Consider the following 56652-nt stretch of genomic DNA (forward strand, 5'->3'; position numbering starts at 1 on the left):
GGGCGCACCACGGGAACGCGCCCATCACCGACCTGGAGGCCCGCACCTTCCACGAGGAGCTGCGCTCCGACGCCACGCTGGCCGATGCGATGGAAGCCGTCAAACGCTTCTACGCGGCCAACGACCAGGGCAGGTGGATGCTCAGTGGCGACGTGAACGCAGGCATCCGTGCCATCCGCAAGACCCGCATGCCGGAGAACGCGCAGATCGAGCGGCTCATGGACCGGGCGGGCATTGATTCGGACCATGCGCTCACCTACCGGCGCAGGCTTATCAAGGCCATAGGCGAGGGCAGGAGTCTAGAGCAGGCCCACGCCATCGCGCTGGAAGCCTCACAGCGGCTGATCATCGAGGCACCCAAGCCGAAGCCCAAGCGCAGGCCCGTCCGGCATTTCATCGGCCATGGGCAGGCGAAAGCAGGAGACATGCAGATTCAAGACGTGATCGGAGGAAGGGGAGACCAATGAACGAAGAAGCAGCGAAAAAGCAGGAGCCGATCGATGAATTATGGCGTGATGAAAGAGCCAAATTCGAGAACCGCCCATGTCTTTACGGCGACACGGTCACAAAGCAGAACGCTGTCACACTGGAAGTGTCCGGCGATTATTGCTCCGCATTTACCACTATGAGCTATGAGTCCGCACGCGAGCTGGCCCAATGGATACTCAACGTCACGGACCGGCATAGTCCCAAGGAGGCAGCATGACTCGCGCCACACGGCAGGCTAAGGCTCTGCAGGCAATCCGCGAGGGAGCAGACGACGAGCAGATGCGCCGTCAATACGGTTACCCGCAGGCGGTCATCCAAGCCATGCGCACGACGATCGCCAAGGAAGCAGCACACCAGGAAGGACCAGAATTTTGAACGACAAGGAGGCCACACGATGAGCGAATGGCATGGTGCGGACATCCACGTCAGAAGAGACGGGGTGTCCATCAACGGCGTGGATTTGAGCAACTGCGTGGAGGATGGGTCGGTCAAGATACTCCCGCCCGTCAACGAGATGCCCGTCCCGAGACTCCAGCTGACTGTGTTTGCCGACAAGATGACCATCGAAAGGAGCGGCAGTGGCAAGTGAATGCCCGAACGACGGGGCTGCAATGGCTGACGGGGAGCGGATCTGCAAGGACTGCCAGCGGGTCCTCGCAGCCGACCTCGGCTACCTGTGCGACCGGATGGACGACCTCTACCAGGTCGCCACCAGGCAGGCCAAGCCCGGACCCAAACAGCTCGCCAAAGGAAGCATCGGTCCACGAGCCACCAACCCCGACCCGCTCAGGGAGGACGCATGGGGGTATTACCAGTACTTCCGCCAGTTCTACACGGCCCTCGTGCCGGCAGGCACACCCCGGGTGAAAGGCCGAACCTTGCTCCTGGAAGGCGTGCCCTCGCTCGCCCGCAACCGGTCCGCTCCGGCCATCCAAAAGCAGATGCGCCAGGCCGCTGACTCGGTAAAGCGCATCTTCGACTGGGAGAGCGAGAAGCGGCGCGGAGGCTGGTGCCAGGCATGCAGCGCCATCCTCTGGGTGCTCGACAAGTCCCAATACGCCATCTGCCCGCAATGCGGCCAATTGAACGACCTGGCGGAAACCCGGAAGACCCAGCGAGACTGGCTCATGGACTCATACCAGGAAGGCACGTCAGGCGAGATAGCGCAACTGCTCACCCAATGCGGGTACAAGGTCAGCGCACGCACCATCCGCTACTGGGCGCAGAAAGGCTACATCAGCCGGCAGGAAGGCAGCCAAGGGCTCGACGTGTACCGGGTTGGGGACATCATCGCCATGATCGAGAAAGACACACCAGCGAGCGCGGCTTGACATATCCGGCTTTGCCGCTACTATATGTTATAGTTGAAGTTTAATGTAAGGGCCGGGCAGAGATGTCCGGCCCTTTCTCATGCCTGCCCGCAGGTCTTTCCCTTTCTTTCTCTCTGCGGGCACCAATACTTGCCAATGCACGATTAAGGAGCCGATATGGCATCATTCAGCGAAACGCTTGATTATCTCCGCCAATACCCGGAAGTCAATTCCATGCGGCTTCCCACTTGGAAACCAGACTCATTCGTCTTCCTACGAATCACGAAAGACGGTATAAGCCTGGTGCTCGCAGGCACAAAGTCGAAAACGCTATGGGTGCCAAGCGGCGAAGAACTTGCCTCCACGGAATGGCAGCCATACAACGAGTACGGCGAACCTGCACTCCAACGGAACGGGGAAATATACCCGGCTTACACCATGCCACACAAGCGAGGACTCTCACCAGACAGAGACCCTTGGACGGTGAACTGGCACCCGCTGCAAACCAACTGATTTAATACTTGCCCGGCCACGCCAAACCTTACTCTTCTTCGCATGGACGTGAGCCGGGCAACCTTCACCCAGGAGGACTCATGTTCATCATCGCCCACCCCGACCAGTCCACCACCCAGGTGCCGGGAGCCAAAGGCTACCGGGTGGACAAGAAGACCGGCACCCTCACCCTCTGGGGCCGACACTACAAGACACTCGCAGCCTACCCGCAAGGCGCATGGACCGCCATCACCCAGACACCAGACCAATGCCAAGACCAGCAGGCACAATAAACCCAAGGCGCAGCAACGGCGCAGCGCGCACCAAGATAAGACAGCGGCTCATCGCCCTCAGCGGCGGACACCCCATCTGCCCAGCCTGCGGACAAGCCATAGACACCAGCATCAGATGGCCGGACCCAAGATCACTCAGCATCGATGAGATCATCCCAGTCAGCAAAGGCGGAAGCGCCTTCAAGCTCGACAACTGCCGACTCATGCACTTGCGATGCAACGAGTCAAGAGGCAACAGGCCATTGCAAAAAGCCAAACAAGCAACACAAACACAATCAATCCAACTCTCGCAGACCTGGTAACCACACCATAGGGGGGTAGCCCCCTACCCCTTGGGTCCTGGCACCCCCGCGGCATAGTGCCCGTATCCCCCCGAGGTCGGTTTTTATCCAGGGTTGCGACCGTCCGGGTATCCGAGGAGGTTCTGTATGCTTGGTAAGCCTGCTGAGATAGCCTCCGACGAGTTTCAGTCGCGAAAGTGGGACGAGCTGACGGCGGGCCGTGAGTTCTCGGAGTCGGACATTCCCGACCTGATGACCTTGTGCTCTTGGTATGCGGTGCTTGACCAGTGCATGCGGGAGATCAATGTCGGCGGGGCGACGAAGGTCGTGTACGAGAACGAGAAGGGCGATCTGAAGCCCATGCCGCAGATAGCGACGATGAAGCAGGCCAGCGCCGAGATACGCGCCTTGCGCAAGTCGCTCCTGTCCGGTGCCGGGGCAAAGGAAGTCATGCGTAATGGGGAACCGGTGGGGGAGAACCCGTTGCAGAAGGCCATGAGAAGCAGAGAGTTGAGGCTGGTCAATGGCGGCAAGGCTCAAAGGCGTTCAGGAACCTAGTTTCAGCGTGGTTCCCCGGCATCCGAGATCGTACGGTGACGAGGCTTGCGACCTGGCGGCAGGGTACGGCATGGTTCCCGACCGGTGGCAGCGTATCGTGCTTGACGGGTGGTTGGGGTTGGACCGCAAGGGCTCATGGTCGGCCTCCGACTGCGGTTTGGCGGTCCCCAGGCAGAACGGCAAGAATGCCGTTTTGGAAGTGTATGAGCTGTATTTGACGGCGATACTGGGCATGAAGGTGCTGCATACGGCGCACGAGGTGAAGACCTGTCGTAAGCACTTCCTTCGTATGAAGGCGTATTTCGAGAACGCCAAGTATCCGGAGCTTTCCGAACTGGCGGCGTATATCCGCAACACGAACGGCCAGGAGGCCATCGTGTTGAAGAACGGTGGCAGCATCGAGTTCATCGCCCGGTCGAAGTCGTCGGGGCGAGGGTTCACGGCTGATGTGCTGGTGTGTGATGAGGCTCAGGAGCTGACCGATGAGCAGATGGAGGCCATCCAGCCCGCCATCAGCTCGGCCCCGAGCGGGAACCCCATGACCGTGTACACGGGCACGCCGACCCCGCCGAGTTCTCCGGGCACGGTGTTCGACCGGGTGAGGCGCAACGCCCATGGCAAGCCCAAGCGCCTGTGCTGGTTCGAGTGGAGCGTTTCGGAGATCGGTGACGTGCATGACCGCAGTAGGTGGGCGGACACCAACCCGTCGCTCGGGGTGCGGCTGATCCCATCGGTCGTGGAGTCGGAGCTTCAGAAGATGAGCCCTGACGGGTTCGCCCGTGAGCGGCTTGGCTGGTGGAACGACGAAGCGGACCGGTCCACGGACATCGACATGGGGAACTGGCGTGCCTGCCTGACCGACGAGCCGGCAAAAGAGGGCCCGGTGGCGTACGCGGTGAAGTTCAGCCCTGACGGCAGGCATGTGAGCCTGGCCGTGTGCCGCAGACCCGGGAAGGACAGCGGCCTTCGGCCTCATGTTGAGCTCTTGGAGTACAAGCCCTTGGGTTTCGGCACGCAGTGGATCGCGGACTGGCTGACCGGTGACGGCCCTGACGGCGGTCAGCGGTGGAGGTCGAGCCTCGCGGTCGTCATCGACGGCAGGGCTGGGGCTGCATCCCTGGTGAACCAGTTGGTGGACGCAGGGGTGAGCAAACGGGTGCTGCGCACGCCCGGCAGTGGGCAGATGATCGACGCGGCGGCCATGTTCGAGCAGTCCATCAACGCGCACGAGCTCACGCACATCCGCCAGGACGCCCTCGACTCGGCTGTGGGTCATGCGAAGCACCGTGTCATAGGGCGCAACGGCGGCTTCGGCTACGAGTCGAGCGCCGAGAACATCGATACGACACCCGTGGAGACCGTCGCCTACGCCTATTGGGCGGCGAAAACAAGCAAACGGCACCCCGGACGCAAACAGAAGGTGATGGTATGAGCAAGACGGATCTGACCATTCCACAGCCAGGCATATCCACCACCGGGACAGGGTCACCATTCCTCAGCTTGGGATCAGCCGGCATTGGTGACATCAGCGGCGTGGATCCGGAGGACATGCAGATCATCAACCGGTTGCTGAAGGTGTGGCGGGACAAATACACAGGCAACATCATCAGGTCCATGTATGTGGATGCACATGAACGGTTCAAGGACTTCGGCATCAGCATCCCGGACAGGATCAAGACCAGGGTCAGCCCCATGATCGGCTGGCCCGCCAAGGCCGTCCGTTCGCTCGCCGACCTGAGCGAGTTCGAGGGGTTCGACGTCGACCAGGGCGACAGGTTCGGCATAAGGAAAATTGTCGAGGACAACTCGCTCCTGTCGGACGTGCCGCAGCTGATATCCTCCGCCTATACGCATTCGTGCTCGTTCCTGACCGTCGCAGCCGACCCGGACGACGCAGGACGCATCCAGCTGGTACCAAGATCGGCGGACTGGTCCTCGGCCATCTGGGACGGTGAGCATCGTCGGATTTCAGCCGCCCTAACGATCACTTCCGGTGATGAGAAGGGACGGATCACCGGGTTCAACGTGTGGCTGCCGGGCAAGGTGTATGTGTGCAGCGGGTCGGTGCTCCCGTGGCACGCCAGCGTGCTTGAGACCAACTACCCCAGGGCCACTGTGGTTCCGTTCTTCTACGACCCGCAGATAGGCAGGCCGTTCGGGCGCAGCAGGGTGTCGCGCACCCTCATGAGCCTGACGGACATCGGTTTCCGCACCGTTGTCCGTATGGAGGCCAGCGCCGAGTTCTACAGCGTCCCGAAGCTGTGGTTTGTTGGCGCAGACCGGGACGCCTTCAGCGACGACACGTGGAGTTCCCTCGTGTCCGCCATCAATGCGATCAGCAAGGACGAGGACGGGGACAGGCCGGACATCAAGCAGATCAGCCAGGCCAGCATGCAACCGCATTCCGACATGCTGCGCACCATCGCCCTGCTCGTGTCCTCCGAGACCAACATCCCGGTCTCCGATCTGGGGATCACCACCGACAACCCCGCCTCCGCAGAGGCCATGGCTGCCTCCGAACGCAAACTGACAAGGGAGGCCGACAGGCAGAACGTCATCTTCTCCAAGGCGCTTAAGGACGCCGTGGGCATGGCCGTCTGCCTGCGGGACGGGTTGCGGTCGGTTCCAGTCGAATTCGGCGACATTCACGCCGTCTGGTCGCCTACACGCGAGGTCAGCAACACGGCCAGGGCCGATGCCTTCTCGAAGATAGCCCAGGTGGCACCGGCATTCGCCCAGACGGGAGTCGGGTGGAGGTACGCAGGTTTCTCGCAGGATGAGACCACGGAGATCATGACCCAGATCAGACGGGGCAATGCCCTGGACGTGCTTGACAGGCTGACCGGCGGAGGCGACCAAGAGGATGACCAGCAGACAGGACGTGCAGGCGCTCAGTAAGGCGCAGCAGCAAAGTGTGGATCTGGCGGTCCGCGAGATGAAGGCCCTGTGGAGGTCCATGGGTGGTCTTGCCCCGGAATGGCAGAGGGACATGCTACTGGAGGCGGTCCCTGCACTGGTGTCCAAGTACGGTGATGTCGCTGCCACGGCGGCGGCGCAGTGGTATGAGAAGACCAGGTCCAAGCAGGTTCCCGGACCATACGAGCCGGTCACCTCCGGTAATTTCCCCGACCAGGCGATACGGGACAGGCTCAGGTACGGTGCGGCCGATCTGTTCGACGACTCCTCGACCGTGGAGTTCGCCGCATGGTTGGAGGGGGCCCTGCAACGCTGGGTCATGTACTCGGGCCGGCAGACCATCGCCATGAACGCCGGCAGGGACCCTGCCCGTCCGCGATTCGCCAGGGTGCCCACCGGGTCCAGGACCTGCGCCTGGTGCGAGATCATGTGCTCCAGGGGTTTCGTCTACTACAGCGAACGGACCGCCCTTGAACGCCGGGGTTCGGGCCGGCTGTACCACGACCGGTGCGACTGCCAGGCGGTTCCCGAATGGGACCGCGGGCAAGCTCATATCCTCGGGTATGACCCGGACGCCATGCAGGAACGATACCAGCGTGCCTGGGAGATGGCCGGGGGGCCGGGCGCGAACGCGAAACAGGTGGCCTACCAGATGCGCCGCCTCTACCCGGGACTGTACAAGGACGGTGTCAGCGCCGAAGGCTGACGATTTCAGATTTCACCCACCCGCACGGGTGGTTTTTTGATGCCCGCACGGGCGAAATGGAGGAGAACATGAACCACAATCTCATGCAGAAGCTCAGGCTGCGCACCATCGTGCAACCCAATGCAGACGGGCAAGGGGGCAACGGCACCGAACCTGTTGGTTCCGAACCGGAGACCGACCCGGTCAAGGAGGGGGAGCCGCACGGCGACCCGAAGCCCGAGGACACGGACTGGAAGGCCATGGCGCGGAAGTGGGAGGAACGTGCCAAGGCCAACAAGCAGGCGGCCGAAGAGCTGGAAAAGCTCAAGGAAGCCCAGATGAGCGAGCAGGAGAAGGCAGCCAAGCGCACCAGGGAGATGGAAACCAAACTCGCACGATACGAGGCCGAGAAGCAGCAGGCCGAATGGCGCGAGAAAGTCGCAAAAGACACCGGTGTCCCGGCCAGCGTGCTGCGGGGTTCGACCCTTGAGGAGATGCAGGAGCACGCGCAATCCCTCAAAGAGATCCTGGAACCGAAACCGAAAGCGCCGTCCGTGCCGAACCAGTCCGGGAGACCGGCAGGGGTGGCAGAGGACCCCATGCGCGGCTTCGTGAACCAGCTGTTCTCCGAGAAGTAAACAACCGTAACCAGCAAGGAGACACATCCATGGCAATGGATACAACCAAAGTCAAACTGCCACTTAAAGTGGCGACCGCAATAGTGAACAAGGCGAAGGACACATCCACCATCGCCTCCCTTTCACCCAGCACCCCGCAGTTGTTCACCAACGTGGACAACCTCATCTTCACGGGCAACTCGGAGGCGGAAGTCGTCGGAGAGGGCGAGGTTAAGCACTCGTACGAGCAGGACACCGTCACCAAGGAAGCCAAGCGCTTCAAGGTGCAGACCACCACCCGCGTCACATCGGAACTGCAGTGGGCAGACGAGGACAACCGGCTCCAGATCATCCAGAGCATCCAGGATGACCAGGCCCAGGCCATCGGCCGTTCACTGGACTACGTCATCTACCATGCCATCAACCCCAAGGCGAAGACCGTCATGTCCGGGTGGGAGCGCCTATCGGACACAGCGGTGCAGGTGGAGGCGGGGGACGATGACATCGCCAACGTGGACAAACTGGCCGACGCCGTCAACGACACGTATGACATCAACGGGATCGCCATCTCCAAGAAGTGGGCGTCTAATCTGCGCAAGATCCGTGTCCCCTCCACCGGGCAGCGGTTCTACCCGGAGATCCCTCTCAACCTGAAGGCAGGCTCCCTTGACGGGATCGCCGCGTCGACCAGCGGCACCGTGAACGGTCGCATCGCATCCACCCCCACCAAGGTGCTTGCGTTCATGGGCGACTTCGGTGTCATCAAGTGGGGCATGGTCCGTGACATCTATTCCGAGATCATCGCCTACGGCGACCCCGACCAGACCGGCGTGGACCTGAAGGCACACAACCAGGTCGCCTACCGTACGGAGGCCGTGTTCGCCTACACGGTCTTGGATCCCGAGGCCATCGCTGTACTGAAGGAGGCCTGATATGGGGTTCCCCATCCAGACGCTCATTGTGCAGAAAGCCAAGAAGTCCAAGCACAAGGCCGGCCCGTTGGACGCGCCTGTGAGCCTGGTGAACGTCGACGGAACGGCATTCACCGGGGTCGTCCCGACCAATGCCACCTTGACCGTGGACGCAAACGGGAAAGTGACGGGGGGCAGCATCACGTTAAGCGATGGCACGGCGATCCCCGTCACCCTGGCCCAGGCAGGGGCTCAATCGGAAGAGGAACCCGACCAGGGTTCTGGAAAAGACGAGAAGAAGACAGGCAAGTGACATGGCCGGGGACGAGAAGGATGAGCCGTTCGCGTCCTCCGCTGATCTGAAGTCCAGATGGCCGGAAATGCCGGACGGGACGGTGGCCGACACGCTGCTGGCCGACGCCTCGCAGCTCATCCGGGACACCTGCCCCGGGTGGGCGTCGGCGTCAGAAGCGACGTTGAAAGCCATCGCGTGCTCCATGGTCAAGCGGGCCATGATATCCGGATTGGATAATGCAGGCCTGTCCTCCTCGCAGGAGACGGCGGGCCCGTTCAGCCAGACATGGAACTACGCGAACCCGACCGGCGACCTGTATCTGACCCGGACGGAGAAGCAGCGCCTCGGCCAGGGCAGGCAACGGGCCTTCGCGATCAGCATGGAGAGCGGGACGGTGGAACAACCATGGGCAGGCTGACCGGCGAGAGCATCATCCTGGTCACCCGCACCAGGCAGGGCGAGGACGAGGGCGGCAACCCCGTCTGGCTTGATGACCGGCCGGAGCGGGTGGGCGGCGTGCTCATCGCGCCAGGCGACCAGACGAACCCGACCGGCTCCATCAGGCCGGACGGCATCGAGGTCGCCTACACGCTCTACTTTCCGCGCTCATGGCCTTTCAGGAGCCTCCGGGGAGCGGGCATACGCATTGACGACGCCCAATACCGGGTGATCGGGAACCCCAGGCCCTACCGTCCGGGCGTCAGCCCGACCAGGTGGAACCTGACGGTCCTGGTAAGAGGAGGAGACGGGTGAGTAGGAAAGTGAAGGTGGTCATGAACCACGCCGGGGCCAGGGCAGTACTGAACGACCCGGCCGTGAAGGCGGAGCTGCTTAGACGAGCCCAGCTCATCAGGGAGGCTGCCATCGCTTCAGATCCTAGGCTGACCGGTGAGGACATTGACGCGAACGCCGTCGACGGGCGCACCAGGGCCAGGGCGGGCGTGGTGACCGTCACTCCCAAGGCCAGGAACATCAACGCGAAACACAACACGCTCCTGAAGTCACTGGATGCGGGCAGGGGGTGACCGGGTGAACGCCGAGACCATGATCGTGCAGTATCTGAAACGGCACCTGGACGAGCATGTGTCCACCGACGTGCCGCCCGAACGCCCCGCACGGTTCATCACCGTGGAACGCACGGGCGGCACGGAGACCAGGTTCGCCTCCCGGCCCATGCTCGCCATACAGGTGTGGGGCGGCACCAGGACCGAATGCGGGAACCTGGCGCAGAAGGTCAAGGGCATCCTGTTCGGCCTGACCTCGCTCACCACGGTGTCGGACGTGCAGGTGATGAGCCTGACGGACTTCCCGGAGCCCGGGCAGCCCGCCTCCCAGCGGTATCAGATCGTCATCCAGGTGACCATGCAGGCCACCGACTAGCAATCAACAGAATCTCCAGACCACGGCAGGAATGGAGAGCCTTTCATGGCTGACAGCACAAGCACCTACAACGCGGACAACGTCGCCTTCGCCAAGGGGGGAGTGAGCGGCACCGTTTTCCGGGCCCCCAAGGGCACCGTTTTGCCAACCGACGCGACCACCCCGCTCCCGGACGCGTGGAAGAGCGTGGGGTACATCGGTGAGGACGGCATCACCTTCAGCGAGGACACCGACACCACGTCCATCAACGAGATGGGCGGCAACGCCGTCAAGACCGTGGTCTCCAGCTATTCGGAGACCGCCCAGTTCGTGATGATCGAAACCAACGAGCACTCCCTGAAGGAGCGCTACGGGGACAAGAACGTCGAATGGGACGCAACCACCGGCAAGTACAAGTACGAGCACCGCATCCCGGATGGGGATGGCTGCCCGCATGTCATCGAGATCCTGAAGACCAACGGGTACGTGGAGCGTACCGTCATCGCCGACGCATCTCCCAGCGAGTTCGGCGACGCCCAGTACCACGGGTCGGACGGCATCGGCTACGACGTGACCCTGTCCATGAACGCCTCCCAGGCCCTGAACGGGGCCACCGCCATCACATACGGGGCGAAGATCGCGGAACCGGACACGCCGGGTTCCACCGTGAAAAGCATGGACTATTCCGGCGACACTTCCCAGCAGACCGGCGACGGGAACGACGCCGACTGACGCTGACACTTGGCGGCATGGGGTTTCCTTTGCCGTGGTCTACCCATGCCGCCAACCCTCTTAAACCAAGCACCACGGCTGAACCATAGGAGAGACCATGGCAACCCATGCAAGCACGAAACCCCGGGCGCTCAAGAAGCCGCAGGACCACAAGCAGCCCAAGGACGAGCCACAGACCGTGACTGTCAATGGGGTCAGTATCAACGTCGACGGTTCAAAGTTGGATGATCTGGACTTTTTGGAGTCTCTGTACGACATGAGCAGCGACCCTGAAAAGAACGTACTGGAGATCGTCCCGTTCCTCCGTGGCCTCTTCGGCGACCAGTACGGCCAGTTCAAAGATGCCATCAGGGACAAGGACACAGGTACAGCCACAGTATCCAAAATGGCTGAAGTCCTACCCGACGTGCTGGGGCAACTGAACCCAAACTCCTGACGCTCGTCCACATGCTCACCGTCTGCCCGGACGCGCTCCGGGCGGACATGCAGCGGTGGTACGGGCTTGACATGGATGAGATCGGGTACACGATCCGGGTCAGAAGGGCCGCTGACCTGGCGGCCAACATCCCCGAGGAGGGGGCCGTGTGGCCCAGGCTCGACAAGCGCCTCCAATGGGGGACCACGGAACAACTGCTTGCCAACATCTCCGACGCCACAGGGTTCATCGCCTGGACCAAGACCAGCGAAGCCCAGCACAGGAACGCCCGCTGGAAGGGCGCACTGGACCGGCCCGGGATCGAACACCGGCGAGCCAGACAGCCCGGCGTGCAGGCCATGAGCCGCGACCGGCTCGACCGGCTGCTGAGCATGCCCAGACGGGCGGCACCGACACACAACTGAACAGAGGAGGCCCTGATGGCCGCAGGAGCAACCGAGCTGGCGACAGCCTACCTGAGCCTTGTCCCATCACTACGCGGCGCGGCGGACGCCATCAGCAAGCAGCTCGGCGGCATCAACGTCGACAAGGCCGGGGCCAGGATCGGCGGGCATCTGGCCGACAGCGCGGCCAAGGCGCTCGGACCCAGCTTCGGCGACAAGGTGGCGTCAGCCCTAGGCTCAGCCCCAAAGAAGATCAGCTCGTCTTTCACGTCCGCGTTCAGCGCCGTGCGCCAGGCCGCCAGCGTCACCGCGGCGTTCACGAGCAGGTCCTTCCAGGCGGTCGTCTCCAGGATCGTCGCCGCTGGCAAGGCGACCGGTTCGGCAGTTTCGACGGTGGCGCGGAGCGTGTCCGGGCTGGCCAAGGGCATGGCATCGGACTTCGCCGCAGGATGGAAGTCGATAGAGGCTGGCAAGTCAAGCGCCACCGGCGTCATGGGCGCGCTCGGGTCACTGGCCCGCGCCGTCGCGCAACCCTGGATGGACCTGGGCGGCATCATCGGCAGGGCCCTGGCGACCGCAGGCAAGGCCGTGGGCACGTGGGCCACAGGCGTGTCCTCCACCGTGTGGGAGGGCATGAAGAACGTCGCCTCCGCGATCGCCTCCCCGTTCATCTCCGCAGGGAAGACCGTGGGCGGCTGGTTCACCTCGGCGGCTTCAGCGGCCGGCGCGGCAGGACGGGCGGCTGCGGGTAAGGCTTCCGCGGCGGTCTCTGCCATGACTTCCAAGATCGCAGGTCTGGCATCATCGGCGGCTGCGGCCGTGTCGTCCTTGGCTCAGAAGGCCGGCAATGCGGTGTCCGGTGCAGCCTCCTCCGCCGCGTCCAAAGTGGCGGGAGCTGCATCAAGTGCGGTGTCCACGGCCACGGGCGCGATCGGGAAAGTCGCGTCGGCTGTGGCGAACTCCCCCATCGGGCAGGTGCTCGGCTCCTTCGGTTCACGGTACCTGGCACCGATCGGGACGGCAGCAGTCAATGTGGCCTCGAAGAGCGCGTCCGCATTCTCCTCCGCTTTCAGCAGGCTTCCAGGAGCCGCGCAGACCGCATTGACCGCAGTGAGCGGGGCTTTCTCAACCTTGGGCGCGAAGATCGGCAGCGCCGTATCGCCTGTCGTCAGCTCGGTCACGGCGAAACTCGGCAGCATACCCGGAGCGGTCGGCTCGGCGTTTTCCTCGATCCCGAACGTTGTGGGCTCCTCAATCGACGCTATGGGCGGGGTCTTCTCCCGTGGCGCGGGGGCCATCAAGAGCATGGCGAGCTCCCTGGGAGAACACATCAAGGGGGCGCTTACCTCGGCCATGGCTGTCGGCGGGGCGGCTGTGGTCGCCGGAATGGGGCTGATCACCTCGCAGATAGGTGCGGCGGTCAGCAGGGCCGACACGCTGCACAACTTCCCGAAGATCATGAAGAACCTCGGCTACTCGGCCGAGGATGCGGCCAAGTCCGTACAGACCATGAGCGACCGGCTCACCGGCCTGCCCACGACGCTCGACGCGATGACCGGCATGACGCAGAAGATAGCACCGCTCACCGGCAGCCTTCAGGAAGCCACGGACGTGAGCCTGGCCCTCAATGATGCGCTCCTGGCTGGCGGAAAGTCCACCCAGCTCCAGGAAAACGCCATGGAGCAGTATTCTCAGATGCTTTCCGTGGGCAAGGTCGACATGCAGGCGTGGCGCAGCATGGTGGACGCCATGCCCGGGCAGATGGACCAGCTAGCCAAGAGCTTGCTGGGTGCGAACGCGAAGCAGATGGACCTGTACAACGCGATGAAGGGCGGGAAGGTCACCTTCTCTGACTTCAACAATGCGGTCATGAAACTCGACAAGGAGGGCGTATCAGGGTTCGCGTCATTCAGCCAGCAGGCCAAGGACGCGACCAATGGAATCGCAACCCAGTATACGAACATGAAAACCGCCATACGGAAAGGCATGGCGGGGACGATTGATGCCATCGGCTATACGGGGATCACGGAAGCCATGGGCCGTGTGACCGGTGCTATCAAAACCGGGTTCGATAAGATGAACGCCGCCATCGGGCCGAAAATCGAGCAGATAAAGTCATCCTTCTCCTATCTCAAGAGAGCTTTGAGCACCGTAGGGATCAACCTCGATGGTCTGAAGTCCATCATGGGTCCAATCGCGGCAGTGGGAGCAGCGATAGGAGCAGGGGGTCTTGCCGGGGCATTCGGAAAACTCGGGAAGGCTGTCCCCGCCTTGGCTGGCCCGCTTGGCAAATTGGCGGGCCCGTTGGAGTTCCTTGGAGGTCCTATCGGTATCATTTTGACGCTGATCGGCGCTCTTATAGCGAAAACCCCTGAACTCCAGAAAACCCTCGGGGCGACGTTCAACAGTCTCGGATCGAACATCCAGAACGATATAGGCCAAGCGATGCCTGCTCTGTCAGGTATGGTCGGGACAATCAGCACGGCTTTCTCCAAGCTCATGCCTCCGATAATTGCTGCTCTCAACACTCTGATACAGGTGGTGGGGCAGGTTGTTTCGGCTTTCATGCCTCTGATCCCTGCGATCTTGACCCCACTCGCCAATGCCATATCGCTCCTGATCCCACCGATCACGAGTATCATTACTACGCTGCTCCCGCCGATCATGAGTCTTATCCAACAGCTTGTTCCTCCTCTCATGCAAATCGTGGGCGTGATCGTGCAGGTGGCGGGCATCATCATGTCTGCGCTCATGCCGGTGATCCAGCAGATCGCTCCGGTCATCTCCTCGATGGTGGGGATCGTTGCGAGCCTGATAACCTCGCTCACCCCGATCATCGCGGAGATCGCGACGAGTGTGGCTGTGATGGTCGGCGCGGTGACGCCCCTGATCCAGGGGCTGGTCGACGTGTTCGCATGGCTTGTCTCCCAGGTGGTGAGTTTCATCCAGGGGGTCATCCTGCCCACGATCCAGGGCATGCTCCCTGTGGTGCAGAGCGTCGTCAGCACGATAAGCGGCATCATCCAGGGCATCGCCCAAGTGGTCCGTGGTGTGGTAAATATCGTGGCCGGCATCTTCACCGGCGACTGGGCACGCGTCTGGAACGGGCTCGGCGGTGTCGTCAAGGGTGCGGTGGACATCGTGAAATCCTACGTCGGCGGTTTCGTCGACATCGGCAAGAACATGATCAAGGGCCTTTGGAACGGCATCGAATCGACCGGTGCATGGATATGGGGCAAGATCAGCGGCTTCTGCAACGGCATCGTGGACAAGGTCAAGGGCCTGTTCGGCATCCACTCCCCGTCACGCGTGTTCCGAGAGGAGATCGGCGTGATGCTCGGACGCGGCCTGGCTCTTGGCATTGACGACAGCTCACCAATGGTCGAGAAACGGGTCACGGCGTTGTCCAATGTCATAAACAGTGGCCTAGCCGTAGGCACCGGAAAGGTCACTGCCCCTGCGACCGGCCTCGGCTCTGCCGCTCCTGTCGTGCAACAGGACATCCATGTGGAAAACCACGGGATGCAGGACGTATACACGCAGGGCACCATCCTGGGCAGGACGCTCGCGTCGAGTGCGCGTCAGTCCATCAGGGCAAGGGGGATGATATGAGCCTTTATGCCGAGCTGGTCTACGGTGACGACCGGCTGAAGTTGCACGGCTCCGACATCGTGGATGACGGATGCGTCTATCTCGACAAGGACGGGATCGAGGGGTGGCTGTCAGCACCCGAGGTGAAGACCGAACCAGTGGAACGCAAATGGGGCAACGGGGCGCATGACGTCGCCGCAGAGGACATCTCCTACGCGGCCAGGACCGTCACCCTACACCTGGACCTGGTATCCAATGCCCGTGAGCGGCTGCTCGACATGGCATCGCTCCTTTCCAGGGCTGCGGGGCGTCTGGTCAGGCTCAGGGTCGTGGACGGCGGCCAGGACACGTTTGTGGATGGGTATGTGCGCCCGGAATACGGTGCCACATGGTCAAACCAGGTGCTCACAGGCACGCTGACGCTTGTGTGCCCGCGTCCTGAGCGGTTGTCGTGGCTGTCGCAGGATGTGCTGCTGTATCCGGGTGCGTCCTTGTCGGGCGGCTTGTCTTATGGGGGCAAGGGCTTGGGTTTGGCCTATCCGCTGTCTTATGGGGCTGATGCGGGCTCTTCGCAGAGTGTGGCTCTGCTGCGCAATGCGGGGAGCGCGCCGGCTTATCCGACGGTCACGGTGACGGGGCCGATGCCTGGGGGTGTGCTCCTGGTGGGTTCTGATGGCAGGGCTTTGCAGTGGTCGGGGAGGGTGGGTCCGACGCCTCTGGTCTTGGATTGCCGGACGCAGACCGCGTCGATGGGTGGCGTGGATGTGAGTCGGTCGCTGACTCGCAGGGGGTTTCCTTCGGTGCCGCCTGGCGGGTCCTTGTCGGTGCAGCTGATGAGCCCGGGGGCCGGCTGGGTGACGGTCAGCGTCAGGGATACGTATTTATAGGAGGATTGCGATGTCTACGGCTTTTGGTGTGGCTCCCGACTCGTCGGGTCAGGGGTGTGATGCGATGACCCACCGGAGGGTGATTGCCAGCCAGTGGGAGAACACGGGGATCGTCTCGGGCTTGGAGGTGTCGGGCCGTCAGGATCTGCGCTACGGGGTGAGTCCGGGCGTGGCGGTGTGTTCGATGGGGGATGCGGACGGGATGAGCATCGCCTGGTGGGATGGGGCTGGCAGCCCTTATACGGAGGACCAGGTGTCTGCGGGCGATTCGGCGTATCCGAGGATCGATGCCGTGTATATGATCGCTCATACTGGCCAGCCTGACAATCTGGTGCATGTGAAAGCGGCGCAGGGGGAGCCGTCCGCGTCCCCGGTGCCGCCCCGGGTGGAGGCTGGCGGGCAGGTGCTCGCGTATATGATGCTGCCTGCCGGGGCGACGAGCACGGCTGCCGCCGCCCGTTGGGGCGATGTGGATTATGCGGTCCCGTACGGGGCGAGGATGGGCCGGCTGGGGTATGGGCGGAACACGTCGACCGTCGTGCAGGACTGGACGTCTAAATGGTGGTCGCAGGCTCCCGTGACGACGCTGATGATGCCGACCGACCGTCTGGTGACGGTCCGGTTTACTTTCCGGGCGAGCGTGGACGGCGAGCAGGTGGGCAGCTTTTATGCCATGCCTGTGGTGGACGGGGTGGAGATGGGCGACGGGAACGACGAGTGCCAGGTGTCGTACGTGTGGGCGCGCCAGCATGTGGAGTGGAGCCTGGTCCTGTCCGGCGGGGCCTCCCATACGGTGGACGTGAAAGCCAAGCCCAATCTTGGCCGCCCCCGGTTCACGTGGCGGGGCCTGCGCACGGTGGAGGTCGTCGATGAGGGGGTCGTCCGGTGAGCTGGCGTGTGTGGGTCGTGGATGCGCGGGACGGGCGGATCGTCGCCCCGGTGGACGTGCCGTCCTTCCAATGGCAGATGAGCATACGCGACTCGTCCTTCAGCACGGCCCCGCAGCAGCCGCCGCAGGGGGAGCCGGGGGACCGGACCGCGAGCGGGCTTGCTCTGCCTTGGTCGGCGCTGCCCGCGTCCACTCCGGCCGAGCGGAGCCTGCTTTTGGATTCGACGCGCCGGGCCCTGTGCTTGTCCTGGGCAGGCTCGTACGAGGGGGATGATTTCGGCACGCCAGTCATCTGGGGCGTGGTAGGGGGCCGGCAGGACACGCAGCAGGATACGAGCTTCCCGCTTTCCTCGCCTTTGGAGCTGCTCTCCCAGCGGCTGGTGGTCAGGGACGGTGCCTTCAGGTACGGGAGGAGCCCGGACGTGATCGGCGTGGACGGCCTGTCCTACCGGGGCATCCTGTGCGAGGCGGGCCTGTACGCCACCGACCGCAAGCAGGGCGGCCAGCTGCCCTTCGACTGGCCCTACCAGGGGGAGCAGGGCACCCGGCAGAAGACCAGCTGGAAAGCCTGGAACATTCAGAACAACAGCGCGAAAAAGCTTCTGTCCGATATTGCAGACCTCAAGGACGGCCCGGATTTCACGTTCATCCCGTACCTGACCGAGGACGGCGGGCATGTGCGGGTGAGGCTGGAGGCCGGCAGCGACGGGGACCGCCGCCTGTTCGCCGACCGGGCCCCGGTCTGCCTGTCCTATCATCCCGGAGCCGGCCTGCTGGACGGCTTGCAGGTGGCGCATGCCGCGCCCGTCCAGCGGGTGTACGCGACCGGCGCAGGCCAGGACGAGAGCGTGATCACCGCCCTGGCCGAGGACCTGACCGGCATCGCCGGAGGGCCCGACCCGCAGATCCTGCGCGAGACTGCATATTCGGACACGGACACCGACAATCCTGCCGTGCTCCTTTCCCATGCGCAGGCGCAGCTGCAGGCAGGACGGCGCAAGCTGATCCAGCTCACCGCCCAAGCGCATTTCGGCGACATGACCGCAGGCAACGTGGCCTTGTCGCCGGCCAGCCTGCGTCCGGGCATGCCGGTCATCCTGTCCGTTCAGGGCTATCCGAGCCTGCCGGACGGCGAGTATCGGACCAGCATCATGCTCCTGTCCGGCGACCAGAGCGATGACGTCAAGATCACTTTCGACGTCATGGAAGACCCGTACCAGTAAAGGGAGGCTTATCGTGCAGCATCCGCTGATCATCCCGCCCACCCCGGCCGAGCAGTTGGCCGCCCTCGCGGCGGGAGCCTTGGACGCGGCCACTCGGCAGCAGACAGGCAATATCGGCAGCGTCACCATCCCCACGGCGGGCGGCACCAAGCTGGTCGCCGGACAGGGGGCAGGCGATCAGGGCTTCGCCCCCTGGGTGGGGGATACGACTGCGCCTGGCATGCCGACCGGCATCAGTGTGGACTCGTCGGCGGGCATGATCCTGGTCTCCTGGGACGGAACGCTTCAGGGTGGCGTGCCTGCGGATTTCGACCATGTGCAGATCCTGGTGGATGGCGCGGATGCCGGCCAGCTGCGGGTCAGGGGGACGGCCGCCCTGGGCCCGTATGAGGCGGACAGCGTCCACCAGGTGACTGTCCGCGCGTGGGATGATGCGCATGCGGAGGACGGCAGCCCCGCGCCCAACGGGTCCGATCCGACCAAGCCGGTTTCGGTGACGGTCAAAAGCGTTGTGGACCAGGGTCAGGTGCAGGCGGCTCAGGACAAGGCCCAGGATGCTTTGGACAGGATCGCGGGAGTGAGCAAGGACGCGCAGCAGGCGTCCAAGGACGCGCAGGCCGCCTCAGTCGCCTCGGCCCAGGCCAAGCAGGCCGCCGACGCGGCCTCCGGGCTGGCCGGCACAGCCTCAAGCAAGGCCGACTCGGCTGCGGCTTCGGCCACTGCGGCCTCAAACAAGGCTGACACGGCCTTGTCGCGGGGCGTGGAGCTGGTCCGCAACCCGGCCTTCGACCCAGCCTGGGGCGATCTGGACGGCTTCGGGCTGGGCATGGGCTCTTCTGGCGCTCCGGCTGCGCCTCCGTCACCGTATACGACTTATGGCGCGCTCACGCAGCGTGACTATTTCAGCAGCTGGCGTTTCCCCCTCGATAGGGGCCGCAGGTATAGGTTTGGTTTTTGGTGCATTTGCGACGGCAAGGGCCGCGAGGATCTGCGGATCGGCTGGCGGTATGTCGACTCGCACACGCACTGGGATGAGGCGGTCACGGTCACGCAGGAGGAAGCATCCTCCTGGGTGTGGCGGGAGGCTGTAGCCAGCACGCCCGACCAGTGGACGGACACTGACCATAGCATGAGCGTGTGGCTGAACATCGCCGGGTACGGGGACAAGGCGACGGGCTGGTGGATCACCGGCCTGACCGTCAGGGACGTGACCGACAGCCAGGATGCCAAGGACCAGGCCAGGCAGGCGCAGGCCACGGCGGACGGGAAGAACCGGATCATCGCCGCGGCTGCCGAGCCGGCGCACGGTGGCCTGGCTTTGGGGGACCTGTGGATGCAGCTGGACCAGGCGGATCATGTGTCGGGCATCCAAGTATGGAACGGCAAGGCCTTCGTTGATTACGTGCTGCTGGCCCAGCAGGTGCTGGTGGCGGGCAGCGTGGGCACCATCAGCCTGGCGGACGGGGCGATCACCGCCGAAAAGGTCACCGCCAGCGAAGCGCTGCTCAAAAAGCTCCTAGTGCGCAAAGTCAAGGCGGACGAGATCGACGTGGGCACGCTGGCCGCCGCCATCGTCAAGTCGGGCAGCTTCGCCACCTCGGACGGGCTGGTCGGGTTCGACTCGTCGGGCTTCTGGGCCAAAGGCGAGGACGGTGGCAAGGTCTTCGCAGCCGGCAGCGGCGGGGTGCGCATGACCGGCTCCTTGGAGACCTCCAGCGGCGGGGACCGTCTGCGGGTCAGCCGCCAGTACCTGCCGACGCTGAAACGCACCGTCGGCGCGGTGGAGGGCCTGCATGACAGTGACAGCAAGTGGGCGCTGACCGGCTTCTACGACGCCCAGAAGACCGAGGTGCAGCTGGCCGCCAACGGCCACACGCCCAACGTTTTGATATCCTCCCCTTCGGCGGCGGACAGGGACACGCTGGTCCTGACCGGGCATGACGTGGAGATCGGCAGCCAGATCAGCGGGAGCATGGTGTCCGTGTCGGCCGACGACCTGCATCTGGATGCCGGGTCGATATGGGCCCGGGGGGTCAGGCTGCCTGTCAGCCTCCACGCCTGGGGCGGGTACGCCGACCATGCCGGCGCGTGGGAGATATCCCTCAGGTCGGCCAAAATCCGCTACGGCGGGCAGCCGGCCGTCATCGCGCCGGCCTTGCAGGCGGCAGGCCTGCGCATACCCGTTTCAGGGTACTGGCTGGTCTACGGGTCGATCAACATCGGGGGGTCGGGCACCCCGACCGTCGGCGTGGGCGTGTACGACCAGGCCAGCAAGGCCATCACCTCCTACGGCGAGGGCTATATCGCGGACTTCAGCGCCAGCGCCAACACCTGGATCACCCAGGCCATGCCGCCCACCCTGCTATGGCTGGACGCTGGCGACGTGATCATGTGGCGGACAAGCGCCGGAGTCAACATCGGCGGCGGGGCGAACAGCCTGTGCGCCGACCTGATGCCCTACTGAGGAGGCTGCCGAGTGTCTGACCTGTTGACGACCCTCCTGGAGACGGTGATCCCCATGCTCCTGACCGGGATCGGCGGAGTCTGCGGCTGGCTTTTGAAAAGCCACCGCAAGGAGGAAGCCAAGGACCAGGCCATGGAGGCGGGCCTGCGCACGCTCCTGCGGGCCGAGCTTTTGGAGATCCATACCAGGCATGTCATCCACCATGAGCCGATCAGCGTGTCCATCCAGGACGAGGCGGACCGCGTCTACCGCGCCTACCACGGGCTGGGCGGCAACGGGACCGGGACCATGATGCACGAGCAGATCATGCGTCTGGACGCGTACGCGGATCGTGATGACGATATGCGCTAGACGCGCTCAAGCCCGGCTTTGTTTTTGTTCTGCCATCCATACTGGGTGGCTTTTTTCATGCCCAAACACAAGAGGAGGATATGCATGCGTTTATCTCATGCCCGTCATGCGCGGGCCAAGCCCCGGTACGCTCGTATCAGCATCGGGGTGCTGGCCGTACTGGCCATGCTCACGCCTGGAGTCGCCTGGGCGGACGCGGGCTTCGACAACGCGTCCTGGCAGGGCTGCTACAACGCGCAGGCCGCCAGGGACTCGGGAGCCTCATTCTCGATCACCAAGATCACCGAGGGCACGGATTACGTGAACCCTGCCGCGGACTGCCAGCTTCAGGCCAACCGTGCTGCGGGCCTGCGCATCGGTGCCTACGGGTACGCGCGCCCCGAATACGGCAACAGCCCGGAGGCCGAGGCGGACTTCTTCAACGCTCAAGCCCAGGCTCGTGGCCTGGTCCATGCGGGGGTGATCCCCTTCCTGGACTGGGAGCCGCCAGCCCCTCACAACCGGGACACGGACTGGGCCAAGAGATGGCTGGACCGGGTGGCCTCCTACTGGGGCACCAAGCCCATCATCTACATGCAGGCATCCAACATCACGGCAGGCGACTGGCGTGCTGTGGCGGGAGCCGACTACGGGCTGTGGGTGGCCGGCTATCCGCGAGGCTACCAGGGGGAGCGGCTGCGCGACCCGGGTGCGCCCCCCTACTCGGTGGCTCCCTGGCCGTTCGCCGCCGCCTGGCAGTACTCCTCCTCGGGGCACGTGCCCGGCGTGGGCAATGCGGTGGATGTCAACTGGTGGTACGGGGATGCGGGCACCTGGGCCAAGTATGCGAACGCTCCGGTCGGCACCCAGCCCAACCCGGTGTCCCCGTCGCCCACACCCGCTCAGGGTGCTCCTGTCGGTGACGTTGGCAGCCTCGCTACTGCGGTCATCCGCGGCGACTACGGCAACGATCCGCAACGGCGAGCCTTGCTGGGGAACAGGTACTCGGAGGTCATGGCTGTGGTCAACGAACGGCTGCGAGGCGGTTCGGGTGGAGGCAACGGCTCCGGCATTTATGTGGTGCGTCCCGGCGACTGCCTGAGCGCTGTCTTCGGCGGCAGCTGGCCCACCGTCGCCAGACTCAACGGCATCAGCCCGCCCTACACGATCTATCCCGGCCAGCGTCTCTCCACTGGTGGAGGCCATGGCGGCGGCCGGTCCGTGACCGTGCGGCCGGGGGATACGCTCTCCGGCATCGCAGCCCGGCTCGGCATACCGCAAGGCCAGATCCACGGCTACCGGTCCGGCAACCCAGGCCTCATCTATCCGGGTGAGGTCCTTTCATATTAAGGAGGTGAAAATCATGACCGATACGAATCCAGCGGGCCAGGATCACGGCTACCTGCTGCCCGACAAGATCTACCAGACGCTCAAATGGGCAGCCCTGGTGCTCCTGCCCGCACTGGCAGTCTTCGCCAACACGGTCGGCCCCGTCCTGGGCCTGCCCCATGTGGATGCGATCGTGACCACGCTCAACGCCGTAGGGCTGCTCATAGCAGCCTGCATCGGCGTCAGCCAAGCCAAAACAGCCACAGGCAAGTAAGCTGTAATCAATTTCGCCCCTGTTCCGGGAGACCGGAGCGGGGGCGACTTTCGCGTATTCAAGGATGTGGGTGAATTCCTACGTTTCTTTGGCGTGTAACACTATTTGTAGTAAATTGTATTAATACCTGTATCAGGGAGGAACAATGACAAGACCGCAGACTGATGAACGTCAAGATCAGATACAAAATGAGTACGACAGGATTATGAAATCTGCAGAGTTCTCTCGACTGATTACCATCAAGCCCACAGGAAGTCCCTTTTTCCCACGTACCAATACCGCAGCCATGCATACAGTGAATTCAACGGGAGTGTGACTCTTGCCTTCGCTGGATGAGCTTATAGGGGAAGCACAAAAAAGCCCGACTGGGATTATAGACCTTCGACGCCATGAGTATATCGGGAAATTGGCGGAAAAGCGCGACCGTAATGTCATTTGCTACTATTCCGGTTGGCTTCAGAAAAACGATCAGTCCCGAGCCGATGACATCAGTGATCTTGATACCGAAGGGTTCATGGCGAATATCCACGGGCTGGATAAAAGCAAGGGGCTGGATCTAGTCTTGCACACCCCTGGAGGGCAACTGAGCGCCGTTGAACAGTTAGTAAAATATCTCAAATCCTGGTTCAACAACGATATCGTGGCTTTTGTTCCACAACTTGCGATGTCAGCAGGGACGATGATGGCGTGCGCCTGCAAAGAAATTTATATGGGCAAACAGTCAGCGATAGGACCAACGGATCCGCAGTTCGGCGGTATCCCTGCAGGCGGAATTGAGCGTGAATTCGAGCAAGCGGTTAAAGAAACTACGAAGAACCCGTCCTCTTCGGCTATGTGGGCTCAAATCATCAGTAAGTACACCCCGACATTGCTTGGGGAATGCAGAAACGCCGTCCAAGCCTCAACCGAAATGGTTAAGGACTGGCTTTCCGACAACATGCTGAAAGACGATGAGCAAACCGCTGATCATGCGGCTCGCTGGCTTGGGACGCACGAGAATTCGGCTATGCATGATCGGCACATCAATATCGACCAGGCAAGAGAAATCGGGCTGAAGGTCATCCCCTTGGAAGAGGACAACGAGCTGCAAGATATTGTCCTTACTATCCACCATGCGTACATGCTCAGCTTCGAGAGGAGCAACGCAAGGAAAATGATCGAGAACAGTGAGGGGAAGTCCTGGATTATCCAGCAAGGGTGACTCAATCAGTAAGTAATGATGGGTAATACCCGGGGTGGATACACCGGTGCTCCCGCATTTGCAAGGTTACAATGCGGGATATTCCTAATATGCAGCTGTCGGGGAAGCGGCATTCACATTCGGTGATCCGGTGCGTGCGTCTGCTCCCTTGTGCCGTTCGGCTGATTCCTGACAGGGGGTGATTAGCATTATCATTTCGCCCTATTACTTCATTTGGAATCTGTTATTACGTGTTTGAACAGTCGTTTTTGTTTTCTTTTTTTCATAGTTCTTTTCTTGAGTGTAACGGATACGGCTCCGGACCTTCGTCGCTGTGAGGTGACTGATAAGGCATCAATAGCTACAACGCGCTGGAAGCTGAGGTATGGAAGGAACCACTTTCCTGGAGCCCGGTACTTTATGACGAATCTTCTGGGCTCTAACAATGGGTTGTCCGTATTCGCAACACAGTAATAGGAATCGTAATCTTTGAAAATGTCATGTTGCTCTTCCGGCAAGAGGATACTGACATAATCTTGGTAATACTCGGTAGCTCCTTGCGAGAATGGTGGGTAAATTCTAATTCTAATATTCTTAGCAGGTCGCTTACCGATATTCTTGACAGAGAAGACGACCGTCCTCATTGTTTGTTTCTGGCCCGAATCGTCAACCATTTCCGGTGCATCGGCGCAAGAGGTGTAGATAAATAGGAGTGGCCTGCGTGAATCATTGTACTTGTGAATTGCATAAAGTACAGTGACTATAGTGCAAACTAAGGTGATGACTTGGACCCCTGTCGTAAGGTTGGCTTGGTTGACGATTAACAAATGACGGTTACCAAACACAGACAAATTACTATGGCTCACAATCAGGCATGCCTCTATATCATTTATTTCTTCAAATGTGAAGAAAACCGTATGGCGTTCTTGCGAATCCGGGGATTACCTTTCACTCCCGTAGTATGCGTTTGGGCTATCTACTGGAACTCTTCTACAAGAAGAAACATGGACTCACTCTTATACTAACTCTAACAAATTTATCCTGTTCCAGTCTGCGTTTACTCTGGTGGCCTCGGTCAAGTCAAAAGAAATGGAAAAATGCTGTTATACCCTGTTTTATTTGCTAACAACCGACGTCGGTTGTCCCATCATCCCTATATGCCCTACTTCCCCGATGACATCAGCCAGATACCCGATAACCACCCCTCGTACATCCCCGCGCCGGAGGACCGCCGCGAGCGTCTCACCATCCTCCTGCACAAGCGGCTCGACCAGGTCATCGACCAGGAGCAGCAGCCCGGCATCAGCCCGCAGGAGAGGCAGAGACTCAAAGGACTCCACCAGCAGATCCGCGCCGACATGGCCGCCATCTGTTATGGGGCCACAGAGAAGACTGTCAGAGACCTGGAGCACAGATACAAGTAGGGCCTACTCGCCGCTCCACCCGATCTGCTCCAGGCCCAGGCTCTCGTCCAGCGTCTCCATCGCCTTCAGCCGCTCGGCATCATCCGCATGCCGGTAGTGCTCCACCATTGCATCCGACGAGTGGCCGACAATCTCGCGGATGAGCTGGAAGTCCACGCCTTGGGAGGCCAGGAGCGTGACGACGCTGTGCCGAGTCTCATGCCCGGTATGCTCGGCGGGGTTGATGCCGGCAAGACGCATGAGGGTGTCGAAGTCCTGGGTGTCCTGCTTGCCTTTGATGGGGGAGCCGTCAGGGTTGCGGAAGATGAGGTCGTTGCCCGTGGGTGGTGCGGCTTTGCGGTACCGGGCCAGGAGCGCCTTGAGCGGCGGGATGATGGGGATGATCCTGCCGGACTGGCTTTTTGGGCGTGTCAGGGCGCAGGTGCCCACCAGCGGGCGGAGGTCGTAGTTGGCTGGGATGCGCCAAATGGCCTGTGGGCAGAGCCCTGCTTTCCTCTTGCCGCAAGGATACATGCCGTCACGGGGCTTGCCGCAGCCGTGCTCCTTGGGGACCTCCTGGAGTTTCCAGTCCACGGTGTATGTGGCTTTGCGCGGATTGTATGATGACCATTCAGCGCCCAGTATCTCCCCCTGCCGCATGCCGGTGAGCAAACGGAACCACATGCGGGTACCCGTGGCGGGGTCCATCTGTTCGGGGTTGCTGGCCGCTTGGAGCATCGCTTTCATCTCGGGCACGCTGAAGGCCTTGCGCTCCTTCTCTGCGCCGACCCGGTGGGGGACGGGGACGGTGAGGACCGGGTTGCTGGGCACGAGGCCATCTGCGAGGGCGCTCATGAAGATCTGGTTGAGACAGGTGTGGATCTGCTTCTGGAGGCTGATGCCCGCAGGCCCGGCAGGGTTGCCGTGCTTGTCATACGCTTGGGCGTTGTTGATGAGGCTGCGGATTGTGCTGGGCTTGATCTTGGCTATCGGGTAGCCGGCGTATTCGTGCAGGTGGACGTCCACGATGGTCTTGTACATGGTATAGGTCTTGGGGCGCACTTCTGCCTGCTTGTTGCCCAGCCAGGTGTGGGCGTAGCCGCCGAAGGTCGAGCTGATCTCCTTGGGGGTGCCGTGCTGCTGGATGTCCTTGAGGAGCTGGGTGAGCTTCTGCTGGCATGCCCTGTAGGTTGGGGCGGTGACGGTTTTGCGCTTGGGTGCCCCTGACGGGTAGTAGCCGACAGGGACCATCGCCCTGTACCTGGTTTCGCCTGACGCCGTCTTGTATGCGCGCGGCCTGTAGATGCCTGTCGAGCTCCTGCCCATCGGACCTCCTGATTTTCCGGAATGTATACTATATGTATACTATCCGATTGGTACATGATTGGGTACCGATTGGATACCGGTTCATCTTGAAATCGTTGGAATCTAGCCGTTTCTGAATCGGAACCGTTGGAATGCCAATGGCTCAATCATACCACAGCAGCTGACAGATGATCAGGTGATGAGCATCGTTGAGCAAGCCTGCAATTCATCTGCAATCGACACGATAAGCCTCAGCGGCGGGGAAGCTCTATTAAGACATCAATTAGTTATAAATTGTCTTCGCATGGCAAAAGAGCATGGTAAGCCAGCCGGTTTGGTATCGAACGGTTTTTGGGGTCAGAATATTAAACGAGCGAACTCCACTCTTCGCCAATTGAAGGAATCAGGCCTCAGAGCATTAACGCTTAGCTTTGATGAATTCCATCAGGACAACCTCAAAGTGGAACGGATAAAAAACATATTGGATGCGAACACCAACGTTGGCATTCCGATTTCGATGAACGTAGCAGTCTCCAGATCTCATAACCCCGACCGACTTTTGAGCCAGCTCGGGGATTCCCTGATCGGAGTAAAGGTCACGAGGTTTCCGATTCAACGAGTGGGTGCTGCGCTCCAATTTCCAGAGCAAGACATAATCAGGAGATACAGCATCAACGATGACCTGAGATGCCCCGGTTTTGAACCCACGTACCATTTCGATGGCAAGGTCTATCCATGCTGTTCCCCTGTAGTGTTCGGAAGCACCCTAGTGCTTGGTGATGCCGATGACACATCCGTACAAAAAGCGCTCACCTTAATCCAAAGAAACCTGATGTTTTCTGTCATGCGCCATAAGGGTTTCAAATGGTTATTCGAACTTTGCGTAAAAAATAATTTACTCGACGAGTCATTCCTCCGCCGCGAGTATGTCGATGCTTGTGAAATGTGCGGAATTATCTTCTCCAATCCTGAGATTGTGAATGGTCTGGTTCCACTCATCGAACAGGAATACAGCAGTGAAGATCAACGATGACATCGTATTCACGCTACAACGACAGTGATATGGAGATTCTTCGCGAGGACGCGAAGCTGGTAATAAAGAACAAAGCCACCGGAAGAATCGTGGAAGTGGAGAATTCCGACGACCTGACGTGTCACTTGGATTTTGATTCGGTCAAGCCCAAAGTATCCGGCGTTGTCTTTGTCTTGTATTGCATCGTTTCTAGCTGTGCGATTGCAGGGATGATTGTCCTTGGCGTCTGGTGGGCGCTGTCCGTTGACATTAGCAGAATCCCTTTCGTTGCTTGGATCGTTCTTGCGATGTATTCCACTGTGCAGACTCTTTTCCACGAGGCTTCCCACTATTTGGTGTTCCTCTCATTCGGAAGAAGGCCGGACTCTATTGGATTCAAAATGAACTATTATCTATTCCCTGCCTTCTACGTGAGGATGAACGACGTGCATCTTTTGACAAGACCTGACAAATATGTACTGCACACTGTCGGAATAACAGTAAACGCAATTGTGAGTCTTGCTGGTTTTGGCATCGTTCAAACTTTCTTAATGGGTGAATCTGCCCGGTTTGTTGTTGCTTGGTATGCGGTAGCCATGTCCTATAATTGCCTTCCGGTGCTCAATTCTGATGGATTCAAAGCGTTGCTCGCTATTACTGGGGAGAATGAGTGGCGCCATTTTTCAGATAATCCTTTGTGGATTAGAGGCATTGTCGTGGTGGGATATATAATTGTTTCTCTCTACACGGCAAGGATTGCGGTGGCCGTGATCAGATGGTTCGCCTAGGGATTGAGAAGTGCGTATGCTTCTGCTGAAACTTGCGGTGCGTTCCGTGGCTATTGACGTGGTGTCGTGGCTGGCGTTGATCATTACTTCTGCGATGCTGGCGGTGGTGGTCACTCTAGACATTGGATTGGTAGTTGCCGGCGCTGGCACATCTGGCGAAGCACAGCAGTCGTTCGTCGCGTTCGGATGCGTGGCGTTGGGATTCTGTGTTCTGGTGGGTCTGTTGTCGCTGATGATGGTGATTCGCGTATGTCTAGGATTGCAGCGTCGCTCTGTGGCGCTGTGGCAGTTGGCGGGCGTTCTGCCCCGGACGGTGTTCGTGGTGCTTCTTGGCGAGGTGCTTCTGGTGGGTCTACTGTCCTCCCTGCTGGGTGCGCTGGTGGCGGGACTGGCATGGTTTCCGTTCGCGCGTCTTATTTCTTCCAGCGGGCTGCCCTCGGACGGCGCGCTGGCTCGGCCTCTTACTCCACTTGCTCTGTGGATCGGCACCGGATCCACAGGCGTGATCTGCGTTCTGGGTGGGCTGCTTTCGGCCAGGAGAATCGCGCGCGGCGATGTCCTTGAGGCAGTGCGCGGCGGCGGTCAGACATCGCGAAGCGGATTTTCTTTGCCAAGGCGCATCTCAAGAACCGTGCTGTCAGCTGTCATTATCGCGGGCACCGCGGCGCTCTACATGGCGATAGGCCATGAGCGGCCGCTTGCCTCGAAGCGGGCCGTGGGAGATTTCATGACCGTGTACGCAGGTATGGGCATGCTTGTGTGCCTGGTAGTCGCATGCTGCGCCAACCCTCTGATACGAGGGCTGCTCGCGCTCATCGGCCTGGGCTCCGATCGACTCGGAACTCCGTGGTTTCTGGCGGTGAGGGAAGCATCCTCGCACCCTGACCTGACCCGCGGGCTGATAATGCCCATCGGGCTGGCCGGCGGCGCGGTCGGTGTGATGATGGCGTGGATAGGCAAGCTGGGCTCAGTCCTTTCTGGATCCGGCGAGACCGTGTCTGCGCCCCCGGGACAGATGGCGTTGCTGTTCGGCGGTGCTGTCGTCGTCGGATGCGTCGCCGCCTCGTCGGTCGTGTTCGCCACCATGCGCAGCAGAGAAAGGGATGCCGCGATCCTGATCGCCGGCGGCGGCACGAATGGACTGGTCTGGATGAAAGCCGCGTGCGAGACCGTGATCTATCTGGCCCTTTCGCTCGTCGTCGCCTACATAATCGTGTGGGCCAACGAGCTGGCCATGGATCAAGCACTCACCTCGGGGCCGATACCATCCGCACCATTCACTCTGCCAGGCTGGCAGGCCGCAGGAATCGTGGTTTTCGGCATGCTCGTCGTTGCCATGATGCTTGCCGTCACCACTGCAGGAATAACCCACAGACAGATAATCCGTGTAGTTCTCAACGAAAGGTAGATCATGACATCACCATTGCTTGCAGCCTCGGGAATCCGCAAGACCTACCACACGAGAAAAGACCGTGTCGAAGTGCTACGTGGCATCAACCTGAGCGTGGATCCCGGCGAGTTCGTGGCCATCGTCGGCAGGTCCGGTTCGGGCAAGTCCACGCTGCTTTATTGCCTGTGTGGGCTGCTCAAGCCAGATTCCGGGTCCATCAGCATATGCGGACAGCACGTCATGGGACAATCCAACGCGCAGCTCGCACGGCTACGACGCGATCACGTCGGCTTCGTGTTCCAGGATCTCAACCTGATCAGCGCGCTCAACGTCGCTGACAATGTGCGTCTTCCTGCCAAGATGGCCGGCATCCATGCCTCTAATGGGCAAGTCGATGCAATCCTGCATCAGGTGGGACTAGACGGGATGGGACATGAACGGACGGACAATCTGTCGGGAGGGCAGCGTCAGCGCGTCGCCATCGCAAGGGCGCTGCTACGCCGTCCCGATATCCTATTCGCAGACGAGCCAACAGGATCGCTCGATCCTTCGACCGCACGATCGGTCATGCATCTCATGCGGCAGACCGTCACACCCGGCAGCGCCCTGATCATGGTCACCCATGACCTAGAGATCGCCGTGACCGCTGACCGGGTCGTCGTGCTTTCCAACGGCATTAGCAATGATGTCCTGACTCATCCCACCGTCGAACAACTTTTCGAACTCACCCAAGAGGAGAACGACTGACCGGCGTGTGAACAGTGTGCATCAAAATACTCACACTTAATGGATTGGATAATGCATTATGACGCCTCGGGCGATTTCGTGTCCGCAGCGTCATCCTATGGTATCGACGGGCCCATGCATCCGCCCGCGTCTTTGGCGCGATGGCCTCGGCATCATGCATCAGATTCCAGGCGTCGTCGAGCTGGCGTTTTTTGAAATTGATCTTCAACTTAGCTCCTTTGCTAGGGGATATTTGCTGAACAGCCGGGAAGATCGTTTCTATGCATGTTGTTTTTGAAAGACGTTTCGTTGGGTGTTCGAGGCATCTCGTTCGATGGTAGAAAGACGTATAGTCGGATGCGTTTTTGTTGACGCTTTCGTTTTTTGGTTTTGTTGATTTGTGGTACGTCCGTTTTCTTCTTCTTGTTGAAGATCGGCTGGGCCATACTTTCCGAATGCCTGATGGCCTGCCTCGCTCTCGTGCTGGTCATCGCAAGTCTGGTTGGGTGTTGTGGTTGGGGTGGGTTCGGGTGATCGGGATGCGTTTGTGCTTGTTCCCGTCCCGCTGTTGTTGTGGGGGTGTTCCTGGATGCTGTGGCGGGTGTAAGCGCCTTGTCTTGGTGGGGTGTTGTTGTGGGGGGTGTTTGTTTTCTTACGGGGTTGATGCGGGTTGGGGATGCTGGGCGGGGGTTTTGGCGCAGGGGGTTGGGGGGTGCCGGCTTGTGGTGGGGCGTGTGGTCGTGTCCGGGTCGTTCGTTGCCTGCGGGGTGCCGGCCGTCCGGGTAGGCTGGGCTGTGACGGCACGGATGGAAGGGGTCCGCATGGCTGGGCGTGATGACGTGGATCGGCGGGACGGGGACGGCAGGGCCCGCATGGAGCTGGCGGCGTGGAGGCTGGTGGCGCAACGGGCGTCAGGCCTGAGCGTCGAGGAGTTGCAGGGGCGGGTGGACGCCGTCCTGGCCGACGAGCCCGAGAGCCTCAACGGCTGATCTGTCCCGCCTATCTCCGGCCGCTCTTCGGGGCGGTTTTTTTATGCCTGTGGGTTGATATGCCGCCTAACCTCCCCATTGGGGGTGTATAGTGTGACCGTCCCCCATACAGGAGCGTCCATGGTTTCTCCGCGACCTGCGCCGTCACCCCTTCCCGGGCCGGGCATCCCCGCCGCAGCTCCCCCCAGGCAGTGCTGCGCCAGGCATCCCCGGGCGATGGCCATTCCCCTCCGGACCCACGCTAGGAGAAGGGGGGCGTCCGCCCTCTCTCACACGAAACCGAAGGAGTGCATCATGGCCATCAGACCAGACATCCCGGAAAGAGCACGGCGCAGACCCGCCCCGACCGCCAACGCAGGACGGGAAGGAGGTACCGGCCATGCCCTTCCGCTACCACTGCACGAATCCTGACACCGGCAAATACGAGTACCTGTGGGTCGACGAGGTATCGCACATCATGATCCACGGCGACGACGCGAGCCGTGAATCCATGCGGGACGCCGCACAGAACTTCTCCATCGAGATCATGCATTTCCAACTCATGGCCATCCTCGCCGACGGTCTCAACTACGGCTACCGGATCCTCCGCGACACGGAGGTCGACCCGCGCATCCTCGACTACCTGAAGATGAGCCCCAAGGTGCGCTACCGCGACACCTCCTACAGGATCCTGTACAACCACATCGTCAAACCCGACGGCACACGCCAGCAGCGGGTATAGCCGAACAGCCTCCCGGCCCCGCCCGTCAGGGTATCCTTGAAAAAGAGGAATGACAAACACCCCGCAACCCAGCGGGGCCGGGAAGGACACCATGGAAGCAGAGGGCCTGCTGCCACACAGCAAGGCGGCATTCGCAGCAGCACGCGAAACCGTCGGCATCTCCCAGGCCATGCTCGCCACCCTCCTGCACATCAACCCCAAAACCGTCAAAAGCTGGGAATCACCCGACATACCAGCCATGCCCTCCGCCAAAGCCTGGAACCTGATAACCAGCTTCATGACCCAGATCAACAGCTTCACCAGCCTCGCGCTCGCCGAAGCCGCATACGGACCCGTCGAACTGCTCATGGTGCGCGCCATCCGCAAGGACACGCAGGTCCAGATCGTCAACGCCCGCATCAGATCCGCAATGACCGCCCTGATCCACGCCGGAAGCCCCCCAAGCATCGACTACATCCCCATGCCCGAAGACACCACCCGCCTCGGCCTGGACATGACCGGCTTCATCCGCAGACCCCCACACCGACACGACAAAACCCACCATCAATGAACCCACCACCCCGGATACCCAGACTCGACAACAGCACGCACCTGAAAAACCGCCGCCCCCAAAACGGGACCGGACCCGCCACAAGAAAAAAGAACCACCCATGCCACAATAGATACCACCCACACAAAAAGGAGCAGCACGATCCACCAGAACAACACCGACACAACCAGCAAAACCAAACAAACCCGCACCACCCCCAACCAAGGAATAGCCGCGCTCGCAGAGAGCGGGCAACGGGACAGGATGCTGGACCGCCTGGCCGGGTTCCGGCCGTATTCGGCCCCCCAACGTCCTGCTGATGCTCGCCCAGGCGTCCAAGGCGACGCGGGTCGCCGGCTGCCGCAAATGGCGGGAGATGGCCTGCTGTCCGTTGCCGAGCGTCTTCGGCATCTCCCGGACGGACCCTATCGAGGGGTTCGACCACCCCCTGACGACGGAGCCGAAGATCGAGGGGATGTCGTCCCGATGGCCCATCGTCCGCTGGACCCCCGTGGATAGGGGCACGTCTGGCTGTCGTCGTGGAGGGCCGGGCGGCCCGGCTAAAAGTGTAATGCAAAAGTGTAATGCAAAAGTGGGATACTATGGATATGAGCAGGAAAGACAAGGGACCGGCGTTCGGCGCCACGGGTCGGCGCCATTTCAAGGAGCTCGACCTGGACGAGGACAAGGCCCGGAGAATGGTGACGGATGCGGACGACGACCAGAACATCCTATGGTCGGCCATCCCCGACCCGCGCGACCCAGCCGTGCCGCCCATGCGCCACCGGCGCCCGATCCTGCTCCTGGTCTGCCACCTGCCGCCCGACGCCCCGAACCACCTTCTGGCGGAGGTCCTGCTGGGGCCGGACGAATACGGCCATCCCGAGGTCTTCCACGTGTACCGGCTCACCGACATCTGGCAGCGCTACTGGCTCGACCACGACACGCAGGCCCCGGCCAAAATGAGACGCTGGGGCCGCCTGAACGGGATAGGAGAGACACATGACCAAGGACAGGGAATACGAACAATACAAGGACTACATGGCCCACCCCGAGCGGGACTTCCAAAGCCCGCCGCTCGCGGCCTGGACGGGGGAGGACGCGCACAGGCTGGGCCGCATGCTGGCCGACCCGGACACGGACTGGGACAGCATGGTCTCCACCATCCAAGGCCGCCCGTCCATGGACCAGAGGCAGGAAGGACGGGCCGCAACCCGTCAACGCTCCATCCGGCTGCCCCGGGCCATGGACGAATACGTGGGAGCGGCCGTGCGCAGGGAAGGCCTGAAGAACGCCAGCGAGTACGTCAGACTGCTGATAAGCCGTGACGCCGCCCAGCACCAGCACAAGACAATCGCCGCATGACTGAAAAGACAGGGAACCTCGAAACGGACCAGACCGCGACCGACAGGGAACCGACATGGTGGAACCAGACCCGAAGCGCCCTGACGCCCAAAGGCAAACACGGCGCTGACAAATACCTCACCGTCCTCGCCGACCTGCTTCTGTGCGTACTCACCATCTGCTTCATCCTCGCCGTGACCGCGTTCGTCCGCATGGCCCTGACCATGCATCTACGCCAGAACCTCGCCGCGGCCCCGGTCCTGCTGATCCTGATGGGACTCTTCGAGCTCGGCACGCTCCTGGTGGGCATACCACAGACCGACACAAAAACCACCACGGTATCCGCCACCCACATCATCTACATCGAAACACTCATCTTCGCCCTGACGACACGACTGGGCCACCCGGATCCCACACCATCGACAGCCCTCACATGCCTCACACTCCTCGGCATAGTCGAGGCGCTCGCCATGGCCGTGTTTTGTTGTGACGTCATCCGTGATCGGTTTGATGCCCGGCAGAACCGTTGGTGGCTTCGGACCGTCATCTACCCCATCATCGGCATCGTCTTCATCGTCGCCTATTGGGTCATGCCGGACCTGGCGGACCAGTCAGGCACGCTCGTCTATTCGCTCGCCATCACGATCGTGGTCGTCAACTATCTGATGCAGCTGGTGAACGAGCGCCTAATCCCGCGCGAAGGGCCGTCCGTGTAGCTGCCACATTTTTATGTGTGCTCAGTTAAAGGTTCCCTGATAGAAGGAGAGTTCATAGGGGATTTCCTCATTTGCTGCTGTCCCCAGCCAAGGTGCTTCACTGCAGCTCTGGCGATTAAGGTCTTTCTCTGATGTTGGTCCATTGGTGGATGTTGGTGTAGGTGGGTTTCATTGGTTGTTTCCACGATGTCGTGGTAGTTGGTTGTTGGTGGTCCATTGGTATTCGTAGGCGGTGTGTTGTTGGCCTCTGAGTGTGGTGAGGATGCCGTGTTTGATGGTGGTGGTGCTGGTTCCTGGGCGTGTGGGGGCGATGGCTTGTGCGGCTTCGGTGCTGTTGGAGTATCGGGCGACGAGCCTGCCGTTGGCCCATTGGTGGATGCTGGTGTAGGTGGTTCCTGGGCGGTGGCGTCTTTTGGGTGCCTGGCGGCGTCTGGCGAGTTGGGTGATGGCGGTTCGGGCGGTGCCGCTGGGGTTGCGGTAGCCGGATTCCCAGGATGAGACGGTCTTGGCGCTGCATCCGAGCAGCTGGCCGAACTCTTGTTGGGTGAGGCGGAGTCGTTTCCGGATGCTCCTGATGTCCTGCGGAGTGTAGGTGGGCATGTGCGCATCCTCCCATCAGTCTGCAATGTAGCACTCTTCATGGGGTGGCGCGGTGGAGCCGGGGGAGGGGACCGTGGATGGCCGGACCCGGACCGCCTTGCCGGGGGGGGGGATCGCACCGCCTGGACGCGGTCCTGGTCGTACGGATCGGGGCCCGCTCGGATGCCGGCACACACACATGCACGGCCCTGTGCTCATGCTCATATGCATATGAAACCTTGTACAGATACACATATGATCATATGAGAAGATGAGCAGATGATCATGCAAGCCCATGCCACGATGATGCTGCCCACACAAAAAAGGAGCGCTGATGGCCGCATTGGCCGAAGCCCAATTCCGGATCCTTCGCGAGCTCGTCGGCGGGGACCGGATCCTGTGCAGCGCGGGCGGACACACCGTGGAGCGCATGGAGAGGGCCGGGCTCATCCGCCGGCAGCCTCACCGTCTCCGAGAAGCGCGCCGTCCTCCCGGAACGGGCCTGCCCCGAGCGCGCCCGACGCCGCCTCATCCTCGGCGGCGCCCGGTCCGTCGCCCGCCCGCCGCAAGCAGCTTCACCCCTTCGCCAGGGAGGGGCCCGCCCGCCTCGCCGGCACCCCCCCGACCGGGGGCGCAGGCTCCACGACCTGGCCTCCGGCCGGCCCGGACGCTGACCCGTGCGGGGACGCCCCTTCCCGGCCTGGGCCCCGGCGCCTTCGTCCGGATCCCCGGGTGCACGCCCCCCCCCCCCCCGGCCGCCACCTCCCGCGCGGAGCCCACCCGCCAGACCCGGCCATCCTGCCCAGCCTCTCGAACCAAGCACGGCCCCGCTCCCCCAACTCCCCCGAATTCGACCCCCATGCCCCAAGACGCCACGCTGCGCACCGGCCACGACCAACGGGCGCCACAAACACGCCCCATCAGCCCGGCTGCACGCCGCCCCCGCCACCGACATCCACCCGCCGGGTCCGCTCCGCCCAATACTTCCACGCATACCCGTAGGCCGACCTGCGCTTCCCCCGACACGCATCACTGACATTGGCATGCGCCGCTCTGGGAGCGCCATGCCCCCTCAGCCAGCGCACCGCATCCTCCACGCTCCTGTACCTCGCCAGAATCTCATGATTGTCCGGATCAACCCGCACCACATCATGATTGGCATGCGCCGACCGCATCCTGCCCCCCACCCGGACCGGCCGGCCAGCGTCCCCGCCCCGCCACGCAGCACGAGCCCGCCGGTTCGACATCCCCCGATACTCGAAGAACGGCGACTCCGCCCGGGGATCATCCCCCACGAACAACAGCCGCTCGGACCCCACCCGCAGAACACGGGCAGCCAGAACCGCCTCAGCTAACGGCACACGACGACGAATATGGTTCTCCGCACGGGTCACCGCATCCCTGCTGGTGACCACGCCGCCCGCCAGATCATTCACAGCCGCGGCAAGCTTCGCCGCCGTGAGCCCGCGCTCGCGGCGCAGCCTCTTCAGACGGGTCCCGTAGTCGGTGTGTTCGCTCATGTCGCCTCCGTCGATGGTCCCTTCCGTGGCGCACCCGGCCTTCCCCGGACGTCCGGCCGGGCCCCCTGCAGGCGGCTTTGGATCGGCCGGCGTCGCGCATTTACTCGACGCCTCCCATTATGTGTGAGTGGTATCATTGTAGCATTTTCTCCGGCTGCCGAGGATCAGTCCCCCGCCCACTTCAGGCGGCCGGGGGATGCCATGCACCCCCGCCGCCGCGGCCGTGCGCGGGCGGAGACTGTCGGCGCCCCGCAGGATCCCCTCCCGTCTTCGGACGTTCAGGGTCCGGGCGCGCCAGTCCCTGAGGAGATGCAAGGGCCCTTTCCGCACCGGCCTTCCGCATCCGTCGAGGAGCACGGCCCGAGCGGCGATGCCCGTCAGCCCTGCCTCCCCCGTGGCCGGAGCGCATCCGTAGGCGTACTGGAAGTCACGGCATCCGATCGTCCTGCCGGTCTCCGGGTCCGTCAGGTCCCCCCCCCCCCCAGCCGGTCGCAGGTGGCGTCGTATCAGTTCCATAGCCCTCCCCTCGTCAATGGCACTAGCGCACACCCCCATTGGGGAGGTTGCTAGTGATTTCAATGCTCCAAGAAGCATCATCGACAGCAGAAGGGCAGCCCGGGTCGATTGGCTCGGGCTGCCGGAGGGGGAGTGGTCGGCCACGGGGGCCGTCCCCAGGAGGCGGGGGAATGAGATGACAGCGGCCCCGCCGACTAAATGGCGAGCGCCGCAGGAGGCGGCACGGGGATGTCCGAGCGAGCCCCGGCCGCTCCATGACCAACCCATGGACAGATGGGGATATGCTGATATCATCATATGTCCATATGTACATCTGAAGATATGACTGATGGCTGAGATGAAAACATGACCATATGACCATACGTATGCCTTGCCTGCGCCAGCCGACGTCGGCATCGGCCATGCAGCAGCGGTGACGGCGCACCGGCCCCGCCGGAGGTTCGGCCGGGGCCGGGGAGGGCTGGTCAGTCCCGATGCGGGCGGTCGCGGAGCCTGATGATGGGGGAGGGGTGGTCTGCGTCCGATGGGATGACAGTGAAGAGCATATGGCCGGTCCGCGAACGGAGCGAGCGCGTGATGATGCCAGCGACCCTGCCCGGGCTGGTGCCGCTGGGCAGGGGCGACCTGTCGTTGCGTGAGAGGAAGTCCTCGTAGATCTCCATGAGTCTGCCGGCGTCCTCGGGTCCCAGGGTGAGGCGGCTGATCGCGGGATGGGTGTTCATCCAGTCCCTGGCCACCTCCGGCAGCGTTCTGCAGCCCGTCTGGGGGCCGGGGCGTGTGCCGGGGTCGACGGGTGCAGGCGGGTCCGTGGGGTCGGTCATTGTCCCTCGTCCAGGTACTTTTCGAGGGCGTCGGCCACGAGGTCGCTCATGGTGGAGTCGCGTTCGACGGCCGCGGTCTTCAGGCGGCGGATCATGCCTCTGCGCATCATGATGGTGGTCTGCACCTTGGGCTCCTTGCGGGTTTCGCCGTCCATGAGTGCTTCGTTGATGTTCTTCTTCTTGCCGCCTGTCATGAGTTTCTGCATGGGGGGCTCCTTATTCCTTGATGTTGGGTAGTTCGAGCAGCTCTGAGGTGAATTCGATGAATCCGGAGTCCGTGGGCACTTGGTTGCCTCCGTTGCTGGCGTTGTGGACCGATTCGCGTTGGGGGATGAGGGTGTCGAATCGGGCCAGGTGTTTGCGTCCGATCAGGTCGATGGCCTGGCGGGTGGTCTTCTGCCGGGGGTTGGCGAAGTTGAGCAGGATGGCCCTGGGGGAGGCGAAGGAGTCGACGGCAGCCAGGGTGCGTTCGGTGTCCAGGGATCCGGGCTTGGCGACGATCATGATGATGTCGGAGACCCGGTCGATGGCCTCGCTCATGGCGTTGCGGATGTCCTGGGGCGTGTCGACAAGGAGGAAGTCGCAGTCGCGTGCGTCCTCCGGGTCGGTGATGTTCCTGGCGATGGCGGTCCTGACCGGGAAGGGGAGAGGGGTGCCGGCTTCCTCGGCGCGGCTGTTCCAGTCGTAGGCGCTGCCCCAGGGGTCCAGGTCCTTGACGATGACCCGGTAGCCTCGCCTGCTCAGCGCCAGGGCAGTCATGATGGTGGCCGTGGTCTTGCCGACGCCCCCTTCACGTTCGCGAATGTGATGACCTTCATGTCAGCCTCCGATCGGTTGCGGTCGTGCGCATGCGCGCATGCCTGCATGTTCCAGCGTCCATATGCTCACATGCCTCCGTATTCATACGTTCATATGACAGTATAGACATATGATTAAGCACATGTGGCCTTTTAATGCCGACGGGCCGCCGCATCATGGGTCGGCATACCAGGGAGGGACGCCTTGCGGATCCTGATGGGTACAGGATGACGCCACCCTTCACAGTGTGAGGGCCGGCGATCAACGGCATCAGTCCGTCCGGCCCGTGCCCGGAGCCAGACGCTGGAGCCGGGCCGCCCAGGCCTTTGCTTCTCTCACTGGCAGCTTCATTTATGTTTCTTCGGATATGTGAAGGGGACGGCTGTTATGGTTGGCCTCAAGTAACGTCGGCGGGATGGGAGGCCTTCTCCATGTATCCGGTTCCGCCGGCAAAGCCTCAGTCAATCAGCCAATGCCACAAGCCTGACCCTTCTGGCATACAGGCTTGCCCATGTGATGCATCCAGTTATTCACATCATCACTGACCCCTCCGCCTTGCGGTGCTGCTGGTGCTGCGGGGGCTGGCGCGGAGCTGCCGCCATGGTTGTATGAGGGCCGGCGTGAGGGCATGTAGCCTTGCCGCCCCCGACTAGTAGAAAGGCCGGACGCTGCTGGGCGGGCGTCAAACGCCGGGCTGGCTGCCGGGCGGCTGAAGCCGCCGCCTGGGCTGGCGGGGCGGCCTGGGCGGCCTGGCTTTTCTGTTGGATGGACGTGTTCACCTGGTCCATGGCCGACTGCAAGGCATCCGCCGCGTCCTGGTAGGCTTCCGCCTTGTCGCCTTTGATGCTGCCGGCCTGGCCGATGGCCTGCTGCAGGCTGTCGCGGACGGCATTGTCCGCCACTTTCCCGTCCGAATCGCTTAAAAGCTTTGAAGCCTCGTCCTTCTTCGCGTTCAAGGCCGTCTTCGCATCATCCAGGCTTTTCGCATCACGGGAGGCCAGCACCGCCTTGCCGGCCTTCGCATAGTAGCGGTCGATGCCCTTCAAGCGGTTGCTGGCCCGTCCGGCCTTGTCGGCGGCGGCGTGCAGATCCGACGTGGACATGGATGCCTCGCATACGACGACCTGCGGCTTGATGTCGCCGGCGGTCTTGATGGTCCTGTGCATGGCGTCCACGGTCTTCGCGTCCTTGACCTGGCCGGCCTGGATGCCGGCCGCCCTGCGATACCTGTTCAAGGTGGCCTGGGCCGACTTGACGCTGGACTGCATGGCCTTGACCGACTGCGTGCAGTCCGTCATCGCGGACTTGTGCTGATGGGACTCGTACACCTTCCAACCGGCCAAACCGGCCGCGGCCAGCACGGCCACCACCACAGGCGCCAGCCACTTCGGACGCGGCTTCCCTGCCGGGCCTGAACCGCCTCCAGGATCTATGGCCGGAGGCAGGTCATCGCCACCCGGCTGCGGATCGTTCTCCTGCGGAGGCTGGCCGCCGGATCCATCAGCATCAGCCAGGCTCCCGGTCTCCCCGTCATCGGGTGTGTGCTCCTCGTCCATGATCCCTCTTTCTTCTGTTGCCTATTTTCGAGTATTGCATGCTTCTTGCCCAAAGTAGGGGGACAGTCGTGGACCGTTGATGATTCCCTTCCTCTACTATGAAGGTGACGACCTCAACGATGGTCCACAAGTAACGCCAGCGGGATAGGAGACCTCCCAAGCAACCAGTCCCTCCGGCAAATTTCAATCAATCAGCCAATACCACACGAACCATCCGGATTACACCCATGATCTGTGTTATCAGGTCGGTGAATCCAGTCATTCCAATTAAATCCGCCGCCTTCTTGCGGCGCTGCTGGTGCTGCGGGTGCGGGGACTGCTGGCGCGGGGCCGCTGCCGTGGTTGTATGCGGGCTGGCGGGAGGGCGTGTAGCCTTGCCGCCCCGGGCTGTTGGCGGGGGCCGAACGTTGGGCGGCCTGGGAGGCGGCTTGCGCCTGCTGTTGGGCGGCCTGGTCGGCTTGGCTTTTCTGTTGGATGGACGTGTTCACCTGGTCGATGGCCGACTGGAGGGCTGCGGCCGCGTCCTGGTAGGCTTTCGCCTTGTTGTCTTTGATGCTGCCGGCCTGGCTGATGGCCTGCTGCAGGCTGTCGCGGACGGCATTGTCCGCCACTTTCCCGTCCGAATCGCTTAAAAGCTTTGAAGCCTCGTCCTTTTTCGCGTTCAAGGTCGTCTTCGCGTCCTCAAGGCTTTTCGCATCACGGGAGGCCAGCACCGCTTTCACGGCCTTGTCCAGGCTGCGGTAGACGTCGTCGCTCCTTTTCGCCTTGCCGGCCATGGCCTGCAGGTCGCCTGCGGACATGGACGCTTTGCATAGGACGGCTTGCGGTTCGATATCCCCTGCGCTGCTGAGGGACTGTTGCATGTCGTCCACCGTTTTCGGGTCCTTCACCTGGTCCTTCCGGATACCGGCCGTTTTACGATACCTGTTCAAGGTGGCCTGGGCCGACTTGACGCTGGACTGCATGGCCTCGACTGATTGCGCGCAGTCCGCCAAGGCGGATTCATGCTGATGGGACTCGTACACCTTCCAACCGACCAAACCGGCCGCGACCAGCACGGCCACCACGCCGGCTGACACCACAGGCGCCAGCCACTTCGGGCGGAGCTTTTGTTCCCTGTCTGGCGGATTCTGGGACTCGAACATCGCAGGGTCATTCACTTCCTCGACACCGGATTCCTGATCCTGGTTAGTCTTGCTCATAAGTCCCTTTCTTTCGTAGCTCATTTGGAATGTCACACACTTGGCCCATAAGGCGGGAAGGAGCAAAGCTGTGGATTATTGCTCGTCGCTTATACTGCGTTTCTGGATCAGCAGGCCAAGAAGGTGGGATAGCTTCATTGTCCTGTGCAGCTTCTCGGTCGACTGATACGTGCACCCGTGCCTTTCATGCCCGGACTTGACATTCCGCACCGTAAACCCGAGCTCCCTGGTTTTCCGACCCGCATGGTCTCTATATGTTCCTCCTTGACCTGAGGGAACTGATAGTATCCCTCCAACGTTTTCCAGTCTACGCATATCCCCGTCGATCCCCAGCCTGCGTCCATTTTCCTCTACCTGAACCTGTCGACGGTTGTAGAGAAGGTTTATGCTGATCAGCAAGCCAGCACTTCAATATAGTGGCGGCAGAACGAGATCTATTCGTTTGTCGAATCATGGTCGATATAACAGCGATTCGACGAAGGACGCATTATTCTCCCATTAGTCAGGCGAGAACTGACGGAATATCCAATACAACGACGTGAGAGCAGCGGAGGAATTGATCCGGGGGGGGGGTTGGTGCAAGCCGGGTCGGAAGCGTCGTTCTGCTCAGCGTGCGGATCTGGCGAATTATCTCGTACTGCGGTCTTTGATGTTTTCGCTGGCGGTGAAGGGCAAGTCGGAATGTGCTGTTCCTTGTCTTGTCCATGCAGCCAACCAACTGGGCTCCACTTCGGCAGCGTTGATAAACGATCTGGTGATGAGGACCATAAACAGCACTCGCGCGTTTTAAAGTCCACGGAATCCGGGCGGATCCACGGAACCTCGCTATTTCCTTATGCCTGAGCCACCAGAGTGCTCCGAATCGGGGTCGACGACTTCACCTTCCATTTGCCGTGTGTCATGCGTGCGCCTTGATCGAAGCAGCGCCCTGGGGAAGGTCTTAGACGGGCTGGACCATACCTTCCATAAGGTCGCCGTTAAACATTGTCGGCATATCGTGCCAAAACACCGGATCCAGTTGGTCGGAAATCTCTTATACGCCCACCTGCCCGTATCGAAGGCGTCGCTGACCGGCCAAATAGAACACCTCAAGAAAGAACGGGACAATCCGGATTGGACATGTTGAAGTTCAAACGGCTCCAAGCTGCGTGAAGCTAGGTGGCGACCTGTACCCGGGCCGCCCGGCCGCGTACGAACGTATGCTGCAGTACACTTTCAAGAGGCAATCCGCGTCCTTGAAGATGCTTGCCAATATGCGTATGGGACTTGACCGAACAGCTCTTGTGCGCAGTTGATGCCTGCCGGAGCCAGGCTCAGCAGGCGTGGCAGGATGCATGCTCGGATAAGGTACCGTCCAGTGAGTTTGGGATGCATCATCTGAATTGCCAGATATGGATTAACCCAATGCGGCAGTTCATGCTGATGGCAAGTGATCTTCACAGGCGTGGCAGAATGGCATCATACTATGGGCAAGACTGCAGGCTAAGTTCTGTTGCTACTAGCAAACCCCCTCCCTAAGCTGCAGCTTAGGGAGGGGGCACGATCCGATAAGGAGATCATCATGGCAAACGCCGCCGCTCAGGAACCCGATGCTGCGCAGGATCAGAGATACGACCCCTACATAGTTAAGGCGGCATGCTGGCTTGAAGACCACCATGCCGATAAGAATACGGAGATGTTAACGCTGGCCTACTGGGCCAAGGGCCACGCAGACGGCTCGCACTGGGCAGCCGTGGCCCAGGACGGAAGCATAGTGGGTGAAGCCGACCCGGTCAGAGACCACTCCGGCAATATCGTTGGCTACTGCACGACCCCAGAGACCTCAGAACGCTACCACCTGGACCTTAATACGGCCGCCGACCTGGCCATTGGCGAGATACAGAGGGCTGTGGGCATGAATGTCGCCTGGGCGCACAGCGACGACCTGAGCGGCCCAGCCGGGCCGATCGAGATGGATCGGTTCGAACGGTACATGGACAGGTGGAAGCAAAGCCTAGAACAACAGCCGACCCCGCATGAGTGCGGTAGAGCCAGGCGCGAAATGCAGGGGCTCGCTGCGCCGGTAGAGCTTCCGCCCCACACCCTGTCAACTTGGTTCAGGTCGATCATCGGACTGCTGCGTAAGTTCAGGGGCAAACAGCGCCCCTGAAAACGCTTGTCTACATCTACTCTATATAGGTCGATTCTTGTTCTGCCTGGACCCGAACCATGTTACGAGGATGGTGCCGTCGCCAGCGAACGGAGACTGGCCGCCGACTGCACCATGCCCGGAGCAACAGGTCGGAGTCGACCGGCCCAGGCCTTTGTCTCTCCTGGCGGCTTCCTTGATTCCCTTCCGCTACTATGAAGGGGACGGCCATTATGGTCGCCCACAAATAACGCCAGCGGGATAGGAACCGTCCAAAGTAACTGGTCCTGCTGGCAAATTCTTAATCAATCAGCCAATACCACACGAACCATCCGGATTACACCCATGCCCACCGGTAGTGTTTGAGTGGCTCCATTCCTCAAAGCTTTGGCCGCCTCCTCCTTGTGGTGCTGCTGGTGCGGGTGCTGCGGGTGCTGGCGCGGAGCCTCCTCCGCTGCCGTGGTTGTATGAGGGCTGGCGGGAGGGCGTGTAGCCTTGCCGCCCCGGGCTGTTGGCGGGGGCCGAACGTTGGGCGGCCTGGTCGGCTTGGCTTTTCTGCTGGATGGAGGCGTTCACCTGGTCGATGGCCGACTGGAGGGCGCCGGCCGCGTCCTGGTAGGCTTTCGCCTTGTTGTCTTTGATGCCGCCGGCCTGGCTGATGGCCTGCTGCAGGCTGTCGCGGACGGCGTTGTCCGCCACTTTCCCGTCGGAATCGCCCAGGAGTTTTGATGCCTCGTCCTTTTTCGCGTTCAAGGCCTTCCTGGCGTCATCCAGGCTTTTCGCGTCACGGGAGGCCAGCACCGCCTTCGACGCCTTGTCCAGGCTGCGGTAGACGCCGTCGGTTCTTTTCGCCTTGCCGGTCGTGGCCTGCAGGTCGTCTGTGGGCATGGACGCCTCGCATCTGAAGGCCTGGGCCTGGGTGTGCTTGGCCTTCCCGGCGGTCTTGGCCATATCCTTCACGGTCTTCGCGTCCTTGACCTGGTCCTCTTTCACGGCGACGGCCTGAAGGTAGCTGGAGGAGGCCGCCTCGGCCCGCTGCTCCGAACCCTTCACAGCGCGCACCTGCCGGGAGCACTGCGCCAGGGCCCGGTCGTGGCTCCTAGCCGCAGACACCTTCCAGGCGATCAGACCGGCCGCCGCCAGCACCGCCACGACCACCACGACGATCACCGGCGCCAGCCACTTCGGGCGGGGCTTCCCTGCCGGGCCCGAACCGCCTCCAGGCTCCTGACCATCCATCGGCTCTATGGCCGGGGGCAGACCATCCTGAGCCGTCCCCATGCTATTCTCCTGCACAGGCCGGCCGGCAGGCTCACCGGCATCAGCCAAGATCCTCGTCTCCTCATCATCGGGCTCCTCGTCCATGATTCCTCTCTCATCAGTCGCTCATACAAGCATTGCACGGTTCTTCCCCAAGGTGGGGGGGGGGACAGCCACGGATTACCTTCCGCCGCCCTCCCCGCACCCTCCCTGATCCAAAGGCTGAACCAACGGAAAGCCCCAAACCGCCCTCCAAGGCCATGCTCGAAGCTCAGACGCCGGAGCCGGCCGAACCGGACCCGCAACTCTCCTGGAAACCCCATTCATGCTCCCTTTCCACTACTATGAAAAAGATGGCCATTATGGTCGCCCACAAATAACGCCAGCGGGGTAGGAGACCTTCCAAGCAACCGGTCCCGCTGGCAAATTCTCAATCAATCAGCCGATACCACACGCACCACCTTTCTGGCATTGGCTCGGTCGGCTGTGTTGTTGCACCCAGCTATTCCAATCGAATCCGCCACTTCCTCCGCCTTGCGGCCCTTGCGGCGCTGCTGGCGCGGGAGCCGGTGCGGCCGGGGCTGGCGCGGAGCTTCCTCCGCTGCCACGGTTGTACGAGGGCCGGTAGGAAGGCGTGTAGCCGCCCCGGCCCCCGCCGTAGGAAGGAGCCGAACGCTGCTGGGCGGCCTGCGCCTGCGCCGCCTGCTGCTGGGCGGTCTGATCCGCCTGCACTTTCTGCTGGATGGAGGCGTTCACCTGGTCCATGGCCGACTGGAGAGCAGAGGCCGCATCCTAGTAGGCCTTCGCCTTGCCGCCCTTCACCTGGCCGGCCTGGCTGATCGCCTGCTGCAGGGCATCCCTGGTCGCATTGTCCGCCACCTTCCCGTCCGAATCGGCCAGGAGCTTCGATGCCTCGCCCTTCTTCCCGTCCAAAGCCGACTTCGCATCATCCAGGCTCTTCGCATCACGGGAAGCCAAAACCGCCTTGCCGGCCTTCGCATAGTCGCGGTCGAGGGCCTTCAGGCGGTCGCTGGTCCGCCCGGCCTTGCCGGCGGCGGCGCGCAGATCCGACGTGGACATGGACGCATCGCATGCGACCACCTGCGGCTTGATGCCGCCGGCGGCCTTGACGGCCCTGCGCATGGCGGACACGGTCTTCGCATCCTTCACCTGGTCCGCCTGGATGCCGGCCGCACCGCGATACCTGCCCAAAGCGGCCTGGGCCGACCTGACGCTGGACCGCATGGCCTTCACCGACTGCATGCAATCCGTCATCGCGGACTCGTGCCGGCGGGACTCGTACGTCTTCCAGCCGCCGAAGCCAGCCGCCACCAGCACGACCGCCACGACAGCGGCAATCAACGGCGCCAGCCACCTTGGATGCGGCTTGTGCTCGTCGTCTGCCGGGTCATGCGGCTCGGATGCAGGGGGCTCCTGCTCGAACACCTCCGGGTCGTTCACTTCCTCGACGCCGGGCTCCTTATTCTCGTTCATAACGCCCTTTCTTCCGTTCCTTTTCGAGTATTGCATGCTTCGTCCACAAGGTGGGGGGCAAGCCGTGGATCATTCCCCGCTGCTCTCCCTGTGCTCCCTGATCCACAGGCTGAGCAGGTCGGACAGCTTCATGCCCTTCTCCAGGGCCATGAGCTTCATGGCCTTGTGCTCCTCTTCGGTCAACTGATACGTGTACCCGTGCTTCTCCGATCCGCCCTTGACGTTCCGTACGGTAGCCGTGAGCTCCTTGGTCTTCTGGCCCTCATGGATCTTCATGCGCTCCTCCTTGGCTGCAGGGACCGGAAGGCCCCTTAACGTTTTCCGTTTTTAAAGTTTACCGATTTTAGCGTTTTCCGGTATAAACGTTTTCCAGTTTACCATCCTCCGGACCCCCGGCCAACAAGGCGCTCCATTCCGTCCTCCTCCCTTCAGGCTTGGATCTGCCGGCGGCTGCCGAGCCCGTCCAGTCCCAAGGCGACCTTCTCCGCCGCCTTGCCGCCCTCCCTTATGGCCGCCGCCGACACGACCCTCCTGGGGGCTTCCGACCGCACCAGGCCCAGCCGGGCCTCCATGTCGGCCATGAACCCGCCCAGCTGCGATTCGCGGACCAGGACGAGTTCACGGCCGGCTCTGGCAAATTCACCCCGACCGCCCCCGGCTTCGGCATCACTCTGCTCCTGGGCCTCCCGCGCCCTCCTGATCTCCTCGTACCGCTCCCGGATGCGCTCCTGGAAGCCCTTGTAGTACCCGTTGCGCCACTTGGCGTTGGCCTTGCCACGGCAGTCCCTGGCCGCCTGGCGCCAGTGGGAGGCGCGATAGGCCTCCATGCTGGTCCAGACCATCTCCGCCTGCCGGCAGTCACGCCCGGTCCCGCAGAACACCACGGCATCGACGACCCGCCGGTTGTTGCCCGCCAATGATGATTCGAAATACGTGTCGCACCGATTGCCTCCGGCGACGAAATCGGCCAGATCGGCCATGTCCCGGTTCATCGGATCGGGGGACAGGCCCACCCTGTGCCTGATGATGGGGTCGTTGCGCCGCTCCTGGCTGTGCAACTGCCAGTCCTCGATGGCGTACATGGTCATGATCTTCTGAGCCTGCTCCCATGCGGTGGAGGCCTCGCTTTCGCTGGCGGCCGGATCCTCCGCAATGGCCAGCAGCATCTTCGCCCTGTCGAGCATCCGGTCGTACTTGCCGTCGCCCATGATGCCCTCCCTCCGTTATTGAATGGCCTGATTCATGATTGCCTCCCGGTTTTCATGTTTTCCGGTTTAAAATGTTTCCGGTTTTAAAGTTTTCCGGTTTTCCGACTCCTCTCCTCCTCTTCGCCTTCCTCGTGCCAGGCGATCACGGCGGAGGCGATGCACCTGTTGCGCTCGTCCGCGAGGACCGCCACGTCCGCCGGCTTCCTAGGGGGGGGGGAGTCGTCCGTTTGACGTTTTCCGGTTTCCTCGTTTTAGCGTTTTCCGGCTCCCCCTCTTTCCGGTTGCCGGCGGGGGTGCTTCAGAACGCTTCCACCAGTTCCGTCGCGGCTTCCTGGTAGCTGCTCATGGCCGGCAGGACGTTCGTGCCGGAGGCGCGCAGCGTCGCCTGCCGGTTGGGGATGATGGTGCTGAACCCCATCAGGTCGGCGGCCTTGAGCTTGTCCACGGCGTTCCTTAGGGCGATGGTGCCGGGACGGGCCAGGGTCACGAGCACCGTCAGGGGACGGTCGATGCATTCGGCCATCTCGATGAGGTGGTCGGTGTCATGGCGGCCGGGGGAGGTGACGAGGATGGCCAGGTCGGCCGCGTCGATGCCGGCCTGCACGATCTGCATCTGCTCCGGAAGGGTGTCGATGAGCACCCAGGTGTCCGGATCGCTTTGCGCGTCGACGTTGCGCATGTTGGCGGGCGTCACCTCGAAGGGGAGGGGGGCGCCCGCCCTGCTGGCCGCCTGCGCCCATTCGGTGGCGTCCCCGGACGGGTCCAGGTCCCTCACCTCGACCTTTAGGCCTCTTCTGCGCAGGGCCAGGCCCGTCATGATCGTGGAGGTGGTCTTGGCCACCCCGCCCTTGTTGTTGGCGAATGTGATCGTCGGCATGATGTTCCCTTTCTTCCTTGTTGAAATCTGTTTCAGTCGTCGAAGAGCCCCGGCTGCGATACGCCCCCCGGGCCGTCCCGGCAGGCCTCGCGGCGTCTGTGGAGCGCCCTGGTGCGGGTGGCCATCTTCCTGCAGGTCTCGATCGCGTCGGGGTGGGCCTGCAGCCATTGCATGAAGTTCGACATGAGGGCGCGCCGCTCCCCGTCCGTGAGCAGCCACCTGCCGCGTCCGGCCGTGACCTCGACGCCCAGGCTCTGGGCGAGATGCGCGATGTAGCGGCGTTCCGTGTCGTTCAGCCCGCCCATGATGCCCGCGTTCTTCATGCGCTGCACGACCGCCAGGGCCAGGCACCTGTCCTTCAAAGGGCACACCCCGCACAGGGCGCGTGCGGCGGCATGGAGCCGCCGGTCCCTCGACGCCGACCTGGTGTCGTCGATGCCCCACATGTAGTCCACGAGCGGGGATTGGACCATCGAGCAGGGCGCCGCCTTCGGCCGTCTCCATCCGCCCGTCTGCCCGTCTGCTTCGCCGTCGGTCATCGGTCCCGCCTCCTCTCGATGCCATGGGTCGCCTGGTTGCGTGGATCCTGGCCGCACACCGGGCAGGATCCCGGATCCATGGGCCGTCCCGACATGGAGTCGAACGCCGCGAAATGGTCGCGGATGCGCTCTATCCCCTGATCCTCGTACACCGGGCGCTTCCTCCCGTCGGCCACGCTCGTGACCATGCGGGGGCCGTCGGCGGGGCCGGACCGTACCCGTTTGAGCGCGGACGCCCCTTTCGGGTCGCCCTGCATCTGCCGGAGGATGGCCGGCCAGTTCCTCTCAAGGGAGCGCGCCCCGGTCAGCGCGGTCCGCCAGAACCCGTCCTGGCGGGACCGGAACCCGTCGCTGGCGGGGGCCGTGCACCACCTGACGACCGCAAGCACCAGGTCGGCCCCGTGCTCCCGGACCAGCCGCGCCGCAGCATCCGTGTCGCTGGGCCTTGGGTTGATCTGGAGCTCCAGGGACGTGCGCAGGGCATCGGTCACACGGGTGGTGTCCCGATCCGCGTCCGTCTCCGGGCCCTTCCGGGGGGCCCCTCGTCAGAGGGAGAGGGGGATGGTTTAAGTATTACTGGTTTGTCTGTCACCGGTGACAGGTCAGAATCCGCATGGGTGACAGGTCTGGCTTCGGCCACGGTCTTTTGACCTGTCATTTTGACAGGTCTAACCTCCAAGAGGCTCTCTTCTGTCTCCTCGACCTGCTCGGCCGGCACGCCCATGCTCAGGTTCCAGACCACCGGACGGAACTGCGGAGGGATGACCTTGCCGTGTGCGTTCCTCGCGGCCATGGACTGGTTGCCCCTGGAGATGATGCCCCGTTCCTCCAGCCACGTCAACTGCCGGCGCACCGTCGAATCGGAGATGTGCAGCTCATCCGTCAGGGTCCTCACGCTCGGCCACGTATTGCGCCCGTCGACGCCTGCCCTGTCGGCCAGGCTGACCAGGATCAGCCGTGCCGTGGTATTGCCCCCGACCGGAGCCTTCCTCAACGCCCAGGAAGTAGCCTGCCAGCTCATCTGCCATCCTCTTCGGCCATCCCCCGGCCATCCCGGAGGCTGCGCTGAACATACCGCCGCATGTCGGCGACGTCATACAAGGGCAGCCTCAACTCCAGGGAAAGACCGAAATCCATGCTCCCGTCCGAAGGGGCCGACGCCAGATGCGACAATTCGACCCTGCTCAGGCCACGGCAGCAGTCAAGGATCCAGCCTGGCGCGGAACGGGAGGGGTGAACGACCCTGGAACGGATATGCGATGATGTCCCCCCACCCGCATCCAAAAGGCGCGTACCATGAATATCACGCGCGGAGAAAAGCGCGGAATTGTTAGAATCGGACACGTGGAATGCTCCTAACATCAGGGTGCATCCGGGGATCTTGGCGGAACGTCGGATGCGCCAGTGGTCATTTCATGGGAAGGTCTCTTGGTTATAGGAACCAGGAGGCCTTCCTTTTTATACGGGTTGAAGCGGTTTGGACAAAGGGATGTCGCTAATGCCTAAGACGAAGTCGGAGGACAGTCCGAAAAGTTGATGAAGAGCAATCAGGTCCTTTTGCTGCCAAGTTGTCTTGCCTCGCACCTTGTTACTGATGTTCACGGAGGTTTGACCCAGCAGCCCGGCAAGAGCTGAATAGGAGAGCCTCTGACTCTTTAACCACCAGTACATGTTTGACATAAATCCTCATTACTTTGTTAACTGACATTTAAATAGTAGAGTAAATTTTGACTTTGCGCAAACTTGGTGATTAACTAAAAACAATCAGTTAGAAAAGTGAGCTGTGCTTAGGAAATGGAGCCACAATGAGTTCTGCAAGTGCTGTTGTAGAAGCAACCTCCGAGGATCATGCAACTTATGAGGATGAGGTACTTCGATACAACATTAAGATGCTGCTTGCGGCCACTCCGGGGGTCAACCAAACGACCCTGGCACGGGTCTTTAACATCACGACCGCCGGAATGTCTTATAAGCTCAACAGGCCAGGCCGTTTATCTTTCAAAGACGTAATCCTCATCGCCGATGAGTTGGGAACCTCGGTTCAGGCACTGATGGATGATTCAGTTTACAAGCGTATGAATGATTGGACTCTGAAGAACGGGAAAGGTACAGAGTTGGGTGACGGTAACAGGATGGGTGAGGGCAGAGCCCGGTATTTCCTTATTCCTGAGTCGTCAGAGTGCCCCGGATGCGATTCGAACGCACGACACCTTCTTTAGGAGAGAAGTGCTCTATCCCCTGAGCTACCGGGGCAACGGAAACTACTGTACCACGAAGTGCGACTCGGGCAGGTCGCTGCTGTGCAGGCTAGGACCGTGCGTCTCCTGGAGAAGTTAGCCTCCTATCCATGCCCACCGTACTGTCATGGTTTACAATTGCTCAACGGTCAAGCTGGCTGTGTATTCCTTGGAAGGGAGCTGAGCTGGCGATGATTAGCTGGAGGAAACCATGGCGCAATTCAGACGGTCCTTCCTGGTGAAGCATGTCTTTGGGTGGACGGCTAGGCTGCTGGCGCTGGTCAGCTTGCTGGCCTTAGTGGCGCGTGCCTGCCCGGCATGGCTGTCATCGATCCCATATCTGCCGGATCTGGCAGCGCTGACGCCCTGGTTCGTCCTTTTGGGTCTGCTGGCCCTGGTCCTGGCTCTGATGGCTTCACGATGGTTCACGGCTTTGGTGCTTATAGCCGCCTTGGCCCTGAATGTCTACTGGCAGTATCCCTTCTATCAGGAAGGGTTCGAACTCAACGGGCAAGCAGATCGGCTCATAGCCCTTGAGCATCCCGACAGGTACGATGATGTGGCCCGGGTCATGACCCTGAACGTCTACAAGGGTCAGGCCGAAGCCGATCAGATAGTCAAGACCGTCAGCGACAACCGGGTCGAAGTGCTGGCTTTGCAAGAGGTCAGCAAGGATTTTGTGTACCGGCTGCACAAGGCCGGCATCGACCGATATCTGCCGCACGAGCAGCTTTCCACATCTTCGAAGGAATATGCCAACGGTCTTTGGACGGCCGCGCCAATGCAGTCGCCATCAAAGGATGACGTGGGATCTCGTTCCTCCATGATGCCGGCGGCCAGCATCGACTTCGGCAGAGGCAAGACCAGCGTCAGGTTCGTCTCAGTCCATACCACCTCGCCGCAGCCGGGCAGCTGGAATGCCTGGCGACGCAGCGTATCCGACCTGGGAACTCTGCGAAAGCATGACCACACCCGGTATGTGCTGATGGGAGATTTCAATGCTACCTATGACCATGCCGTTTTCCGAGACATGCTGGGGGAGCGGTTCAGCGATGGGGCACGTCAGGCCGGACATGGCATGAGCATGACCTGGCCGGCCGACAAGGCCCCCCTGCCCAGGTTGGCGGCCATCGATCATGTTGTAGTGGACCGTGACATCAGGGCCAGCCGGCTGCAGGCCATACCCATCGCAGGTTCGGATCACGCGGCTCTGCTGGCCACTCTGATGGTGGAGTAGCGGGCTTTTCAGCCTTCCAAGTTGGACTGGGTGCCAGCCTGTGCCCCAGCGCTGGCCTGTTCCTGTTGGGCGGCATCGAGCCTGGCCCTCACCTGGCCCAGCAGTTCCTGGGCGCGCTTGGCCAGTGCCTCGCCGATCTCCCACTGACGCATGGAGGCATCCAGATCCAGGCCGCCGGCTTCCAGCGCTTGAACCGCCTGAATCAGCTGATCCCGGGCCTGCTCATAGGGCAATTTAGCGATGGTTTCGCGTTCCTTCTGGCTCAGGGCCGAGGCCAATACCGGCTGTTCCTTCGCTTTCTCCTGGGTCTGTTCTTCGTCGGTATCGCTCATGCCTGCTCCTCTTCTTGTCTGATTCTTATCCGATGCGTTATCCCAATTCCTGATGACGCAGATGCTTATCGCGGTTGATTATATGCGGCTGATTACGTCAAATCGGTCACTGCCCGTCGATGACCCTGGTCTCGATGCGTCCCTCTTTGACGGTCAGAGTCAGATCCTGATCGGCCTGAACCTGCTGGGGACTGATGACCACCTTCCCGTCCAGGGCCTGCACGACTGCATATCCGCGGTCCAGGGTGGACTGGGGAGAGAGGGCGGTCAGTGAAGATTGCAGCTTCTCGACGGTCAGGGAGGCATCATCAACGATCCGTCGCAGGGCTATGTCCAGTCGGACCAGAGACTCGTCGACCAGCCGTTGGGGCTTGTCCAGCATGGTCTGTGGCCTTGTCAGGCTGGGACGGTTGGCATATCCCTCAATCAAACGCGTCTCGCCTTCGACCATATTTTCGATACGTGCGTTTATGTGCATCCGGGCCTCCTGGATGATGCCCTCTTGCTCGACTAGGTCAGGCACCACCCGCTTGGCTGCGTCGGTTGGAGTAGAGGCGCGCAGATCTGCCGCCAGGTCGATCAGGGTCCAGTCATCCTCGTGGCCAATGGCCGAGACGATGGGGGTGGCGCAGGCTGCCGTGGCTCGGACCACGGACTCGTCCGAAAAGCCCAGCAGATCCTCGAAACTGCCGCCGCCTCTGGCTACAATAATCACATCCACAGCCGGATCAGCATCCAGCTTCTGGATGGCTTCGATCACCTCGGGGGGGCACTGAGGGCCCTGGACGTGGGCGTGCACCACTGAGAATTCGATAGTGGGCCAGCGCAGACGGGCGTTGGTGATCACATCCCCCTCGGCCCTGGCCTTGGGTGCGCAAATCAGGCCGATGCGCCGGGGGAATTCTGGCAGGGGAACCTTGTTCTCCACATCGAAGAGGCCCTCGCCCTTGAGCTTGCGCCTGAGCTGGTCGATCTGCTCTTTCAGGTCGCCGGTGCCTACACGTTTGATCCGGTCGGCCATAAAGCTCAAACGGGTTTGTTTAATCCACAGGTCAGGCCGCCCGTGGACTACCACCCGGTCGCCTTGGCGGAATTCCCGGGCCTGGGCGGCGAAGGCGCGGAATCCCATGACGTTGATGGAAATGTCCTCGAAGTTGTCGCGCAGGGTCAGGTATGCCGAACCTGTCCGGCGGGTGTTGATCTCCACGATCTGACCCTCCACCCAGGCTCCGGGCCAGCGGGCCACCGCGTCGTGGTACTTCTGGCTGAGCACACTGACCGGCCACGGGTCTTCCTCGGTGGTATCGCGCGCCAGGCGGGGCAGCTGTTCAAGAGGTTTGGGGGCCAGCCCTGACGAGGATGTGCCAGCCGCCGCACCCATTGACCCCTGCATGTTCGCATCCATGTATGCTCGCATCTGATGCCTCCTGACCATCGGTTTCGCCAGCCTGACCAACTCATCTGACATGCCTGTACAGGTGGTATTCGGGTTGGTCAGTGAAGGAAACGTTCTCTCAGGGTCTCTCAATACGGGGACAATTCCATATGCTCTGGAGGCTCTCTAGAGGCCCTCTGCCGGTTGCTCCTGAGCTGATTTCGCCGAGGGCACAGTGGCATTTCTTTCACTCGCTAGCAGGCTGGAACTGAGACGAAAGCATGGAAGGCGAGGGTTGCAACCAACGCTTTGATGTACCTGCCCTAGTCTGCGGCTTACCTGCAGCAGAGGCGGTTTCCTGGCGGCTGTGTCAAAGGAGACAGCACTGATTCCCTGATATCGCAGAAGTTATTTACGTTCTGGCGGTAGCATAAATAGAGTAAGCCGGATATGGTGCGGTTCCCGCTTCTTGAACCCATCATGCGGCGGTCTCACGGATTGAGGTTGTTTCATGTCTGATGGCGTCGACATAGCAGGTCGATATAAGGGCACAGGGCCGCGGGATCTCCTGCGTGTGGGCTTGGACATCGGCTCTACTACAGTCAAAGCCGTGGTTCTGGGCACAGGCGACGGGCTGGATCAGGCGCTTTTCAATGACTATCGCCGTCATCATGCCAATGTGCGGCAGTGCGTGGCAGAACTGGTCACCGACATCAAGCTTTCCCTGTCGCGGGTTGGTTTGGCCGGCAATCCCATCAGTCTGGTGATCACCGGCTCGGGCGGGTTGGAGCTGGCCAGCCAGCTTCAGGCTGAATTCGCCCAGGAGGTAATTGCCGAGACCGAGGCCATCAACGCCACCTATCCAGAAGGGGATGTGATCATCGAGCTGGGCGGCGAAGATGCCAAAATCACCTATCTAAAGCCTACTCCGGAACAACGAATGAACGGGTCCTGCGCAGGCGGGACCGGTGCTTTCATCGATCAGATGGCCACCCTGCTCAACACCGATGCTTCAGGGCTGAACGATATGGCCTCCAAATACAAGACTATTTATCCTATCGCCTCGCGCTGTGGGGTCTTCGCCAAGTCCGACCTCCAGCCCTTGATCAACGACGGAGCCGCTAAGGAGGATCTGGCTGCGTCCATTTTCAACGCCGTTGCCACACAGACCATTTCCGGTCTGGCCTGTGGACGTCCCATCCGCGGCAACGTAATCTTTTTGGGCGGGCCCCTCTTCTTTATGAGCGAGCTCAGGGAAGCCTTTAAGCGGATTCTCCAGGACAGGGTAAGCCGCTATATCATTCCCGAGAATGCACACCTCTATGTGGCCTATGGCGCTGCCATCATGGCCGGTCGCCACGACCAGGATGACCAGGACAGCGCGGCGCAGGTCAAGACTGACTACTCGCCTGAGTCCGACGTGAACGACCCCTTCGGCCCGGCTTGGGGACTGGACCAGGCGGAGGTCGACAGGGCACGGTCCGGAAAGGCTTCGAGCCTGGACAAGATGGCTCTGCAGGATGCCATGCAGGATGGCCGCACCACCACCGTGGTGGACGGTGAAAATAAGGTTCCGGCGACCGAAACCGCCAAGGATGCCAGCCAAAATCAAGACATGCACTTTGAACTGACCTCGCTGGATGGTGTCCTTTCGGCATTGAAGGGCTTGGAGAACATGCCCTCGACGGCCAGAACGATCCGGCCGCTCTTCCTGAATGAAGACGAGCGCATGGAGTTCAACGACCGGCATGGGTCCCAGGTCATCCCTACTGGAGATCTGTCTGGGGCCAAGGGGCCGCATTTCCTGGGCATCGACGCGGGCAGCACGACCATCAAGGCCGTGCTGATCAATGACGACAAGACTATCGTCTGGTCCACTTATGGGGTGCATAAGGACAGCCCGCTGATCGCTGCCGCCAACATCGTCAAGGAGGTCAGGAAGTCCCTGCCGGAGGGCGCTTACATCGCCCGCGCCTGCGCTACTGGCTATGGTGAGGGTCTGGTCAAGGCCGGTCTGCATGTTGACGAGGGTGTGGTCGAAACAATGGCCCACTACCGGGCAGCCGAGGAGATCAGCCCCGGCGTCACCTCGGTCATCGACATCGGCGGACAGGATATGAAGTACA

General features: G+C 61.6%; 63 protein-coding genes and 1 tRNA gene (1 of these 64 only partly in view). 44 read left to right on the forward strand and 20 right to left on the reverse strand.

The window, feature by feature from the left end; all coding sequences use genetic code 11:
* The 32 genes from J3T93_RS08005 to J3T93_RS08155 all read left to right on the forward strand — a co-directional run.
* Window positions 1–467, forward strand: a 467-nt coding sequence (locus tag J3T93_RS08005) for a hypothetical protein (protein WP_267431228.1), incomplete at its 5' end; no start/stop codon positions are given.
* Complete coding sequence (locus J3T93_RS08010) at window positions 464–706, forward strand: hypothetical protein (protein ID WP_267431229.1); 243 nt, start codon at window positions 464–466, stop codon at window positions 704–706. The genes J3T93_RS08005 and J3T93_RS08010, both read left to right, overlap by 4 nt.
* A complete protein-coding gene (locus tag J3T93_RS08015; RefSeq protein WP_267431230.1) occupies window positions 703–864 on the forward strand; it encodes a hypothetical protein in 162 nt (53 codons plus the stop codon). Before J3T93_RS08010 ends, J3T93_RS08015 begins: the two co-directional genes overlap by 4 nt.
* 19 nt (window positions 865–883) lie before the next feature.
* Entirely contained in the window at window positions 884–1078 is a 195-nt protein-coding gene (locus J3T93_RS08020; RefSeq protein WP_267431231.1) for a hypothetical protein, read from the forward strand.
* Window positions 1068–1820, forward strand: a complete 753-nt coding sequence (locus J3T93_RS08025; RefSeq protein WP_267431232.1) for a hypothetical protein — start codon at window positions 1068–1070, stop codon at window positions 1818–1820. The genes J3T93_RS08020 and J3T93_RS08025 overlap by 11 nt, the downstream gene beginning before the upstream one ends.
* Window positions 1821–1976: 156 nt before the next feature.
* Window positions 1977–2312, forward strand: a complete 336-nt coding sequence (locus tag J3T93_RS08030) for a hypothetical protein (RefSeq protein WP_267431233.1) — start codon at window positions 1977–1979, stop codon at window positions 2310–2312.
* Window positions 2313–2392: 80 nt separating this feature from the next.
* Window positions 2393–2584 carry a hypothetical protein gene (locus J3T93_RS08035; RefSeq protein WP_267431234.1) on the forward strand — a complete coding sequence of 64 codons (192 nt, stop codon included), beginning with the start codon at window positions 2393–2395 and terminating at the stop codon, window positions 2582–2584.
* Window positions 2560–2886: an HNH endonuclease gene (locus J3T93_RS10065; RefSeq protein ID WP_416378913.1), complete on the forward strand. Its 327-nt coding sequence runs from the start codon at window positions 2560–2562 to the stop codon at window positions 2884–2886. The genes J3T93_RS08035 and J3T93_RS10065 overlap by 25 nt, the downstream gene beginning before the upstream one ends.
* Window positions 2887–3012: 126 nt before the next feature.
* On the forward strand, window positions 3013–3423 hold the full coding sequence (locus tag J3T93_RS08040) for a P27 family phage terminase small subunit (RefSeq protein ID WP_267431235.1): 411 nt from the start codon (window positions 3013–3015) through the stop codon (window positions 3421–3423).
* Window positions 3389–4855: a terminase gene (locus J3T93_RS08045; RefSeq protein ID WP_267431236.1), complete on the forward strand. Its 1467-nt coding sequence runs from the start codon at window positions 3389–3391 to the stop codon at window positions 4853–4855. Before J3T93_RS08040 ends, J3T93_RS08045 begins: the two co-directional genes overlap by 35 nt.
* The gene (locus J3T93_RS08050; protein WP_267431237.1) at window positions 4852–6321 is read left to right on the forward strand and encodes a phage portal protein; all 1470 of its coding nucleotides are present in this window, start codon (window positions 4852–4854) and stop codon (window positions 6319–6321) included. Before J3T93_RS08045 ends, J3T93_RS08050 begins: the two co-directional genes overlap by 4 nt.
* A complete protein-coding gene (locus J3T93_RS08055; RefSeq protein ID WP_267431238.1) occupies window positions 6287–7045 on the forward strand; it encodes a hypothetical protein in 759 nt (252 codons plus the stop codon). Before J3T93_RS08050 ends, J3T93_RS08055 begins: the two co-directional genes overlap by 35 nt.
* 68 nt (window positions 7046–7113) lie before the next feature.
* Window positions 7114–7662, forward strand: coding sequence for a helicase (locus J3T93_RS08060; RefSeq protein WP_267431239.1), 549 nt, complete (start codon window positions 7114–7116; stop codon window positions 7660–7662).
* A gap of 29 nt (window positions 7663–7691) precedes the next feature.
* On the forward strand, window positions 7692–8573 hold the full coding sequence (locus J3T93_RS08065) for a phage major capsid protein (protein WP_267431240.1): 882 nt from the start codon (window positions 7692–7694) through the stop codon (window positions 8571–8573).
* Between the two features lies 1 nt (window position 8574).
* The gene (locus tag J3T93_RS08070; RefSeq protein ID WP_267431242.1) at window positions 8575–8865 is read left to right on the forward strand and encodes a hypothetical protein; all 291 of its coding nucleotides are present in this window, start codon (window positions 8575–8577) and stop codon (window positions 8863–8865) included.
* A gap of 1 nt (window position 8866) precedes the next feature.
* Window positions 8867–9265 carry a Gp19/Gp15/Gp42 family protein gene (locus J3T93_RS08075; protein WP_267431244.1) on the forward strand — a complete coding sequence of 133 codons (399 nt, stop codon included), beginning with the start codon at window positions 8867–8869 and terminating at the stop codon, window positions 9263–9265.
* Window positions 9253–9600: a hypothetical protein gene (locus tag J3T93_RS08080; protein WP_267431245.1), complete on the forward strand. Its 348-nt coding sequence runs from the start codon at window positions 9253–9255 to the stop codon at window positions 9598–9600. The genes J3T93_RS08075 and J3T93_RS08080 overlap by 13 nt, the downstream gene beginning before the upstream one ends.
* On the forward strand, window positions 9597–9872 hold the full coding sequence (locus tag J3T93_RS08085; protein WP_267431246.1) for a hypothetical protein: 276 nt from the start codon (window positions 9597–9599) through the stop codon (window positions 9870–9872). The genes J3T93_RS08080 and J3T93_RS08085 overlap by 4 nt, the downstream gene beginning before the upstream one ends.
* A 4-nt stretch (window positions 9873–9876) precedes the next feature.
* On the forward strand, window positions 9877–10227 hold the full coding sequence (locus J3T93_RS08090; RefSeq protein ID WP_267431247.1) for a hypothetical protein: 351 nt from the start codon (window positions 9877–9879) through the stop codon (window positions 10225–10227).
* Window positions 10228–10272: 45 nt separating this feature from the next.
* Window positions 10273–10938, forward strand: coding sequence for a hypothetical protein (locus J3T93_RS08095; RefSeq protein WP_267431248.1), 666 nt, complete (start codon window positions 10273–10275; stop codon window positions 10936–10938).
* Window positions 10939–11035: 97 nt separating this feature from the next.
* The gene (locus J3T93_RS08100; protein WP_267431249.1) at window positions 11036–11374 is read left to right on the forward strand and encodes a hypothetical protein; all 339 of its coding nucleotides are present in this window, start codon (window positions 11036–11038) and stop codon (window positions 11372–11374) included.
* A gap of 71 nt (window positions 11375–11445) precedes the next feature.
* Window positions 11446–11778, forward strand: a complete 333-nt coding sequence (locus J3T93_RS08105) for a DUF5361 domain-containing protein (RefSeq protein ID WP_267431251.1) — start codon at window positions 11446–11448, stop codon at window positions 11776–11778.
* A 15-nt stretch (window positions 11779–11793) separates the two neighbouring features.
* Complete coding sequence (locus tag J3T93_RS08110; RefSeq protein ID WP_267431253.1) at window positions 11794–15369, forward strand: tape measure protein; 3576 nt, start codon at window positions 11794–11796, stop codon at window positions 15367–15369.
* Entirely contained in the window at window positions 15366–16235 is an 870-nt protein-coding gene (locus tag J3T93_RS08115) for a hypothetical protein (RefSeq protein WP_267431254.1), read from the forward strand. Before J3T93_RS08110 ends, J3T93_RS08115 begins: the two co-directional genes overlap by 4 nt.
* Window positions 16236–16245: 10 nt before the next feature.
* Window positions 16246–17124, forward strand: a complete 879-nt coding sequence (locus tag J3T93_RS08120; protein WP_267431255.1) for a hypothetical protein — start codon at window positions 16246–16248, stop codon at window positions 17122–17124.
* Window positions 17121–18347: a hypothetical protein gene (locus J3T93_RS08125; protein ID WP_267431256.1), complete on the forward strand. Its 1227-nt coding sequence runs from the start codon at window positions 17121–17123 to the stop codon at window positions 18345–18347. The genes J3T93_RS08120 and J3T93_RS08125 overlap by 4 nt, the downstream gene beginning before the upstream one ends.
* A gap of 13 nt (window positions 18348–18360) precedes the next feature.
* The gene (locus tag J3T93_RS08130; RefSeq protein ID WP_267431257.1) at window positions 18361–20811 is read left to right on the forward strand and encodes a hypothetical protein; all 2451 of its coding nucleotides are present in this window, start codon (window positions 18361–18363) and stop codon (window positions 20809–20811) included.
* 12 nt (window positions 20812–20823) lie between these two features.
* Window positions 20824–21162, forward strand: a complete 339-nt coding sequence (locus J3T93_RS08135; RefSeq protein ID WP_267431258.1) for a hypothetical protein — start codon at window positions 20824–20826, stop codon at window positions 21160–21162.
* Between the two features lie 84 nt (window positions 21163–21246).
* Window positions 21247–22491: a GH25 family lysozyme gene (locus J3T93_RS08140; protein WP_267431259.1), complete on the forward strand. Its 1245-nt coding sequence runs from the start codon at window positions 21247–21249 to the stop codon at window positions 22489–22491.
* A 13-nt stretch (window positions 22492–22504) separates the two neighbouring features.
* Window positions 22505–22744, forward strand: coding sequence for a phage holin (locus tag J3T93_RS08145; protein ID WP_267431260.1), 240 nt, complete (start codon window positions 22505–22507; stop codon window positions 22742–22744).
* Window positions 22745–23063: 319 nt separating this feature from the next.
* Window positions 23064–23945: an SDH family Clp fold serine proteinase gene (locus J3T93_RS08150; RefSeq protein WP_267431261.1), complete on the forward strand. Its 882-nt coding sequence runs from the start codon at window positions 23064–23066 to the stop codon at window positions 23943–23945.
* A 1136-nt stretch (window positions 23946–25081) separates the two neighbouring features.
* Window positions 25082–25348 carry a hypothetical protein gene (locus tag J3T93_RS08155; protein ID WP_267431262.1) on the forward strand — a complete coding sequence of 89 codons (267 nt, stop codon included), beginning with the start codon at window positions 25082–25084 and terminating at the stop codon, window positions 25346–25348.
* A 3-nt stretch (window positions 25349–25351) separates the two neighbouring features.
* On the opposite strand, the gene J3T93_RS08160 is transcribed toward J3T93_RS08155, so the two are convergent.
* Complete coding sequence (locus tag J3T93_RS08160) at window positions 25352–26653, reverse strand: tyrosine-type recombinase/integrase (protein ID WP_267431263.1); 1302 nt, start codon at window positions 26651–26653, stop codon at window positions 25352–25354.
* A 160-nt stretch (window positions 26654–26813) separates the two neighbouring features.
* Between J3T93_RS08160 and J3T93_RS08165 the strand changes: the two genes are divergently transcribed.
* The 9 genes from J3T93_RS08165 (at window position 26814) to J3T93_RS08205 (ending at window position 34847) form a co-directional block, all read left to right on the forward strand.
* Complete coding sequence (locus tag J3T93_RS08165) at window positions 26814–27665, forward strand: hypothetical protein (protein WP_324123963.1); 852 nt, start codon at window positions 26814–26816, stop codon at window positions 27663–27665.
* Window positions 27666–27694: 29 nt separating this feature from the next.
* Window positions 27695–28432, forward strand: a complete 738-nt coding sequence (locus J3T93_RS08170) for a hypothetical protein (RefSeq protein ID WP_267431265.1) — start codon at window positions 27695–27697, stop codon at window positions 28430–28432.
* 16 nt (window positions 28433–28448) lie between these two features.
* Entirely contained in the window at window positions 28449–29840 is a 1392-nt protein-coding gene (locus J3T93_RS08175; protein WP_267431266.1) for an FtsX-like permease family protein, read from the forward strand.
* 3 nt (window positions 29841–29843) lie between these two features.
* The gene (locus tag J3T93_RS08180) at window positions 29844–30569 is read left to right on the forward strand and encodes an ABC transporter ATP-binding protein (protein ID WP_267400771.1); all 726 of its coding nucleotides are present in this window, start codon (window positions 29844–29846) and stop codon (window positions 30567–30569) included.
* An 800-nt stretch (window positions 30570–31369) separates the two neighbouring features.
* Window positions 31370–31537: a hypothetical protein gene (locus tag J3T93_RS08185; protein WP_267431267.1), complete on the forward strand. Its 168-nt coding sequence runs from the start codon at window positions 31370–31372 to the stop codon at window positions 31535–31537.
* A gap of 379 nt (window positions 31538–31916) precedes the next feature.
* On the forward strand, window positions 31917–32258 hold the full coding sequence (locus J3T93_RS08190) for a hypothetical protein (protein ID WP_267400767.1): 342 nt from the start codon (window positions 31917–31919) through the stop codon (window positions 32256–32258).
* Window positions 32259–32307: 49 nt separating this feature from the next.
* On the forward strand, window positions 32308–32808 hold the full coding sequence (locus tag J3T93_RS08195) for a helix-turn-helix domain-containing protein (protein ID WP_267431268.1): 501 nt from the start codon (window positions 32308–32310) through the stop codon (window positions 32806–32808).
* A gap of 981 nt (window positions 32809–33789) precedes the next feature.
* Window positions 33790–34152, forward strand: a complete 363-nt coding sequence (locus J3T93_RS08200) for a hypothetical protein (RefSeq protein WP_267431269.1) — start codon at window positions 33790–33792, stop codon at window positions 34150–34152.
* Window positions 34149–34847 carry a hypothetical protein gene (locus J3T93_RS08205; RefSeq protein WP_267431271.1) on the forward strand — a complete coding sequence of 233 codons (699 nt, stop codon included), beginning with the start codon at window positions 34149–34151 and terminating at the stop codon, window positions 34845–34847. Before J3T93_RS08200 ends, J3T93_RS08205 begins: the two co-directional genes overlap by 4 nt.
* Window positions 34848–35015: 168 nt before the next feature.
* Here the strand turns inward: J3T93_RS08205 and J3T93_RS08210 are convergent, their stop codons facing one another.
* The 7 genes from J3T93_RS08210 to J3T93_RS08240 all read right to left on the reverse strand — a co-directional run bounded on the left by J3T93_RS08210 (window position 35016) and on the right by J3T93_RS08240 (window position 41839).
* On the reverse strand, window positions 35016–35447 hold the full coding sequence (locus J3T93_RS08210) for a helix-turn-helix domain-containing protein (RefSeq protein ID WP_267431272.1): 432 nt from the start codon (window positions 35445–35447) through the stop codon (window positions 35016–35018).
* Between the two features lie 899 nt (window positions 35448–36346).
* Window positions 36347–36946, reverse strand: a complete 600-nt coding sequence (locus tag J3T93_RS08215) for a helix-turn-helix domain-containing protein (RefSeq protein WP_267431274.1) — start codon at window positions 36944–36946, stop codon at window positions 36347–36349.
* 980 nt (window positions 36947–37926) lie between these two features.
* A complete protein-coding gene (locus J3T93_RS08220) occupies window positions 37927–38283 on the reverse strand; it encodes a hypothetical protein (protein ID WP_267431276.1) in 357 nt (118 codons plus the stop codon).
* The gene (locus J3T93_RS08225; protein ID WP_220236998.1) at window positions 38280–38489 is read right to left on the reverse strand and encodes a hypothetical protein; all 210 of its coding nucleotides are present in this window, start codon (window positions 38487–38489) and stop codon (window positions 38280–38282) included. The genes J3T93_RS08220 and J3T93_RS08225 overlap by 4 nt, the downstream gene beginning before the upstream one ends.
* Window positions 38490–38499: 10 nt before the next feature.
* Window positions 38500–39087, reverse strand: a complete 588-nt coding sequence (locus J3T93_RS08230) for a ParA family protein (protein WP_267431363.1) — start codon at window positions 39085–39087, stop codon at window positions 38500–38502.
* 524 nt (window positions 39088–39611) lie between these two features.
* Window positions 39612–40637: a hypothetical protein gene (locus tag J3T93_RS08235; protein ID WP_267431278.1), complete on the reverse strand. Its 1026-nt coding sequence runs from the start codon at window positions 40635–40637 to the stop codon at window positions 39612–39614.
* Between the two features lie 191 nt (window positions 40638–40828).
* A complete protein-coding gene (locus J3T93_RS08240; RefSeq protein ID WP_267431279.1) occupies window positions 40829–41839 on the reverse strand; it encodes a hypothetical protein in 1011 nt (336 codons plus the stop codon).
* 1561 nt (window positions 41840–43400) lie between these two features.
* Between J3T93_RS08240 and J3T93_RS08245 the strand changes: the two genes are divergently transcribed.
* Window positions 43401–43988 (forward strand): hypothetical protein, encoded by a 588-nt coding sequence (locus tag J3T93_RS08245; RefSeq protein WP_267431280.1) that lies wholly within the window; start codon window positions 43401–43403, stop codon window positions 43986–43988.
* 288 nt (window positions 43989–44276) lie between these two features.
* Here the strand turns inward: J3T93_RS08245 and J3T93_RS08250 are convergent, their stop codons facing one another.
* The 10 genes from J3T93_RS08250 to J3T93_RS08295 form a co-directional block, all read right to left on the reverse strand.
* Window positions 44277–45332: a hypothetical protein gene (locus J3T93_RS08250; protein ID WP_267431281.1), complete on the reverse strand. Its 1056-nt coding sequence runs from the start codon at window positions 45330–45332 to the stop codon at window positions 44277–44279.
* Window positions 45333–45661: 329 nt separating this feature from the next.
* Window positions 45662–45835, reverse strand: a complete 174-nt coding sequence (locus J3T93_RS08255; RefSeq protein WP_267431282.1) for a hypothetical protein — start codon at window positions 45833–45835, stop codon at window positions 45662–45664.
* 184 nt (window positions 45836–46019) lie between these two features.
* Window positions 46020–46721 carry a hypothetical protein gene (locus J3T93_RS08260; RefSeq protein ID WP_267431283.1) on the reverse strand — a complete coding sequence of 234 codons (702 nt, stop codon included), beginning with the start codon at window positions 46719–46721 and terminating at the stop codon, window positions 46020–46022.
* A 69-nt stretch (window positions 46722–46790) separates the two neighbouring features.
* Window positions 46791–46997, reverse strand: coding sequence for a hypothetical protein (locus tag J3T93_RS08265; protein WP_267431284.1), 207 nt, complete (start codon window positions 46995–46997; stop codon window positions 46791–46793).
* A 152-nt stretch (window positions 46998–47149) separates the two neighbouring features.
* Complete coding sequence (locus J3T93_RS08270) at window positions 47150–47929, reverse strand: DUF2786 domain-containing protein (RefSeq protein ID WP_267431285.1); 780 nt, start codon at window positions 47927–47929, stop codon at window positions 47150–47152.
* Between the two features lie 298 nt (window positions 47930–48227).
* Window positions 48228–48806, reverse strand: a complete 579-nt coding sequence (locus J3T93_RS08275; protein ID WP_267431286.1) for a ParA family protein — start codon at window positions 48804–48806, stop codon at window positions 48228–48230.
* Window positions 48807–48838: 32 nt separating this feature from the next.
* A complete protein-coding gene (locus J3T93_RS08280; RefSeq protein ID WP_267431287.1) occupies window positions 48839–49345 on the reverse strand; it encodes a WhiB family transcriptional regulator in 507 nt (168 codons plus the stop codon).
* The gene (locus J3T93_RS08285; RefSeq protein WP_267431288.1) at window positions 49342–49533 is read right to left on the reverse strand and encodes a hypothetical protein; all 192 of its coding nucleotides are present in this window, start codon (window positions 49531–49533) and stop codon (window positions 49342–49344) included. Before J3T93_RS08285 ends, J3T93_RS08280 begins: the two co-directional genes overlap by 4 nt.
* A gap of 299 nt (window positions 49534–49832) precedes the next feature.
* Entirely contained in the window at window positions 49833–50366 is a 534-nt protein-coding gene (locus J3T93_RS08290) for a helix-turn-helix domain-containing protein (protein WP_267431289.1), read from the reverse strand.
* 1159 nt (window positions 50367–51525) lie between these two features.
* Window positions 51526–51598 (reverse strand) — tRNA-Arg (locus tag J3T93_RS08295).
* Between the two features lie 195 nt (window positions 51599–51793).
* On the opposite strand from J3T93_RS08295, the gene J3T93_RS08300 reads away from it, so the two are divergent.
* On the forward strand, window positions 51794–52819 hold the full coding sequence (locus J3T93_RS08300; RefSeq protein WP_267431290.1) for an endonuclease/exonuclease/phosphatase family protein: 1026 nt from the start codon (window positions 51794–51796) through the stop codon (window positions 52817–52819).
* 8 nt (window positions 52820–52827) lie between these two features.
* On the opposite strand, the gene J3T93_RS08305 is transcribed toward J3T93_RS08300, so the two are convergent.
* Both J3T93_RS08305 and xseA read right to left on the reverse strand, forming a co-directional pair.
* On the reverse strand, window positions 52828–53151 hold the full coding sequence (locus J3T93_RS08305; protein WP_267400747.1) for an exodeoxyribonuclease VII small subunit: 324 nt from the start codon (window positions 53149–53151) through the stop codon (window positions 52828–52830).
* Between the two features lie 106 nt (window positions 53152–53257).
* The gene (gene xseA, locus J3T93_RS08310; protein ID WP_267431364.1) at window positions 53258–54532 is read right to left on the reverse strand and encodes an exodeoxyribonuclease VII large subunit; all 1275 of its coding nucleotides are present in this window, start codon (window positions 54530–54532) and stop codon (window positions 53258–53260) included.
* 505 nt (window positions 54533–55037) lie between these two features.
* Between xseA and J3T93_RS08315 the strand changes: the two genes are divergently transcribed.
* Window positions 55038–56652 carry the start of an acyl-CoA dehydratase activase-related protein gene (locus tag J3T93_RS08315; RefSeq protein WP_267431291.1) on the forward strand. The gene runs 3689 nt beyond the window's last position, so the window shows 1615 of its 5304 coding nt (coding positions 1–1615); the start codon lies at window positions 55038–55040; its stop codon lies beyond the right edge, outside the window.

Origin of the sequence: Bifidobacterium sp. B4111 (assembly GCF_026537235.1) — a bacterium.
In the GTDB taxonomy this organism is placed as follows: domain Bacteria; phylum Actinomycetota; class Actinomycetes; order Actinomycetales; family Bifidobacteriaceae; genus Bombiscardovia.

Coding starts and splice junctions, on each gene's coding strand:
- J3T93_RS08180 (WP_267400771.1), top strand. CDS start 29,844: ATGACATCACCATTGCTTGCAGCCTCGGGAATCCGCAAGACCTACCAC.
- J3T93_RS08220 (WP_267431276.1), bottom strand. CDS start 38,283: ATGACCGACCCCACGGACCCGCCTGCACCCGTCGACCCCGGCACACGC.
- J3T93_RS08080 (WP_267431245.1), top strand. CDS start 9,253: ATGGGCAGGCTGACCGGCGAGAGCATCATCCTGGTCACCCGCACCAGG.
- J3T93_RS08205 (WP_267431271.1), top strand. CDS start 34,149: ATGACTGAAAAGACAGGGAACCTCGAAACGGACCAGACCGCGACCGAC.
- J3T93_RS08235 (WP_267431278.1), bottom strand. CDS start 40,637: ATGGACGAGGAGCACACACCCGATGACGGGGAGACCGGGAGCCTGGCT.
- J3T93_RS08270 (WP_267431285.1), bottom strand. CDS start 47,929: ATGGGCGACGGCAAGTACGACCGGATGCTCGACAGGGCGAAGATGCTG.
- J3T93_RS08110 (WP_267431253.1), top strand. CDS start 11,794: ATGGCCGCAGGAGCAACCGAGCTGGCGACAGCCTACCTGAGCCTTGTC.
- J3T93_RS08185 (WP_267431267.1), top strand. CDS start 31,370: ATGGCTGGGCGTGATGACGTGGATCGGCGGGACGGGGACGGCAGGGCC.
- J3T93_RS08010 (WP_267431229.1), top strand. CDS start 464: ATGAACGAAGAAGCAGCGAAAAAGCAGGAGCCGATCGATGAATTATGG.
- J3T93_RS08240 (WP_267431279.1), bottom strand. CDS start 41,839: ATGAGCAAGACTAACCAGGATCAGGAATCCGGTGTCGAGGAAGTGAAT.
- J3T93_RS08100 (WP_267431249.1), top strand. CDS start 11,036: ATGGCAACCCATGCAAGCACGAAACCCCGGGCGCTCAAGAAGCCGCAG.
- J3T93_RS08120 (WP_267431255.1), top strand. CDS start 16,246: ATGTCTACGGCTTTTGGTGTGGCTCCCGACTCGTCGGGTCAGGGGTGT.
- J3T93_RS08250 (WP_267431281.1), bottom strand. CDS start 45,332: ATGGACGAGGAGCCCGATGATGAGGAGACGAGGATCTTGGCTGATGCC.
- J3T93_RS08190 (WP_267400767.1), top strand. CDS start 31,917: ATGCCCTTCCGCTACCACTGCACGAATCCTGACACCGGCAAATACGAG.
- J3T93_RS08095 (WP_267431248.1), top strand. CDS start 10,273: ATGGCTGACAGCACAAGCACCTACAACGCGGACAACGTCGCCTTCGCC.
- J3T93_RS08210 (WP_267431272.1), bottom strand. CDS start 35,447: ATGCCCACCTACACTCCGCAGGACATCAGGAGCATCCGGAAACGACTC.
- J3T93_RS08305 (WP_267400747.1), bottom strand. CDS start 53,151: ATGAGCGATACCGACGAAGAACAGACCCAGGAGAAAGCGAAGGAACAG.
- J3T93_RS08115 (WP_267431254.1), top strand. CDS start 15,366: ATGAGCCTTTATGCCGAGCTGGTCTACGGTGACGACCGGCTGAAGTTG.
- J3T93_RS08160 (WP_267431263.1), bottom strand. CDS start 26,653: ATGGGCAGGAGCTCGACAGGCATCTACAGGCCGCGCGCATACAAGACG.
- J3T93_RS08040 (WP_267431235.1), top strand. CDS start 3,013: ATGCTTGGTAAGCCTGCTGAGATAGCCTCCGACGAGTTTCAGTCGCGA.
- J3T93_RS08300 (WP_267431290.1), top strand. CDS start 51,794: ATGGCGCAATTCAGACGGTCCTTCCTGGTGAAGCATGTCTTTGGGTGG.
- J3T93_RS08075 (WP_267431244.1), top strand. CDS start 8,867: ATGGCCGGGGACGAGAAGGATGAGCCGTTCGCGTCCTCCGCTGATCTG.
- J3T93_RS08155 (WP_267431262.1), top strand. CDS start 25,082: ATGCCCTACTTCCCCGATGACATCAGCCAGATACCCGATAACCACCCC.
- J3T93_RS08060 (WP_267431239.1), top strand. CDS start 7,114: ATGAACCACAATCTCATGCAGAAGCTCAGGCTGCGCACCATCGTGCAA.
- J3T93_RS08055 (WP_267431238.1), top strand. CDS start 6,287: ATGACCAGCAGACAGGACGTGCAGGCGCTCAGTAAGGCGCAGCAGCAA.
- J3T93_RS08045 (WP_267431236.1), top strand. CDS start 3,389: ATGGCGGCAAGGCTCAAAGGCGTTCAGGAACCTAGTTTCAGCGTGGTT.
- J3T93_RS08260 (WP_267431283.1), bottom strand. CDS start 46,721: ATGAACGAGAATAAGGAGCCCGGCGTCGAGGAAGTGAACGACCCGGAG.
- J3T93_RS08030 (WP_267431233.1), top strand. CDS start 1,977: ATGGCATCATTCAGCGAAACGCTTGATTATCTCCGCCAATACCCGGAA.
- J3T93_RS08200 (WP_267431269.1), top strand. CDS start 33,790: ATGACCAAGGACAGGGAATACGAACAATACAAGGACTACATGGCCCAC.
- xseA (WP_267431364.1), bottom strand. CDS start 54,532: ATGGGTGCGGCGGCTGGCACATCCTCGTCAGGGCTGGCCCCCAAACCT.
- J3T93_RS08225 (WP_220236998.1), bottom strand. CDS start 38,489: ATGCAGAAACTCATGACAGGCGGCAAGAAGAAGAACATCAACGAAGCA.
- J3T93_RS08050 (WP_267431237.1), top strand. CDS start 4,852: ATGAGCAAGACGGATCTGACCATTCCACAGCCAGGCATATCCACCACC.
- J3T93_RS08145 (WP_267431260.1), top strand. CDS start 22,505: ATGACCGATACGAATCCAGCGGGCCAGGATCACGGCTACCTGCTGCCC.
- J3T93_RS08290 (WP_267431289.1), bottom strand. CDS start 50,366: ATGAGCTGGCAGGCTACTTCCTGGGCGTTGAGGAAGGCTCCGGTCGGG.
- J3T93_RS08140 (WP_267431259.1), top strand. CDS start 21,247: ATGCGTTTATCTCATGCCCGTCATGCGCGGGCCAAGCCCCGGTACGCT.
- J3T93_RS08215 (WP_267431274.1), bottom strand. CDS start 36,946: ATGAGCGAACACACCGACTACGGGACCCGTCTGAAGAGGCTGCGCCGC.
- J3T93_RS10065 (WP_416378913.1), top strand. CDS start 2,560: ATGCCAAGACCAGCAGGCACAATAAACCCAAGGCGCAGCAACGGCGCA.
- J3T93_RS08065 (WP_267431240.1), top strand. CDS start 7,692: ATGGCAATGGATACAACCAAAGTCAAACTGCCACTTAAAGTGGCGACC.
- J3T93_RS08035 (WP_267431234.1), top strand. CDS start 2,393: ATGTTCATCATCGCCCACCCCGACCAGTCCACCACCCAGGTGCCGGGA.
- J3T93_RS08170 (WP_267431265.1), top strand. CDS start 27,695: ATGGAGATTCTTCGCGAGGACGCGAAGCTGGTAATAAAGAACAAAGCC.
- J3T93_RS08195 (WP_267431268.1), top strand. CDS start 32,308: ATGACAAACACCCCGCAACCCAGCGGGGCCGGGAAGGACACCATGGAA.
- J3T93_RS08265 (WP_267431284.1), bottom strand. CDS start 46,997: ATGAAGATCCATGAGGGCCAGAAGACCAAGGAGCTCACGGCTACCGTA.
- J3T93_RS08070 (WP_267431242.1), top strand. CDS start 8,575: ATGGGGTTCCCCATCCAGACGCTCATTGTGCAGAAAGCCAAGAAGTCC.
- J3T93_RS08015 (WP_267431230.1), top strand. CDS start 703: ATGACTCGCGCCACACGGCAGGCTAAGGCTCTGCAGGCAATCCGCGAG.
- J3T93_RS08020 (WP_267431231.1), top strand. CDS start 884: ATGAGCGAATGGCATGGTGCGGACATCCACGTCAGAAGAGACGGGGTG.
- J3T93_RS08105 (WP_267431251.1), top strand. CDS start 11,446: ATGGATGAGATCGGGTACACGATCCGGGTCAGAAGGGCCGCTGACCTG.
- J3T93_RS08245 (WP_267431280.1), top strand. CDS start 43,401: ATGGCAAACGCCGCCGCTCAGGAACCCGATGCTGCGCAGGATCAGAGA.
- J3T93_RS08275 (WP_267431286.1), bottom strand. CDS start 48,806: ATGCCGACGATCACATTCGCCAACAACAAGGGCGGGGTGGCCAAGACC.
- J3T93_RS08280 (WP_267431287.1), bottom strand. CDS start 49,345: ATGACCGACGGCGAAGCAGACGGGCAGACGGGCGGATGGAGACGGCCG.
- J3T93_RS08285 (WP_267431288.1), bottom strand. CDS start 49,533: ATGGTCACGAGCGTGGCCGACGGGAGGAAGCGCCCGGTGTACGAGGAT.
- J3T93_RS08175 (WP_267431266.1), top strand. CDS start 28,449: ATGCTTCTGCTGAAACTTGCGGTGCGTTCCGTGGCTATTGACGTGGTG.